The sequence below is a fragment of the Paenibacillus aceti genome (assembly GCF_003614185.1).
In the GTDB taxonomy this organism is placed as follows: Bacteria; Bacillota; Bacilli; order Paenibacillales; family Paenibacillaceae; genus Fontibacillus; species Fontibacillus aceti.
Map to the genome: position 1 here is coordinate 4,610,279 of NZ_KZ987724.1, position 57,671 is coordinate 4,667,949.

The window sequence follows — 57,671 nt, forward strand, 5'->3', positions numbered from 1 at the left end:
TTGGATGAGGTGGAGCCTATGAAAACGATAGAGGATGGGGGAGTAGCAACGGTTTTGAGTAAAATCAAAGCTTATATTCAACAGCAGGGTTTTTATTATCCACCACACCTCATTGAGAACTTTTACCTTTCACTTAAGACAAAACCCTTCGTCATTCTGGCTGGCGTTTCAGGAACGGGGAAAACCAAGCTAATCAAACTATTTGCTGAGGCCATGGGGGCCACTTCACAGAATGGACAGTTTACGCTAATACCTGTTCGTCCGGACTGGAGCGATCCCTCAGATCTGATAGGCTATAGCGATTTGTCGGGCAAGTTTCGTCCGGGACGGTTAGTTGAGGTGCTACTGGAGGCATCTCGAAACCCTGGTAAGCCTTATTTCATATGCCTTGATGAGATGAACCTTGCTAGAGTAGAGCATTATTTCAGTGATGTGTTGAGCATACTTGAAACGCAAGAATGGCAGAATGATCGCATAGTCACCGCGCCAATCATTCACGATAAATCACTCGTGCAGGATGAGGATCGAGAGGTGTACGGAAATTTATCGATTTCAGAAAATGTGTATTTGATCGGTACGGTTAATATGGATGAGACAACACATCCTTTTAGTAAAAAGGTACTCGACCGGGCGAATACGATAGAGTTCAATGACGTCTATCTATCTCAATTTCCTGAGGATAAAACAGTGAATAAGCTAAGTCCAGAGTCTACTCATAATCAGTTCTTGCGGAGTAACTATTTGCAACTTGTGGATGCTTACGGAACCGATTCAAAAGCGCTTATTACCAAGACGACTGGTGAGCTAGTGCGAATCAATAACATCTTAGAAGAAATCCATGCACATGTAGGTTTCCGGATTCGAGACGCCGTATGTTTCTATATGCTGTATAGTCAGCGGTTCGGGTTGTTTTCTGAGGAAGAGGCGTTGGATCGTCAAATACTTCAGAAGATACTTCCAAGAATTCAGGGGAGCAGCGCTTCAATAAGAAGGGCTCTTTTGAAATTGATGAGGGAGTGTGTAGGTTCTTCTTTCGTCATCAATGACTATTTAGAAAATGGAGATTTGTTGTTTGAGGAACGCAAGCTCAATGAAATGATTAATCAGGCGAAGTATCCTCAAAGTACAAAGAAAATCATTTCTATGTTGCGGAGGCTAGAAGAAGATGGATTCACCTCTTACTGGTTATCGTGATGCACCGGTTAAGCTTCTACAAATAGAAACTAATCTATTTAATTTATATATTAAAGGGAAACCATTTCATCCGACCGTCGAAACTTTACAGCTTCATCGTCAGGAGGGGGAGGTTTGGTCCGATGCTCACTTTCATGTTGAGGTTCCCTCTTCAAAGGTGGAATTCAGTTCGGTTCAAGTTTTTTCTCGGCAGACGTTAGGCCTTCAAGCGTGGGATCATGGTGACCAAGCAGAGCCTTTATTTTTTGAAACGCAAACCTATGAGCTAGTTATTGAAAAGAAGCAGGATCTACCGATTGTCTTCTTTCATGAGAATATTCACCTTAGGCAGGCTATACAACCCTTGAATGATAGTTTATTGTCCGGTGTGCTTAACTTCCAAAACGAAGTAGGTTTCTCGGAGCTTGAGCTTCGCCTACAAGGTGAGGATATTTTCAAACTACAACTCGAAGTGTTTCCCTCAAAAATGGATTACAAGCGCGATTACGAAGTGATTCTACGTGAGGTCAATGAACAGATCTATAATCTTTCTTTTGATTTTCTTCGTAGGACATTTCATCTAACGGGGTTAAGGGAGACCAGATATCAGAGTATTACTGAATTCTTTACGATATTACAGCAGGTTTTTCAACAGTTGATCCAAGGCGTGGATCGCATTAGAAAAGCACCTCATTCCAAAATGAGACGAGAATCTCATGTCGTGGAAGCATCGAGAGCAAGAAGGGTGGGGAAGGAGAATATAGCGTTTTTACGCAAAAGGCCAGAGCTTTTTATTCAGGGACACCCGCACCCTACCCATGTGCTTGAAACAAGGCGATATATGGACTTCGATACGGCCGAAAATCGGTTTATTCGCTGGACATTGCTACGCATTTCCTCGAAATTGAAGGAGCTCAGAGCTCATGTAGCAAAGAAGGACAACCCGGATCCCGTGCTGCTTAAGAGAATCGACATAATGGGTTCGCAGTTACAGCGGCTGTTGAAGCAAGATTTTTTAGATGTGGGTGACATGAAGCAGGTTTCCTTGACTCTTGTGTTACAAATGGCCCCAGGTTATCGGGAAGTATATCGGATTTATCTCTTACTGATGAAGGGCCTTTCGATTCAAGGAGATTTGTTCAGGTTATCGATGAAGGACCTGGCACAGCTATATGAATATTGGTGCTTTCTGAAAATCCACCAGTTAATTCAGCGTAAATATGAGCTGGTCAGTCAAGATTTGATTAAGGTAAACCGGAATGGGCTTTTCGTTACGTTGAAACGAGGGCAAAAGGCTAGGATGGTCTATCGGAATCCGAGGAATGGTGAAGTGTTTACTCTTTACTACAATTCTTTGCCCGAGGAAGATAGCGGTTCTACTTTGGCTCAAAGGCCTGATAACGTACTCACCTTAAAGAAGAATGATTCATCGATTGAGTATAAATATATCTTCGATGCAAAATATCGACTGAATCCAGCTTATGAGGGAAGTCCATATTGGAATAGGTACAAGCAGCCAGGCCCAGAGGAAGAGGATATTAACACGATGCATCGTTATCGGGATGCGATTGTTTACCAGGATCATCGTAACGGGGAGTACGAGCGGAGTATGTTTGGGGCGTACGTGCTGTTTCCGTATCCTGATGAGGCAAGATTTAAGGAACACCCTTTCTATAAAAGCATTCAGCTAGTTAACATTGGGGCTATCCCGCTCTTACCGAATGCAACGAGTCTCTTGGAGCAGCTTCTTGATGAAATGATTCAAGACAGCCCGGAGAAGGCCTATGAACGCTCAACTCGGCCTCGTGGAACAAAAGAATACTATTCCAACAAGTTTGAGGGTAAGAACGTCCTTGTTGGCTCATTGAGAGTGCCTTCCCAATTGGATGTGGCTTTGTCACAACGTTTTTATCATATGCCGCTTAAGAATATCGTCGATCATAAGCTACTCACCCAAATCGAATATATTGCGATGTGTCAATCGCGTAAAAATTTTAAGGGGCCAGGAAATACCGGTATCCATTGGTATGGCCGCGTTCAGGATTGGAAAGTTGTTCGAAGGGGTGAGATCACAGAAAGACCTGCCCGGCCGGGTACGGAAGATGAACTATATGTTAAATTTACAATTGAACGTTGGGAACGGCGGGATAAGCCTATTGCCTTGGGTGGACAGAGAATCTATACCTGTCTGTATACGAGCAAATACATGTTCGATCGTGCCAATGAAATTGCAGAACTTAGGCTAGAGAATGAAGAGGATCTGAGAAAATGGCGCGAAGCTCGAAGAGTCGGCAAGGTCAAAGTACAACTGGATCATACTCATGTGGATTTGGCGGGATCTGTGGTGGAGATTCGAGTGGAGGAGTAAGGGACTCTTTGTGACGACCTATACGATTACGAAAAATTCAAAAAGGATGTTTATAGTTAATATCTCAACTTTCGCAGAGCGAAAACTAGCCTTATTACATGGTGTTACTGGGTAGAATGTCGATTCAATATGGAAGTTGTAAAAATAGAAAAACACCGCTTCGTTTGGTAAAGTGAGAGTGTCCTAAGCAATCACTACCACGCAGAAGAGGTGTCCTCTACATGATAGAACAAAACGTACAGCAGAATCAACTTCCAAATGAAATTAAACCAGCCTTTAAAGAACTAAAAGTACTGCAACACCTAAGAACAGCGGGCTTTAAAAAGAAATTCGGTTATACCTGTTCGTTTTTATTCCAGCTTGTCTTTGTCCTTTTGTTCCACCACAAGAACTGGTTTCGTCTACTGGAAAGCGAGAAAGGTGCATCCTTTCCTGGCAAAGATGCGGTCTATCGCTTCCTGAATCACAGCGGCTATGCATGGCGGCGGTTTCTGTCGTTGCTCAGTTCCTCTACAATTGAGAAAATTCAACCGCTAACGGGAGAAGATCGCGTATCCGTATTTGTAGTTGACGACTCCATGTTCGAGCGCAATCGCAGCAAAGCGGTTGAACTGCTTTCCCGATTTAAAGACCATGCAACGGGGTGCTACTATAAGGGATTTCGTATGCTTACTCTAGGTTGGTCAGATGGCCATACGTTCATTCCGGTGGACTTCTCCTTGCTTGCTTCGATGAAGTCTCAAGTGAACGGCATCATGCAAGAGATTGATAAGCGTACGTCCGGCTACAAGCGGCGAGTTGAAGCTTTGCTTCCTGCTCCTGAAGTCATTCCGGCGATGATTGATCGGGCGCTTTCAGCGGGTGTGCAGGCTTCATACGTCCTCATGGATAGTTGGTTCACTCATGCCCCATTGATCCAATCGATACTTGATCGCGGTCTGGATGTGATCGGCATGGTTAAAGATGACAAGAAGCGTTATCTTGTTGGCGGAAGCCGATTAACTTTGCAAGAGCTTTACTTTAGAGCAACCCCTGTCCAAGGAAAAAACAAGGGAATCTTACGTTCCATCCGTACCGAGTTATCCCCAGGGATTCCGGTTATGATGGTATTTGTCCGCCACCGCTCGAAGAAGAAGGAATGGCTTGCGATTCTATGCACCGATCTCTCGATCCCCGAAGAAGAAATTATCCGGATTTACGGAATTCGTTGGGATATTGAAGTGTTTTTCAAGTGCGCCAAATCCTTGCTGCGTCTACAAAAGGAGTTTCAGGGCCGTTCTTATGACCTGCTGATTAGTCATACGACGATTGTCTTTTCACGTTACATTTTGCTGGCATGGCAACACCGACAAAGCACTGACAACCGCACGCTGGGCGGCTTATTTCATTTGCTGTGCGACGAAGTAAGTCAACTAGATTGGGCAGTCGCCTTAACACAACTTATTGAATTGCTTGAGGATATCGCCAAGAAGGCCAGTAAGAAGATCACAATACTCATCCAGACACAACTCCAGCAATGGATCGCTGGTTTGCCTAATTACATCAAGGCCTACCTGCCGAAATTAAGCTGCGAAAGTTGAGTTAATATAATTATTAAGGAGAGGTGATACCTCCTCCTTAATAATTAACTAGATTATTCTAAACTTTTAGTAGCCTATTATTGAATAGTATCACAGAATCGATGAATAATCCCCTGTCGAAAATCTAGCATGGACCTTCTCCAATTCTTGTATTACCTTTAGCGACTCTTCGTAAGCTCCGAGCTCCTTTAGTAAGTTAATGTCCTTAATTTTATAAACTTGAACTGAACAATTCTCATTATATTCAGTGCATATATCTTTGTTTTCCTTCAGTTCCTTAAGTCTTTTTTTGCTTATTCGTTTAGGATATGGAGCCCAATCTTTAGTAATATCTAAATGCTCAAACATTGATAGTTCATCAGAAATAGAAGCAATTGAAGAATCGGGGGCTCCAGAATTCCCATAAAAAAATTGATATTTACAGAGGGAAAGATAATTTATTACTTTGTTTTCTTCATTTTCATAGCCAAGTCGATCAAGGTAATCTTCAATTTTAGGACCAACATAGAATCGATTAAATTGAAAGGGGTCTAATTCTTCATACATTCTGTACAGTCTGCCCTCCCAATCATAATTTTTAAAATAGTAGGTTCCATAGTCAGTATAATAGATACTACTCTCGCTTCCCTTATCGCTATTAATAAAGCGTTTTAATTTGTCAAAGTTATTGCCCCACACTTCATTCCAAGATTGTCGAAGGGATTCTTCGGAACCTTCATCGTTTCTGAACTCTATACTTGTTACAAAGGCATAACAGAACGTGTAAATAGGAATATGAAGAAAACGAACCCATTGTGTGTCTTGAAGGATCAGATTATCAAAGACAACTTCACAAAGGGCAGGATCGTTTTTCAGATAGTGATTATATATGTCACTCGATAAAAGCTCTGATGCACGTATCACGGGTTCTTCTCGATACATGAATAACTGATAGGTTTCAGCACAGAAGCCGACAAGGCTAGTATGTTTCAAATTTCTGTTTTGTTGAAATATATGTTGAATTAAAATCATGCATAGACTACTTTCCTGTTTGGGGAGCTGTTCAAGATCTTGTAATGCTGTAAGAAGCAATGTAATTGACTCTTGAGTTTGTAAATAGTCATGAACATAATGTGAGTGATTGTTTGTTAACGTTTCCTTTAACTCTTTTTTTAGATGAGTAGGAAGATTAGACCTAGTTATGAATTTTAAGATTTGCTCATCATCGAGCTCAAGCTCATTAGGTCCGAAAAGCCAATTTTCTGCATCTTCTTTTACAATCCCTAAAGACTGTTCTTTTTCATTTTTATAAATACTGTTATCTTGTTTAGCCATACTCTTTTTTTCTATTAAGAATGGTTTTCGGCCACACAAAGAGGCTACTTTCTCTCCAAATTGATATGTGTATCGGAGCCCAAAATGATGAAGTATCTTTGGAATGTTATCGACTAGCATATCAAGTTCATACTCCATACATAAACCATCGAGTATTTCTATTTCAGCCAATAAGATATTTTTTATTTCTTTTTTAAGCTTTTCAGAATAAGTTTTATGGTAAATGGAGTACTCTTCTGGAAATACTTCCTGAAACTTTTCCATAGTAATATAATGATATACACTAAATGATTCATTATAAAATTTATATAGAATATCTTTACCATCAAAAACCATTCCTTTTTCGATACAGAGAACAATAAAGCTAGGTAAGTTATGAAGATCTATATACTGCGCTTCAAGATTCCCATGCCCCATAGTTAAACAATAAGTTTTAATTTCATTTTCTAAAAAGTTAAAAATTTTAGGATGCAAATGAGGGTCACAACAACGTAACAATTGAAAGAACCTATGGAGCTCTTCTTGCTTATTCGGTAAATCATCTAATAAATCGGGGCCCCAATTCCAACTGTCATCAGGATCGGTATGATAGCTATAAGGATAATCCTCGTAATGTAATATACATTCCTCCCACTATAAATTAATGTTTTCTTTCATTTGCTCACGTTTTCTTAGAATCTCAAACACGATGTTCTCAAGAGATGGGGATATCATGCTGTTATGACATATTTTTCTCGAGGAACCGGTGACGGGAATAAAGCCTGGAACACATTTTCCAATCTGTGGATGGTACCTATGATCGCACCTTGGATATCCACAATTCCCTCGACGGTTTACCCTCCCATGTCACACTGGGTCTATGCCCTCACATTCCTTCGTTCTACCTCTCAAGGGGTGGATGCCGCTTCTTGCTCCTTTACTGGGTCGTTGCCCTTATGATGAAAAATCTGCGGCTACTCCGTGCTTCTGTTTGTCGCGTTTGAAGTCTAAGCACTGTGAAGCAAGATGAATCGTTAATGTTTGAATTAAGCAACCATCTGTAGCTGAGACTGGCGTACCGGTCCCAATACGTCATTTGCATTGTAGCGTATCTGTTTTGTTCCCAACGTATGCAATACTCGAATGAGTTTTCCACATAAGGCTACAATAGATTGTTTCTTCTTTAGCGGGTTCTGGGCTCGTTTCGTGTAATAGTGATGCAGCGCTTTAAATTCTGTATTTTTTGCCACCATGGGCATCATCGCACGGAACAGTAAAGCTCGAAGTCGAGACCGTCCCCGTTTGGTAATCGTGGACTTCCCTTTCTTCTTCCCAGAACTGTTCTCCCTTAGATTAAAGCCCGCAAGCCGTATAATCTGCTGACTATGATTATATCCTTTGAGATCGCCTACCTCGGCCAGAAATCCAGCCAATGTTACGACTCCAACCCCAGGAACCGTTAGCATTTCTTCCGAACCAGGGATCTGTTCAAGCAGTTCTACCACCTGTCTCATGATGTCGTCTATCTGCCGAGTAAACAAAGTATGCTGCTCCAGCAAGTTCTTCAATTCAATCTTGGCTGCCATTAAACCCTCTGTGAGGCCGATAGAGTCCTGAGCTGCTTGAACCAGTTTCTCTGCTCGCTTCATGCCAACCGCCCGTTTAACCTCTTGTTTCCACCGTTTCAAAACTGTGAAAGCTCCAAGTGTTACAATTTCTTGCGGGGTAGGAAATTCTGCAAGCGTGATGAGAGAGGCTTTTCCTTCCCAGTCAGCAAACACGTTTTGATATTCAGGAAAGAACCGGTCGAGCCAATTTTGAATCCGTCTTTGGACTTGACCCAGGTTTAACATAACCTTTTCTCGATGATTCATGAGGATGCGTAAATCCGCATAAACGCTCTTTGGAAGCCGGGGCTCCGAATAATGGCCGTTACGAACGAGATCTGCAATAACCTTGGCATCCTTGTAGTCGTTTTTCGTTGGTGAATTGTCTTCAAGTTCTTTACTCTTGCTAACATGATGAGGGTTTACGATAACTAGTTTAATGCCCTCATGCTGTAGAAACTCAGCCAGGGTAAACCAGTAGTGTCCGGTTGGTTCGATGCCGAAGATGACGTCAGTCTTGGCATGTTGCCGTTGAAGTTCCTTCATCCACGATACTAGTTTTAACAAACCTGAACGGTCGTTTTTAAATACACAATCTTTTCCCAATTCGATCCCACGAAAATCGATCCCGCGTGCTACATGGGTTTCTTTGGCGATGTCTGCACCGATAACCAGTGTATTTTCGGTAATTTGTTCAATACGTTGATTCTGTTTCTTAGATTGTTTATACTTCATATTGAGCGTCCTCCTTCTAACTTAGGGAATGAATGTCGACCATTCGGAACCCAGCATACAGGAGACGCTCTTTTTATTCAAACCTCAAATTAATTCATTACAGGAATGGCTCCTCAATTAATTCAATGACTTTTTTACTGGAGTCCTTGGAAAAGTGTTCAAATATGAACTGAATTTGATTGTAATAGCCACAGTACTGTAGAAGCTCGGGAATAAATTGATCAGTATGTTCTTCAATATGTGAATATAGAAAATCTTGCACGGAAGGCATACTAAACTTCAATAAAACTTCGTCTTCTTCATCACTATAAAAAGACTTAATCATTGTTTTTTCAAGCTCGGATATACTGTCACTTAGCTTTTTTATCTTCATCCGGTTAGTACGAGTTTCTATATATTTTGCATAGCAGCGCTTCATATCTTCTAAGTACATAGGTGTTGAAGAGATTAGTAAAAGCAGGGCTACAATCTGTGCATCTTGAGAAAGATCCAAAAAAATATCCTCCCAGAATGCACCGGGATTATCAAAATAATCACAAAGACCAAAAAAATAGTCTTCAGGGGTAGTTTCTTTATCCAGTGCTTTGTTTAGGTAAAGGGCAAGCACACGGGGGTTATAGTTTTCATGATTGATTATTTGACTACAGTTTTGGAATAGATAAGTAACATATTCATATTTTAAATTGGATGCATACAGGTGCTCAAATAATATATTAGCTTTTTCAACATTGCTGTATCCTTCAACTGTACAAATTAGAGCATATTGATCTAGCGTATCCTTCAACATAGGTTGTTTTTGTAGTCCTTGACGAAGAATATATTCTCTTGTTGTTAAAATGAGGCGTTTGTTTCCTCTAGAGTCTACTATATTCTGAATGAGTTTATTGAGACGGTTTTCATCATTTCTATGAGTACTTTCATTATGAAAAATACTCCCCCAGAAATCATCTAGTATAATAACTTGTTTTTTATCGTCCTCTAACATACTATAAACATCTCTAATAGAATTCCCCCATACCAAACCATCTAGATTGTCTGGCTGTAGGTATGCCAGTGCCAAAAGGTAGGCTATTGTTGTTTTTCCAACGCCTGGCTCTCCTGAAATTACAATCACATGGTTTTGACACCATCTTTGTAACGCTTCACGGTAGATTTGAGTAGGGGCAAATGTATTAGATGCTTTTAATGCCTCTTTAAGCTCCTCATCAGATTCCATGTATAGTGAGCTGTGTATGGATCTTCTAAGGAATTTTTCAAGTACATTCATACTTAGCTGCCAAAGTTTTGGATGAACTGATTCTATCCATTTGTATTTAGGTTCTTCTAGTAGTCTGTTAATGTCTGTTTTGCTTAAAATATCATTAGTGCTAGTAATAAACCCATCAAATAAATTTATAATCTGTTCCTTCTCGTTAGGTTGAAATTCCATTGAAACGCCCAAAATATATCGATCGGGTTTTAATTTACGCACCTTAGGTAGCTCAATGTTTTTTAAGCTCTTAAAAAGTTGTGTGAAATCTTGTTTATACCGTTTTGCTTGGATAACAGTTCTCTTGCCATGGCATATATAAGAGCCGTCAATTCCAGAATCGCGCCCTTCTTTGTACATTTCTACAAATAAGCCTTCCCTTACTTGAACGATATCACAAACAAGCTTTTCAAATTCGAGTGGTTCCAGCAGTTCATGAAAGTCATAATTGGGCATATCTAACTCCTCCTAGGAAAATAATCAGTTCAACTTTATTAAATTCCAACTATAGAGAGGGTGAAGTTGCTACGTATTTAGGGTAGCAACTCTTTTTTATTTCGTATTAGGCCTTCTAATACTTACCCTTCGAACACTTTTTTTATTGTTATTAGTAGTCAATAGCGAAGCGAGAAAAACCACTAAGAAGTATACACCTGAAATAGCTATTAACAGATTTTGAAATTCACCCCAAATTGAAGAGGCCCTTCCCGTGTCATTTGCAATAAATAAATTAAGTGCAATAAGTAGTAATTGAACTGCAGAGCTATCTATGTATGAGTTAGGAATAAGTTCATTAATTAATATAATTTCAGCATATAAAGTAACTAATAAATTTATTAACCACATCAGTGCAACTTTGTAGTTTCCATTTATACTTTTTGGTATAAAGCCAGGGACGTTAATTGTATAGAACATATATTTGAATATTGTAATGTGATTTATATACATACAGATTAATAAAATAAATGAGTAGGGAGTGGTAATATGAATAATTCCTGTAAGTTGATATCCAATAGGAAGTAATGGAAGCATGAGACTTAAAAGAGGAATATCTCTGGATTTTGTCTGGGTAAAAGAAAAATAATAATCTATTAACTTTTCCCAAAAATTATAATAAATAATAGCTGAGTACATAATAAAAGTTGTGAAAAATACGGAGGTAATAATTGAAAGCCACCAAATAAGGTGATTTTGTACTAATAGAAATGTACCTATAAGAGGCAACATTAAGAATACGATAAAAGCAATCTTTGCTATTCCAGACCTGTTGCTCCAGAAATATCTCACAGAGATAATAAGATTTCTCTTTAAAGATATTTTTATAGAAGTTTTACTTATTTTTTTAGGTGTGTAATTATAAAAAGTAATAAAAATGGAGAGTATGCAAGCTATAATTATAATAACGAAAGTTAGTATTTGTTTCATAATGCCTCCTTGATTATTTTTGAATAAAGATGATAATTAAGCCTCTTAATATTGCAATCCGAGCGAAGGATCCAATAATGTCAGTGTTTCTTGATGTTTATGACAAAGAATATTAAATAACTTATTCATTCCCCTCCACCAACTCAATAATCTCCCGGATATCACTAATATCCAGAGCCTCCGCGATTCTTTCAATATGACTGAAGTTGATGCTCTCACGCTTACCGTTGGCGAGTTCACTTAGTGCAGCATGCCGGACATCGGAAAGTCTGGATAACTCCCTCAAGGATATTTTATATTTCTTGGTTAGCTCCCCGATTTTCACGACAACTTTCTTTCCCATTTCAATCACCTCTAATCAATTTATTCCCAGCTTGACTATACGCATAAGCGTAACGTACAATGTTTGTATGGGTGGTACGCATATACGTAACATATTTATTTGAGATTATTAGCAAGGGAAGTAGTAGTTCTTGATCTATACTTTGCTACATTTAGAAAGGAGGCCTACCCCATGCCACCCTTACTCGAATCCCTATACCACGGCCATCTGAACCCCGAGGAGCAGGTGGTCCCTAAAGATCCGGAATATCGCCAGTGCAGAAGAGAGATTTCTGAAGTTATGGAAGCGTGGAATAAGAAGTTGTCCGCTGAGGAGTTTGCCGAGTTGGAGGACCTTATGAATTTGCAGTATAAAATTCAGGGGCTGGAGATGTCAGCGGCTTTTAGGTACGGCTTTAGGCTAGGAGCGGCCATGCTTATTGAGGTACACTTCGGGGACGGGGTGGAGCAGAGGGACAAATCGTAGAATAGATTGATCCAATGATTAAAATGCCCGGGTGCTTTGACACCTTTCGGGCATTTTTTCTGTTTTTCCACAAGGTAATCTTTATCCTTACATGTCGGTTTGCCATAGAAATAGGAAGGATTTCCCTAATTATTTGTCGAAAATTATCCCCAAAGACTAGAACTTCAGATGCATAGTACGTTGGCATGATGATGAACTACACTTCGCTAAAAGTGAGTGTTCAAAAAGTCTGGTTTTCAGCACCGAGAAGGTTGGATGAAGCTAGGGACTGAGGAGCGGAGAGTACGTAGTTTGTACGTGAGCACCGGAGGGCCCGGCTGAATTCAAGATTCGATGCCGAATAGCTTACCTGATTCACTTCGTGATCAAAAGCGGACTTTTTGAACAACCTCTAAAAGTAAACGGAGGAAGCCATAGGTTATGAAGAGTGTCATTATTGAGGAAATTATTAGTGGTCTGGGCAAGTCGGCTGCAGACCTTGTGAAGGATAAAATAATGCAGTCAAAATTTGTCCGCGATCTGAAGGAAAAGTGGGTTACAGATAACTATCACAATAAAACTGTAAATATATTTAAGGCCGCGGTGATCGATGCGAAAGATGCTGTGAAGCTGCCCGATGATTTGTTTTGTGATTTGCTTGAGGATTCTGTCAATCGCGATGAAGTATTCCGTTGGATTCTTGAAGGCATAAGGCCTGGACAGATGGATAAGAGCAGGCTTAATACGACAGCGTATATGGAGTCCTTTCCAAGGTATCAAGACCATATATACCCTTTCTTCGAATTAATACTTGACCGTTTAGAACATTATAAAAAAACGCATTGGAGCCCGGAGTTTCTGGAAATACTGCATCAAATAGAGGAGATGAAGACGGCAAATCATGAGGGGTTCAAGTCGTTATCCGATAAGCAGGATAGGATGGAGTCCAAACAAGATAAGATAGCAGCTAAACAGGATCAAATGTATGAACTGCTTCATGACAAACTGGAAGACCAAAAAAAGAGGTATACTCCGGAATGGTTTGAAGGTAAAGCTAGAGAAAACATAAAGAATATGGGGGAGCGTTACTCTGAAGAGTTAAATGTGGAAGTACAGACATCGTTAATGATCGATGCGATCGAGCTGAATGATAAATTCAGGAGCCATATGATAGAGAGGTGCGACAGCATATTAGCAGGCGGCTTCTTCCGAAATATAGACCAAGTAGACCAAGTGATCACTACAAGTCTGGAGAAAATAAAAGAAATAAAGCGGGACATGGAATCGCTTAATGATCTGAAAGTATGCCTGCCGCGATTGGAACAATGCGTTAAGGACTTGAAAAGTTATCTTGATAAGAATCCGCATAATATCGGCAGCGGGCCATTAAGATACGAGGTCAACGACTTCTACTCCAAGTACGTGGACAATGATAACAGTCTTCTTCGAATAGCGTTGAATCCTTACGTAGTGATATCTGGAGAGGCAGGCGCCGGTAAGTCTCACTTCATGGCAGATCAGGTACGGAAGAGAATAAACGCCAATAAGATGAGCATTTTTCTGTTAGGTCAGTTATTTCATTCAGAGGATACCATTCTGTCACAAATCAGAAAGCAATTAGTCATTGCAAGTGATGAAGAGATGGAAGCTGTATTTGAAGTGTTTAATGATTACGGGGTGGCTAAGGGGGAGCGCGTCGTCATTTTCATTGATGCTCTCAACGAGGGAAAAGGTAAACATTATTGGCTGAATTCGCTGGGCGGCTTCGTCGAGAGGCTAAGAAAGCTTAACAACATAGCCTTAGTGATGAGTGTGCGAGATACCTATGAGGATGACATCATACCTGAGGGATTCTATAAAAGAAATAACGTGAACAAATATAAATTTGAAGGGTTCGATGATCTGGATCAAGCCATTCAGGAGTTCTTTAATTACTATCAAGTGCCGCTGGTTTTAAATGACTATCTAAATTATGAATTCAAAAATCCTCTATTCTTGAAAATGTACTGCATGGCATACGATCAGGTTAATAGATCCGGTACGGAGAGCATTGAAGGTATTTTTAATAACTATTTCAAAAAGATCAATCAAGACTTGAAATTAAGGATCGAGAACTACCCGAAGTTCGGAAATTTGGTCGTTGAAGCTTTGTACTATTTTATTGATACCAAGCTTAAGCACAAGGGCAGCGAATCCTACCTTTTATACGAAGTGGCTTCCAGGGAAGTAAATCAGTCCATGATGCACCATGGACTAGGCATCAATTTCTTTGACGAGTTAATTAATGAGAAGATCATTACAGTGAACCCCATAACCCAAAACGGGGAAGAAAAGAATATTGTCTATATCGCTTATGAATTATTTGAAGAGTACATCACCGCCAAGAAGATTATAGAAGCGAATAAGGTTCACACCTATACTAAAGCACGGGACCTAGAAGATTTCTTCTCGGATCAAAACCGCTATTTTCATTTGCTCTCCGATCGGCGCTCGAATCAAGGAATATTTCAAGCACTAGCCGTACAAATACCAGATGCGGTATCACCAGAGTTTATAGAGGAATTCGAAATGTATCATTGGCCGAAACGCATACTGAAGTACGAGGAGATTGACTTTAAAGAGGCCTACTATAATAGCCTTACTTGGAGAAGACCGAGAGGAATCAATGGAATATCGCATTCGTATATATTAAATGAATCTCTATATAAGAGCTATTCTGAGCCATATCAAATGTATGAATTCTGGGATATAGTACTAAAATATACGATTGTAAAAGATCATTACTATAATGCGAATTTTCTGTACGAACAATTAATTGAACTTAAGCTTGACGAATTTAACGCTTTCTGGACGGTTTATGTCAGTAAACGCTTTGATCAGAATGACAGCTTCAAGACGATCATGAAGTGGGCATGGAAAGAGCATGCGGACCCATCTCAGCTGGATGATGAATCCATACAGTTATTAGGGATGAATATTGCCTGGTTTATGGCAAGTACATGTGATCGCGTAAGAGATGTTTCTATGAAAGCCATGGTGAAGCTCTTTACGAACCGGATCGATATTTTGACAGGTATTATCAAGAAGTTTGAAAGGGTTCAAGATGCCTATATATTAGAAGCGCTATTTTGTGCTGCCTATGGATGTGTGATGAATACTCGCTGCATGGATCAAGTAGAAGGCTTGGCCTTATTTATCTATGAGGAGTTTTTTGACGGGAAGGAAATTATTCCTCATGCCATGATTCGCAACTATTTGACTGGGATCCTGGAATTTGCACTGTCTAAGGGGCTTTGCAGGAATATTCATGCCGATGACATCAAACCGCCGTTTCAGAACCGGTATGTATACCATGAAGTCAAGCAGGATGTAATTGACGATCTTAGAAGAGAACCCTCTGATGCAGAAATTAGTAGGTTGGATCCGTATGATTCTTACCAGAGCCGTGTTCTAGATTTAGAGATGTATTTTACATATCAAACCAACATCATTGATGATCTTCAAGCCTGTTATACTAACGTTCCTAATCAATACGGGGATAGCATCCATTTTCAATCAGTAGAAATCATTGATCAGATCTTGCCAGAATGCAGGGGCAATTTCGTTCGAATGGTGATCAAGGAAATCTTTCAGATGGGCTACAATTTTATTAAATTCGGACAATTTGACTTAAGTGCTGATCATCACCAGATTGACAGCTTAGGACAGAAATATGAATGGATAGCCCTAAATAAGGTTCTCACTATTTATTTGGACAGCAAGCAATATATATGCCAGAGATTCTCCAAAGACTTTCCGGTAAAGTTCGAGGGGGTCTGGCAGTTTACATTCTTCAGGAAAATGGATCCAAGTATCGACTATTTTAGCCCTTTTGACACACGGGATTATCAGCATAAAAGAACAATAATGACAATTGAGGATTTATGGAGTCAGTTTCGTTCGTATGCGGAGAAATCACTATATCAGATCGATTGGATCGCTGTGAATCGGATTGAATATACGGTGAATAATGAACTTCACAGTACAAGACCTTTTCTGATCAATAATAGTGATATAGAATCATTTAAGCGTTATATACAAGATCCTAATAATCTGCAGCAGCAGAAACCGTTTGAGGATTTATATGTAGGAGAAATTTATTGGTCAGAGGCTTATAAGAGCCTGTTAAATGAATTGAATACAGGAAACTGCAATAAATTGTATGATATGAGGATCACTGATACCTATTTATGGGATATCAACGATGGTGCCATGAACAACTATATTGAATTCAGTATTTTATCCCCGATGATGCTAGCGGAATTAAAGCTTTCAATTGGCAGCCATGTCTTTGAGCTGGTCGATGAGAATGGTGAACTAGCAAGCCTGCAGTTATATGAACATAATTACGACAACCTCCTCCTATTGAGGAAGGATAAAGTAACCAGATACCTAATACGTTCAGACAAGGTGATAGGTTGGCCTGTTATAAATGGCGAGGATACTAGAATGATCATTTTTGATGGGTTACAGTTCCGGATCGATTAAGGATTTTGCAAAAATCATACGTGCCCCTGTCCCTCATGAGAGCAGGGGTGCTGCTATGAAGCGCCAGTGAAATCCAACGTTTCTAATGTTGCAGTGATCTCAGCATGATGGAGGTTTATAGAACCCGTGAGAATTTTACATATTGGAGATACCGTATCCGATGTCGTCGGAGCCCAAAGAGCCGGCATCCAGGCCTGCTGGATAAATCGGCAGCAAGCATCCTGGACGCTTGAAGCAGCTCCGGACTATACGGTTCGAAATTTGAAGGAGATTAGAGATTTACTTTAGCATGAGAGAACCCTCCCTAAAATACCACCAACGTCAAATACAGCCCCAACAACGTCACGAACAGAATCGGAATCGTTAGTACGATCCCTGTCTTGAAATAGGTGCCCCACGAAATATGAACGCCCTTTTTGGACAGGACGTGCAGCCAGACCAGGGTTGCCAGAGAGCCGATGGGGGTGATCTTGGGGCCGAGATCGGCGCCAATGACGTTAGCGTAGACCAGGGATTCGCGAAGCACATCGGAGGTGCTTGTCTCTGCAATGCCCAAGACGCCGGTCATGACGGCGGGCAGGTTATTCATAATAGAAGATAGAAATGCTGAGATGTACCCCATAGCCATGGTGGAGACGAACAGCCCCTGATCTGCGGCAGCCTGAATCACTGTGGCTAGCACTTCGGTCAGTCCAGCGTTTCCGAGACCATAGACGACGACATACATACCAATGGAGAAGACGACGATGCTCCAAGGTGCGCCTCGAATGACGGCTTTCGTATCGACCGCCTGGCTCCTTCGAGCCATTCCCCAGAAGAATAGCGCGACAGCGTCAGCAATTAAGGACACCGGGATATGAATGAATTGGCTAACCAGATAGCCGATTAACAGAATCGCAATGACGTACCAGGAGAGGCGGAACATCCGCAGGTCCTTGATGGCCTCGGCCGGTTGCTTCAGCTTGGATGCATCATACTCTCGTGGGATGCTCTTGCGAAAATATATCAGCAGCACGACGATCGTTGCCGTGAGAGAGAACAGGTTAGGAATGATCATTCTGGCGGCATACTGCACAAATCCGATTTGAAAATAATCAGCAGAGACGATGTTCACCAGATTGCTGACAATCAAGGGGAGTGAGGTCGTATCCGCAATGAATCCGCTCGCTATGATGAAGGGGAAGACCATCTTCTCCTCGAACTTAAGATGCCGGACCATCGCCAGTACGATGGGCGTCAGGATTAGGGCGGCGCCATCATTGGCAAAGAAGGCTGAGACGAGCGCCCCTAATATACTTACGTAGACGAACATCCGAATGCCGTTGTTTTTTGCGGCCCTGGCCATATGTAGAGCAGCCCATTCGAACAAGCCGATCTCGTCTAGAATGAGCGAGATCACAATAATTGCGATGAAGGTCAAGGTGGCATTCCAGGTAATCTGGACGACTTCCCATACGTCGCCAAATCCGACAACGCCGGCTATTAGAGCCAGCACTGCACCGCCACAGGCAGACCAGCCGATGTTGAGGCCCTTAGGCTGCCAGATGACCAAAGTGAGCGTAATGATAAAAATGATAATTGCTGCCGTGATGTTGAAGACCATAATGCTATATTTTCCCCCGAACGAACAAAGATGAAATTTCCGCTCTCCATTGTCTCACTTCGTTCTTTTTTTGTATATATGAAGTTTTGGTTATCATTATATAATAGAAAATAAATAGGTAAACTTATTTATTAGAAGCAAATATGGAGGGAATTAGAGATGCAGCTTACCAATAAAACGGCCATCATTACTGGAGCAGGAAAAGGGATCGGAAGATCAATCGCAATCGCTTTGGCGAAGGAAGGCGTAAATCTCGGCTTGATTGCACGGACAGCCTCTGATCTCGAATCATTGCAAAATGCTTTGCAGACGGAGCATTCCGTTAAAGTATTCATTGCGACAGCGGATATTTCCAATCAGCAAGAAGCCGAAGCGGCCGTACTGAAGCTCCAGGAGCAGCTTGGTTCCGTAGATATTCTAATCAACAATGCGGGAATCGCGCAGTTTGGCACATTGATGGACATGGAGCCAAGTACATGGGAACGAATTATTCAAGTGAACTTGATGGGGACTTACTATGTAACGCGTGCTGTACTTCCATTCATGCTGGAACAAAATAGGGGAGATATCATCAACGTGGCTTCCACTGCTGGTGAGCGTGGTTTTGCTACAGGCTCCGCTTATTGTGCGTCCAAGTTCGGCCTTCTCGGCTTAACGGAGTCTCTATTGCAGGAAGTTCGCAAATCGAACATTCGGGTAGTTGCTCTCACCCCTAGTACGGTTGCTACGGATCTAGCGGTTAATGCCGGACTGAAAATCGGGGACGAAGATCGGATGATGCAACCAGAGGATGTTGCAGAACTAGCACTGGCTACCTTGAAATTGCCTTCCCGTGTGTTTATTAAAACGGCAGGTATTTGGACGACTAACCCGCAGTAGGAAGCATGGACATCTAAATATCAGAACCCCGCTCTTATGGTGTGGATCAGGCTGTCGACATTCAACAATCGACAGCCTTTAATTTGAAATATGGTAACCTGAATAGGGATTCTTCCCGTTAGCTTAACAAAATGTTTGATCCATCGTGAATGGAATTAAGTTCTTGTCACCCGACTGAAATTTAGTATGTGATAGCAAAGAAACACGCCATTGAAGGCGTGTTTCTGATTTAGGCCTTGCTGTTCAAGGCAACAACGAAACCGTATAATCACGGTTCACCGAAATTGAATCTCCGGTTCGGGACAGTGTGAGCGTATACTGGTCTAGCTTGGGCGCTGGAATATAGACGTTCAGATGATCCGACTCGAGGTAATCCTCGGCAATGCCGAAGCCATTCACATGGAATGACTTCATGTCCTCCCTTTGTTTTTTCCTGTAAGCATCGTAAGCTTCGGTTTCTTCTTTATCCAATTTCTCCCTAAGCATCTCCTCTTCTACGATACCAAAGGATACGCCTTCCAGCCTCTTCTGTTTGGGACTGTCTTTTTTGATCTTCAAATGCAGATACCCTTCGGGAACGTAGTCCGCTCCTTCAATAACGATTTCCTTATTCTTAAAATGTATCGTACGCGGGAATTCGGCGTTTAAAGACAACTCCAACTTCTCGCTTGGCTTGAATTCGCCTACCTGAAGACTTCCAATATGAAGCGTCAATGAACGGACATTCGGTTCAAAATAAACGGACGATGAGAACGGCAATTGCAGCTTTCCTCCCTCATAATACAATAGACCTGATCCTGAAGGATCGTACCGATACTCACGGCCTTGATCATCCTTCAAATACGGGGCAGTCTCATCGTCTCTCGGAAATTCGTAGTACCATCCCTCAGGTCCTTTCAAAATCAGATTCATCGTCGTCGGTTGAATCGTCAACTTTTCCAAGCTCAGTTCCTTCAGATCAAAATCACCAACAGGCAGCGCCTGCTTCGGTTCTAGCACTTTATTGTGCAGCAGCTTGTCAGGCTGAATCGACACTTTAATAGTCCCCATTTGCTGGATATCTAAATTACGTTGCTCATCGGTAACAGTTCTTTTGGTAACCTCTAGCTCAAGTTCGGTGCCCTGCTCCAAAAACTGCTTAACCACGCCATCAGATAACTGATACTTATACGTTTCCTGCAGCACCGGTTTCCCGCTGCTATCGGCGGTCGTAATGACAGACGAAGAGGTCGTCGATCCTTGGCCAGCTAAGGTTTTGATTGGAGAAATCCAGATCGATACCGGACTGCTCCCATCGGTTATATCGAATGCGTCAGTCTGAATGAAGCTTTTGAACAGCAGCTCCTCTTCCGTCAAATAGATGTCGCTAATCGTAATAATCGTGCCGTCTATCTTCATTGTCACCGGGTCGATTGGTATATAGTCGTGGTTCATCGCCGTTTGGACACCGTCTTGCTCCCGGATATGCTCTAGCCAATCGATAGCGATATCAATGCCAGGCACACCTCTGACGAGCGAAGCAAAAGCAGGCGATATGGTAACACCTGCGAAGAACGTTACCACTAAGATCACCGCCACAGCCGTGCCTTTGAAGACGACAGGAATCTTCCGCCGCTTGGACCGTATAGATACAATCGATTGCGATTCGATCTTCGCGTTGCCATCCAGCGTTAGCTCGCCCCGATCGAATTTGCCGGGCAGCTCCTCCGCGAATTGAAACAACGATTCGGGTACCGAAATCGTTTCCAACGCTTTCTCTAAACCTGCTTTCAAATCCGTATCACGTTCTCTACTCATATCGTCAGCTCCTTTGCTTGTCCTTGCGCCTGTTGAAGCGTAGCGCTGAGTTTTCGTCTGGCATGATATAGCCGGGACTTGACCGTGCCTTCTTTAATGTCCAGAAGAGCGGCGATCTCCTCGATCTTTAGTTCCTGAAAGTAATACAACCCGACAACGATCCGCTGATTCAGCTCCAGTGTAATGATCGACTCGAACAGCCGCTCCGACTGTTCCTTCCGGAGCAAACTTTCAAGTGGTGTAGAGGCCGCATCTTGAATCTCCATGCCATCGATATCTACGGTAATTTTATATCCCTGCTCTTTCCTCGCGATATCAACTGTCCGGTGAGCTAGCAACCGGCTGAACCAACCATAAAGTTTGTTAATTTCTTTACCGCTCACGATCGTCGAATACAATTCAATGAGTGCGTTCTGTACCGCTTCCTCCGCCAACGGCTTGGATTGCAGCATCATATATGCGGTCCGATATGCCTTCGGGATCAGCGGATTTACCAGCGTCCGGAAAGCGTCTTTATTCCCCTGCCTTATCTCATCCATTAGCCGCTGTTCGTTCTCCACTTCCATGATGTGTCCCTCTCCTTTCTCTATATAAGGCGTAAAGAACCGGGTTTCGGTTCAATTATTTCTCGTAAAATTTCAAAAAAATTCATACCGTCTCGGGGGAAACAAATGATCTTACATGAATCTGTCTGTTCGGACGGCATTGATTCACGAACATTATCATTCGAAGCATAAAAAAACACGCAAGATCGGCGTGTTAGTGGATATAAGTACGATAACTATTTTACATCCAGAAAGACTAAGAAGCAGTACACGGACTATTACATTAACAAATATCAAAGCAGAAGACACCAGTGCATTGCATTTTACGATTGAGCTTACCGCAGTATTCAATCTTTGATACATATGGAAAATACCAAAAAAGGAGCGATTGCCCCCTTAATATGGGGATCGCTCCTTTTCGTATGCAATCTAACGCCAGTTGCTTACGCTGCCTTCTTCACTCCCAGCTTCCGCTCCTTAGCAGAGCGACGGAAGTAGAACAGCTCGTAGATCACCGGGACGATGATCAACGTAAGCGCCGTGGCGGCGGTGAGGCCACCGACGACTACGATGGCCAGGCTCTGGGAGACGATGCTGCCTTGCTCGGAGTGGCCGAACAGGAGCGGCAGCATGGCGCAGATGGTTGCGATGGCGGTCATCAGGATCGGCCGCATCCGTGTGCCTGACGCTTCGAGCAGCGCCTCGCGGATGGTCAGATGCGTCTCGTTCTGCTTGACGCGGTCGATTAGCACGATGGCGTTCGTGACGACGATGCCGATGAGCATCAGTGCGCCGAATAGGGCAGTGAAGTCTGGTGTTATGCCAGAGATCAGTAGGCCAGCGACGGCGCCTATGGCTGCGAGCGGCAGGGAGAACATGATCGCCAGTGGAGCACGCAGCGTCTTGAAGGTGATGACCATGATCAGGTAGACAAGGCCAATCGAAATGATCGCAGTCATGCCCAGATCCTTGAAATCACCAGCCTGGTCGACAGAAGCACCGCCAGCATAGAGATTCACACCCGAAGGAAGTGTGATACCATCGGTTTCCTTCTTAATAGAAGCTCCAATCTCGGAGACCTTCTTCGGGTCAACCTCGGTTGTGATACGTACATACGGTTTGCCTTCCTTGCGGTACAGGGTAGCTGGCTCGTCGCGGACTTCAAGCTTCGCTAGCTGGGACAACGGCTGTGGTCCTGTGGCGGTCATCAGGGTGATGTTCTCCAGATCCTGTTGGGATTCCGGTTCGCTGAGCGGAGACAGCACGACATTTGCTGGTGAGCCGTTCAGCTCCATCTGTCCGAGTGGAATCGGATTCAGCACGGCGGCCAGTTGCATCGTAAATTCCTGAGCATTGGCCTTGGCCGGATCAACTTTGAATGAGAAGACGGGCTTCGTATCCTCCATATTGCTGGAGACTTTACGGATACCTTCGATGGTCTCTACTTTATCCTGCACCTGGTTCGCTACTGCCGTGATTTCCGACAGATCGTCCCCGGTAATATCGATGTATTCGCTAGTTGATCCTCCCCCCATAAGGCTCTTCGGGTTCGCCGACAGTATCGCTTCAGGATATTGGTCTTGAAATCCTCGAACCTTGTCCACAAAAGCGTTATTATCCGCCTCCTTCTTCATGACAATCGTGAAGTTCACCAGGGTCGTTGAGTTTACGCTGCCCCATCGGGCGGCATCAGCGCTATTCCCAGATTGCATGATGACTGTCTTCGCTCCAGGTAGCTCCATCAGCGTCTGTTCGAGCTTCTTGCCCTCGCTTAGTACTTCAGGCACTGGAGTGTCATTCGGATATTTAAGTTGAACCGCAATGAAACTGGCGTCGGAAGCATCGAGTGCTGCCTTAGGCATGTTGATGTAGGCGGCGATGCTTCCGACCAGAATGATCATGCCGAGCAGCAGGGACACCCACTTGCGGTTCAGGTTCCAATCCAGGAAGCGGCGGAACCACTTCGAGGGTTCATGCTCCTTCATCGCCGTATTCCGCAGCAGACGCGAGGTGAGCAGCGGCACGACGGTCAAGGCTACGATAAGCGAGGTGAGCAGTGAGTAAGTTACCGTCAGGGCAAAAGGCAGCAGGAACGCCTGCAGGCTACCCCGCAGCAGGCCCATCGGCAGGAACACCGCTACGGTCGCTATCGTTGAAGCGGTAATGGCCCCAGCAACCTCTTTCGTGGCACTGATGATCATCTCGATAGAGAAGGATTCTTTTTGCAGTCTGCGGTAGATGTTCTCAATAACCACGATACTGTCATCCACCAGTCGGCCAACCGCCACAGCTACGCCGCCCAAAGTGATGATGTTCAGGGTAACGCCCGAGAGGTCTAGCAGATATAGCGTAACAGCCAGCGACAGCGGGATCGATACGACGGTTACCAGCGTGGCGCGGAAATTACGCAGGAAGATCAGGATGATCACTGTGGCGAACAGCGCCCCGAGCAGGACCTCCCGCATCATGCTGTTGACGGAATCGACAACCATGCCAGAGGTGCTGATTACGACCTCGGCCTTGGATCCTTTGACATTCTTGTTGATATCTGACAACGCATCCTCTACCTTCTTGCCAACCTCTACCGCGTTAGCGTTAGCTTCTTTCATGATAATGACGAACAGCACATCCTCACCGTTGGAGCGACTGACGCTCTCCTGATCGGCTTTGATCTCTATCGTTGCAATATCCTGCAGCTTTACTCCATCTGCAACGGGCAGAGTCTTCAATGTATCGATGCTATCGATCGAAGAGACGACGCCAATGCTTCCGGTCTGTCCGCCGATCGTCTGCTCCCCGATGGAAGCCGCCACGCTGCGACCCTGGAGCAGCCCCGTCATTTGGGCAACGGATATGCCATTTGAACCCATTTTCTGCGGATCGAGCTTGATTTGAACCTGTGGGGTGGTCTTCCCATAGAGTGACACATTCGCGACGCCGTCAATCTTTTGCAGCTTAGGGATAATGACGGTTTCAGCTGTCTCCAGCGTCTCCTCGGTAATCCCATCCTCGAAGGCTAGCGTAATCTGAGAGACCGGAATCATCGATGTATTCAGCTGAAGCACATAGGGCCGCATTACTCCCTGTGGGAACTGCAGGGAATCTACCGCTTTTTGCACTTCCTGTGCAGCATCCTTCATATTCGTCTTGGAATCAAAATGAATGTTCACCTGCGCATATCCATCTCCCGAGGAAGACATCATCTCTGTCTTTCCCTTGACCATAGATACCGCCGATTCAATCGGCTTGGTGACATTCTCCTCCATGGCCTGCGCGTTCTGTCCAGGCCCAAGTGTCGTTACGGTGACTTGCGGATTATCCGCCTCCGGCATGAATTCCATCGGCAGAGAGGTGTAGCTCATCACTCCGACGACAAGCGCCAATACGATCAGCAGCCCCGCGGCCGCCTTATTGCCGAATACCCATTTGGTTAACCAACTCATTGTTTTTTCTCCTTCCACTCCCTCATATTTTGCTGATACGGTTGCCGCTTGTTATGTATTTTCTTCTCAACGGTTATTAGTGTAGTGTTTTTCAGGGTATGACAACACGGGCATGCGGATGGTTATTTTCCTCCGCCTCTAGACGGAGAGGACCCCCGACCTGAGACGGGAATATGGGAAAGGCTACTGCTTCATGAATCCTATTCATGATATCATCGTACATATAGGTAGAATGCAACTGAATGATACATACATAGCGATGAAAATGATGAACCATAAAATGAGGAGGGAACTAGTTTGAAAAATTTGCTCACGATTTTTGTATCTCCGGAGGTTACTTTCCAAAGAGTTAAAAGCAGTAAGCTGGCTTGGTTAACTTGCATGATTGTGCTAATGGTGTTTTCGTGTCTGATCATTTACCTGCAAATGCCGATTTTACAACAGATAACGCTCGACAGCTTTAAGAGTAATCCACAGATTTCTCCGGATACTTATGACACTTTGGCTGCTAGCAGTAAAGTAATTAGTTATATCACGGTTGTTATCACTTCGGCAATCTCGATATTCATTGGTGGTCTTCTGTTCATGCTGCTAAATTTAATCGTTCGCGGTGAAGCCAAGTATATGCAGCTTGTGACAGTTTCCGCTTTTGCAGCTCTGCCTGGCTCGATTGGCGGTTTGTTGACAGGGATTTTACTTAAGGCCACGAACGCTCAGACTCTAAATGATATATCGATCAGTTTAGGGGCGCTCGTTCAGGATAAAGGGAGCATGCTCTTTAAGGCTCTATCTATTATCAATCCTTTTAGCATTTGGACTTTGGTCTTGTATATCATCGGCGCTTCTGTGATGATGAATCGTTCTAAGAAGCAAGTGGCTGTATGGATTACTATTGTCTGGCTTATTTTTTCTTTCGGTTCATTACTGTTGGTTAAGTAATAGATAGAAGATAGGAGTTGAGGTTTTTTGTTGAAGAAGAAGTGGTTCTGGGGCGTTATATTAGGCATTGTCATTATCGTACTTATATTTGTGAATCTGCGAGGCTTGAATCGTACGCAAAGTGTAACGACAGCCGAGGTGACGGAAGGCAAAATCGTTGAGCAGATCTATACGAACGGCAGGTTGGAGCCGATCAAGTCGGTGGAGGTCTTCTCGCCAGTGGGCGGTGTCGTTCAATCGCTTAAGGTCAAGGAGGGAGACACGGTTACCGAAGGGCAGCCGCTGTTGACGCTGAAGATGGATGCCGTGAAGGAGCAGCTCGAGAAGGAGAAGCTCGGTTTGGAGCTCACGGAGGCAGAGCGGATGACAGCCAAGAAGCAGCATTTTGACAAGTTTAAGGAGCAGATGGCCGTGGACCCTGATCAGACAGTGGATGAACTGGATCTGACCTCCTTTGATTTGAAAATTCGCAGCAGCCAGCTGAGTATATCTGCCTTGGAGAAGCAATTGAGCAATAGTACGGTATATGCCTCGGCGGGTGGTATAGTGACCCAGGTGACTGTGAAAGAGGGACAGCTCATGCCTGAGGGCAGCCAGTTCGTTACACTCGCTGATCTGTCCTCTTACAAGGTGAAGGCGAATATAACTGAACTGGATGCGGGTAAGGTATCCATAGGGATGAAGGCAGTGGTGACTGGTGAATCGATCTCAGGTACATATCATGGAGAGATTACTTATCTATCCCCGACTGCGGTGCTTACTGATGCGACTTCCAAGGATGCTTCCGTTGTAATGGAAGTGACCCTTACGGATAAGGATGCGGAGCTGCGCCCTGGTTATAATGTGTCTCTCGAAATAGAGCTCCCGGACAAGCCGCGTACACTCGTCCCGATCGAAGCCGTGAAATATGAGGGGGAGACGGCCTATGTGTTCAAGATCGAGGACGACAAAGCCGTCAAATCGATCGTACAGATCGGCAAAGAGGGGGATGAGCAGGTCGAGATCACCACGGGGGTGTCCAAGGGAGACAGAATCGTCGTGGGAGGCGCGGATCAGCTTCATGATGGCGATAAGGTGAAGGTCGAATGATTACTCTAACGGATATTACCAAGGTATATAAAAATGGTTCGCTCGAAGTTCAGGCACTCAGCCCACTCAATTTACAGGTGGATCGTGGAGAATTCGTGGCGATTATGGGCACCTCAGGCTCTGGAAAATCGACACTTATGAACATTATCGGCTGTCTGGATGTACCGACCTCCGGCAGCTACAATCTAGATGGTGAGGAAGTCCATACCCTGAACGAGGATCAGCTGTCCAGAGTGCGGAACCAGAAGATCGGCTTCGTATTTCAGAGCTTCAATCTGCTGGGGCGGCAGACTGTGCTGCAGAATGTCATGCTTCCAATGATGTACGCAGGGATTCCCCGCGAGACAGGAAAAGAAAGAGCGCTGGAGCTGTTGGAGAGGGTCGGCTTGAAGGATCGCGTGAAGCATCGCCCTACCGAGCTCTCCGGCGGTCAGAAGCAGCGCGTCGCGATTGCCCGTGCGTTAACGATGAAGGCACCGATTCTATTAGCTGACGAACCGACCGGGAATCTGGATACGAAATCCTCCTATGAGATTATGGATTTATTCAAGCAGATTCATGCAGAAGGGACGACGATTGTGCTGGTCACGCATGAGCCTGATATCGCTGAACATGCTGACCGTGTGCTACTCTTCGGGGATGGCAAGCTGCTCAAGGATACACGCAAAGGGAGTGTGAGTCCATGAGTATTTGGGAGAGTATCCTCGTTGCCCTGGACAACCTGAGGATCAATAAGCTGCGCTCTTTTCTGACGATGATTGGCATCGTGTTCGGCGTGGCCGCCGTTGTTACCGTCGTATCGATCGGCCAGGCGGGACAGAAATCGATCATTTCCGCCGTATCGAACTATAAAGATGGATATTTTGTCGTATATAACAATTATGCGGACGGATCATCCAGGAACGATGTTGAGATCCGGCTTCGGGATTTAAATGAGGTCGCTAAGCTGCCAGGGGTCAGACATGTCTCTACTTCGATTGGCTATCCGACGATGGCGAAGCTGAAGAATGAGAAGCTCAGGTTCTCAATAAACGCGACCAAATCGGACATGACGAAGATGATGAATCTGGATATCGTGGCTGGCCGATTCTTCAGCAGTCAGGAGGAGAGGGGCCGCCAGAAGGTCATCATTGTGGACAGTAAATACGCGACAAAAGCCTTCGGCTCTGAGGCAGGTGCAGTGGGAAGAAAGATAGCTCTGTCGGAAGGAACCTACCGAATTATCGGAGTGTATAAGCCGCAGGAGAACATTCTGAGTGGGATGGAGGGAGTACGTTACTCGGGTTATATCCCTATAACCTCCATGCCGCGGGGTGAAGATGGAGATAATATACGCTTAGGCGTCGTTGAAGTTCTCGCTTCACCACCCGATAATATGGATCAGACTGTGAAGGATGTCAAAGAGTGGTTCGCTAAGAAGAACAATACGGATGTTGGGCAGTATCTATCTCAGACGGGAAGAGAAGCGGAGAACATGGTGTCCAGTACATTTAGTATTCTGCAGACGATCATCGGGTCCATTGCGGGCATTTCCTTGCTGGTCGGCGGTATTGGCGTAATGAACATTATGCTCGTATCGGTAACCGAACGAACGCGAGAGATCGGAATCCGTAAAGCCATCGGCGCTACCCCGGGGACGATCATGGTGCAATTTATGATTGAGGCGGTTATCCTGTCCTTTATCGGCGGGGCGCTCGGGGCATTGCTAGGTCTGTTGATCGCCTTCATATTTGCCATGATAACCGGCTGGCCGTTCGTGGTGAGCGTTTGGGCGATAGCTCTCGCCTTTGGCTTCTCCGCCGCAGTAGGTATCTTCTTCGGTCTATACCCGGCCAATAAAGCGTCCAAGCTGCATCCAATTGAGTCGCTGCGTTATGAATAGAAGTCAAATAGATATAGACTAGATCGCTTTACGGTGGTCTAGTTTTTTTATTTAAAACCGTTCCGGGGGTGCTTTTTGTTATGGCAAAGAGAAGCGATGAAGCGCTAAAATTATAAACATAATCGCGTGAATCACTGAGGACTCCAAATCATGAGAGGTGCTTGCTGAATGAAGAGAACCGGAGTACAGATTATTGAGAGAACGTCGATCGACAAGGAAATGAGCAACCTGTTTCTGTACCCCCTAACCGTCGTACATTCGCCAATGGGATACGGGAAGACGACCGAGGTACGGCGATTCTTGCAAGCCCATGAGGTGAGAACGCTATGGATTACGTTAATCGAATCTGGATCGGAGGAGGTCTATTTCTGGCAGCGTCTGTGTAGTCAGGTCATGAAATACGATGAGCTGTTGGGACGGCAGCTTGAGGATCTCGGCTTTCCCCAGGAAATCCTGGCGTTCGCCAAGATCATAGATATCGCCATGAATCATGAATTCGTGTCGCCTGTCGTGATCGTCATCGATGATTATCATTTGGTAGAGAATAAGGATCTCTATCACCTGATTCGTTTAATCGCCCAAGAATGGATTCCCAATTTGCATATCGTTGTGATTACGAGAGAGCTTGGACATTTCGATCTGTCCTTGTTCTATGAGAAGCGTGTGGCTTATCTTATCGATAAGGCCGTTCTAAGCTTCAATAGGCAGGAGATTCAACAATTTTTCCGTGAGATGGGCTACGAGCTGCGTGAAGATGAGATCGATGCGATTAATGAGTTAAGCGGAGGATGGATATCGATGATCTATCTAATCCTACAGAGCCTGAAGCATGGGGGGACGATCTCACGAAATAGTAGCATCGACGAGCTGATTCAATGGAATCTATATAATGAGTTGGATGAGCCGGTGAAGCGGGTGCTGCTACAGCTGTCCTGCCTGGATCATTTTACGTATGCGATGGTTCTGCATGTATTGGATGAGCCGAATTTGCCGTCTATTTGGAAAGAGCTATTAAGTGAAAATGTGTTTATCACGTTTAATGACTTCACAAGTAATAGCTACCGAATTCAGAACCTTCTGCGAGATTTCCTAGGGGAGCAGGCCCGATTAGCGGGATTGGATCTTCATGATATTCGCGTACGTGCGGGAGAATGGCATATGGTAGGTAAGGATGCGGTAAGCGCCTTCCCGTATTTCTATCAGGCAGGTGAGATTGAACGAATCTTAGAGGCATTGAATCAAGAAAATATGCCCTATCTCTACTTCACCCAATTCCGCCTGATTATCGATCTATTTCATCGGCTGGAGGACGAGCATTGGCGTAAATATCCGCTGGCTTACCTTCAATATCTTCGATTCTATGCGTTAAGCGGTGAGGCGGCTGCCCGCAAGCATTGTGCCGAGCAATTACGCAGGATGGAGAGCTACTTCAAAGAGCGCCATACACATGCAAATGCAGATGCAGATTCGGAGTATGCCAGTCGGATTCTCGGAGAAATCAACATGATCTGGGTCTTTGTTGTTTTTAATGATATCGAGAAGGTAGTGTATCATAATCTCAAGGCTCATGAGTATTTTGAGGGCGGTTGTTCTCAGATTGTAACGAAAAGACGGGAATTTACAATGGGTTCCCCGCATTTACTTTATGCGTATTATCGAGAGCAAGGGAAACTGCGGGAAACCGCGGAGTATATCAAGGATCATTTTCAAGTGTTGTATGCAAATGCAGATGGATGTGGTACAGGAAGTGATGTTGTCGCCATGACCGAGTATGCGTTGGAGACCGGCGACTTCGAGCATGTAGAGCTATATGCCTATCGTGCCTTTTATATTGCCCAATCCGAGCATCAGCTTAATGTGACAATCTGTGCGAAGTTTGCCTTTGCCCGCTATTTGATTTACTCCAGGCGTATTGAGGAATGTCAGAGATTATGTGAGACGCTGGAGAATGAAGTATTACGAGAGAATAATCCGATCCTGAATACTACCTTTGAGCTGTGCAAGGCTTACATTGATGTCTGTCTGCAGCGGGATGACTCCATTCCTCATTGGATTAATGAAGGGAATATGGCCTTGGCTACCTTTCCATATCAAGGATTAGCTTTCCACTATATCGTTTTCGGCAAGATCATGCTGCTGCGCGGGGAATATCTCAAGCTCGATGCCTTATGCGAGGCCTTTGCCAGACATTTCTCTCAGTATCAGAATCAATTAGGCTTTATTCATAATTACATCCATCAGGCGATCGCCAGAGACCATTTACAAGGTCGTAGGGCATCTAAAGAGATTCTATACAAGGCGTTAGTCATCGGTGAGGCCGATCATATTATGATGCCCTTTGTAGAGAATGCCGCTCATCTGCTGCCTTTATTACGGGATATTCTTAAGGATGGCATTATAAACAAAGCTTACTTGAATCGCATGATTACCCATGGGGAAGCGTACTGCCATAATCTAAGCGATGCTCAAATCACGCTATCCAAACGTGAAATTGAAGTTCTGCAGCTGCTGTCTGAGGGCAATAAGTATATTGAAATCAGCCAGAAGCTATATATCTCAGTAGCGACGGTACGTTATCATGTCAAGAATATCTATACCAAGCTCGGGTCGAACAATAGAGTAATGGCCATCGAGAAGGCGAAGCAACTGAACATGATTTGACGCAGGGCCTAGAGCTGACAAGAAGCGAATACCCCAGAGGAAATAGGGCCTGTGGCTGGCTCATCTCATCTGAGGTACCCGTCATTTCTATGAGGAAGGATATTTTAGATCATTTTAATCAGCTTGGCTGTGTTGGAGTACATGACTTTCTCAGACAGAGAGGTCCCTTTACCAAAAGCCTCAAAGGCTACGTTGACAGAGCTGGAGGTCTTGCCAAAAGGTCTGTCTACACCGAACAGCACTCTATCTTCACCGAATAATCTAACCATTTCTCTCATCTCAGCCGCATTTCTGAAGGTCGTATCGACCCATAGATTCTCTTGTCCTGCGTAGGCATTCGCCAAGATTTCCATCTCACCACCCGCAAGTCCGCCGCAGTGTGCAGCGATGAATTTGACATGGGGCATTTTTTTAGCTAGATAAATGAAGTCAAGCACATCACCGTTTTGCGGATTCTGAGTTTGGAATAATTCATCATCCTCCGGATAGTAGGAGTTGACCCCAGTATGAATGATAACTGGTAGATCAGTGAATGACCATGCATTTAATACGTCTTCTACAACTGGATTCCTCAGATTAATATTTTGCAGGATGGGGTGGATTTTCAATCCTTTGGCACCATGCTTATAGTCTTCGATAATTTGCCTCTTCTGTCCTTCAGGATCATGGCAGGACCAATCTACACCGGTGAATGGAATAATTCTCGGTTCGATCAAGGAAGCGGCCCAATAATCAGCGAAGTTGATGTAAGGGGGGACCGGCAGCAGGCATACATAGTCAACCTGTGCTTCTGCCATATCCTCTTGGAATTTCTCCAAGGTATTTGCATAGCTGACCTCTTTAGTCATATCGATGACATTCTGTACTTGCTCAGGCTTGCTTGGGTCAAGGAAGGGGCCTTCAAATCCCAGATCGGAATAGGAGTCAAAAGGGTTGTGCTTGTCAGGGGAAACCTTAACCCCTTTCTTGTAGATTACATTTCTTTCATAAGCGAAGATATCACCTAAGTGGGAATGAACGTCGATAATTTTATGCATGATCGTATCCTCCTCTTATTCTCCAAAATTCATTCTTACCCGATGCATGAAGAAGGCACCGATAATAGCAACGACTGCAAATAGAATTCCGGCAGAGCTCCAGCCATAGCTCTCAACCATCCAGCCGGAAATAGGAGCGCTCAATAGCGTACCCAGATTTAACCCGATATTTAATATGCCAAGCGCTACTCCTGTGTAAATAGGCGATTTTGCGGTTTGTGGTCCGATAGTCCAGGCGATACAAGGAATCAAGGCGTCGAAGATTGGAAAAATAAAAACCATTGCTATAATGAGTGGTATGGAGCCGATATAGAATGAGAGCAGACCGAGAGCACCATATGCAATGAACCCGACGGCCCCTAGCAACTTCCGGTTTTTTACTTTGTTTAATAGGAAGCCGATGATAACCGCATACAGGATTTCAACAAAGTACAGAAGACTGATCCACATCTGGGTCGTATCGATCGACCAGCCGGAGGTCTCGGACCAATAAGGGGAGATCCAGCTGACAAAAGTAAAGGAACAGAATGTGAAGCAAGCTGCCGATATAGCCAGCATCCAGGAGGAACTGGACTTGATGCCTTCTTTGATCTTGACGTCGTCTTCTTCAGAGCCTGCATGATTATGCTCCTTGGAGGGACTCTCCACGAACAATAGGAATAGTACGGCGGCGATGAAGCAGGCGGCTAATCCGACGCCCCACATCCCTCTCCAGCCGAATTGATTCGTAATCGGAGAGCTGATCAAGAACAGTACCGTTTGGGAGACCATCATCCAAGCGCCCCAAATCCCCATGGGGAAGCCACGTTTCTCAACCGGGAACCACATTGAGATTAAGGCCGGCGCCAATACAGCGATAATTCCGACACCGAAGCCTTCAATAATTCTACTGATGATCAGGACTGTAATGTTATCTGTAAGAATCCCGAGTAAGGAGCCGGCGATCGCAAAGATCAGCGAGATGATGCCGGACTTTTTAGGCCCCAGCTTTTTAAGGATAATAGCAGCAGGCAGGGCAATGATCATACCCATAACGCAGAAGATGGTACTTAGTAGCCCCGCTGTATTCATGCTGATGCTGAATGCGTCCATTAAGAGCGTAATCACTGGCGAGACTTTGTTCTGGACAAGCGCTAATGCTATCCCTCCAAAAATAGTAGTTAGAGAGACTACCCATGCTTTTTTATTCATAGTTAGCTATATCCTTTCATGGGATTAGTAAATGGTGGATTATAGAATTGTGAAGTAAACAGTGTGCACCCTATCTACTTTCTAACTAAATTATAGGTAGAACCTGCGACAAAAAATACTAGCCACAAAGATAGTATTTCAGGACTTTGGTAGCGGTTTCACCTATCTATATAGATAGGTCAGGAAGCTAGGTATCTCTCACCAATTGTGCATACTATCTTCTTGCCAATATAATCTAATGAAACCTTTTGCCCAGAACCAATGTATTATAAAGAAAGGTGAATTCTTACGAAGGGAGCGGTGAACGATGGGAATTCTGTCGAGGATGCAGAGTATTACGAGGGCCAATGTGAACTCAAGGTTAGACCGGGTGGATCATCCTGAGAAGGCGATTGACGAGTATATGCGGGGCTTGAACAGGGATTTGGGTCAGGTCAAGGCGGAGACCGCTTCACTACTGGCGGAGGAGCGAAGAGCTCAGAATGCCTGGAACGAGTGCCGGTCTGAAATAAACAAGCTGCAACGATATGCAGAGAAATCGGTAGAGACAGGCAATGAAGAGGATGCTCTAAGATTCCTGGAGCAGAAGGCGAAGCTTAACGAGCGGCTCAGTGATCTTCTCACGGCCAGTGATCTGGTCTCTACGAAGCTTGCTAGCATGAAGCGGCTGCAGGATAAGCTCATAGCGGATCTGGGTGAGCTGGAGAACCGGCGGATCGAGCTGAAGGAGAAGGCTTCATCCTTCCAGGAGACGGAGGAGCAGGTAACCCAGGCACTCTATGAAGCGGAGGCGCTGGCTGAGCTTCGGGCAGAAGGACGGGGGGAAGGCGTAGATACGGGGATGTTACAGTTGGAGCAGGACCAGTTCAGTCAGACTAGCCCGGCAGGGTCTGTGAAGCAGGAGAGTCTTGAGGATGAGCTAGCCGCTATCAAAGCAAAGCTGAATAAGGAGTAAATAGGTGGGTCTTCGTTATTTCTGATGTAATTGAGGTGAGCGGATGAACGTTATAGATTATAAATGTCCGAGTTGTGGTAGTGGCATGGTCTTCGATTCGGATACAGGAACATTAACATGCCGCAGTTGCGGGAGACAGGATAATATTGAGCAGACCTCGGACCCTCTTGGCCAGCGGACAGCTTCGGCGAATGAGGTCCATGAGTATCACTGCACAAGCTGCGGAGCGGTCATTGTGGCGGAAGCGGAGACAGCGGCTACGACGTGCAGCTTCTGCGGATCGGCGGTTGTGCTTGGGGATCGCCTGAGCGGGAAGCTGGCTCCCGGGCTGGTTATTCCTTTCTCGATCAGTAAGGAGAAGGCGACACAGGCCTTCAAGAAATGGTGCAGGAATGGTCTGCTGACCCCGAACAAGTTCATGGAAGCGAATCGGATCAAGGGTGTTACAGGCGTATATGTTCCGTTCTGGTTGTATGAATTACATAATAAAGTCGATGTACAGGGTCATGCCACGAAGGTGCGGACCTATACCCGAGGGGATTACCGCTACACAGAGACAGACCATTACGATATTTATCGGCGGCTGCAGCTGGATTATGTGGGGGTACCCGTCGACGCATCGGAGCGGTTGAATGATCAGCTGATGGATCGGCTGGAGCCTTTCCCCTATAACCAGTTGAAGAGCTTCAAGACCCCTTATTTGGCGGGGTACGTGGCGGAGAAGTACAGTTACACGGATGAGGAGCTGCTGCCGCGGGCCAAGAATAAGATCAGGGATTACATTGAGGAGTCGATCTCCGCATCGGTGAAGGGATATACCTCCACCCATCTGACGAATAAGCAAATTGATACCCGAGTGAAGAACACAGACTATTGCCTGATTCCGGTCTGGTTATTCCAATATAACTTCAATAGGAAAATTTACACCTTTGCGATGAATGGTCCGACATGCAAGGTGGTCGGGAAGCCCCCGCTTAGCAAGGTGAAGATATCAGCATGGTTTGCCGGTGTTTTCGGCGTCACACTCCTGGCCCTGGAATTAATCTCCTGGTCGATGGGAGGCGGCTTCCTGTGAGAAGACAAGGTGCATTACTAGGTCTTGGAGTGATCCTATTCTTCCTGCTAGGTCATCTGCTTCTTCCAATTTCCTTCGCTTCAGCAGACGCGGGAGAGAAGAAGCTGATCTTTGATAAGGCGAAGCTGCTTACGGAGGAAGAATATGCTGAGCTGAATACGATGGCCAATGAATACGCAGCCAAGCGAGACACGGACTTCATCATCTTAACTACGAATAATGATCTGAATTTAGATGTCGTCTTGATCACGGAGAAGTTCTACGATACTCAGGCACCAGGATACGATAAGCCTCATGGCAATACGGCGATTTTGACATTGGATATGAAGAATCGTGAGGTGTATCTGGCCGGGTTCTACAAGGCGGAGAAGTATCTGGACGATGAGCGGCTGGATCGGATTCGCAGCAAAATTACAGCAGAGTTCTCGGAGGGGAATTACAGGCTCGGATTTGAGAAATTCATTAAAACCTCCTATAAATATATGGGCTTCGAGCCCGGGGTGGACCCGGACAATATCCTGTTTAATGTCGGTTTTCAAGTCATCGCTGCTTTGGTGATGGGGGGCTTGGTCGTCGGTATTATGGCGGCCCGCACTGGCGGGCGAGTCACCGTGAACCGGCATACCTATGAGAATGCCCGAACCTCAGGTGTGGTGGATAGGGAGGACCGATTCATCCGCACTTCAGTCACGAAGCAGAAGATCGAGAAGAGCTCCAGCAGCTCTGGTGGTGGAGGCGGTGGTGGCGGAGGAACCACCAGCGGCGGTCACTCGCATAGCGGTAGCAGAGGAAGCTTCTAGCTTATTCCACCCGGTGACCTTTATCCGGATCATCATAATTTTTAGTATCATAGATACACAGATTGCAAGAGTGCCATGGGTGCGATGTTCAACATACTTCTAGGAGGGAATTATATATGGGATTTTTCAGGAATCAATTGTCCAACGTTGTAGAATGGGAAGAGTTCAGAGATGATATGATCTTCTGGAAGTGGAGCAACCGGGAGATCAAGAAGGGCAGTAAACTGATTATTCGTTCCGGCCAGGACGCTATATTCTTGAACAATGGCAAAATAGAAGGGATCTTCCAAGAGGACGGCGAGTATAACATTGAGTCCGAGATCATTCCTTTTCTATCCACGCTAAAAGGCTTCAAATTCGGCTTCAACAGCGGGATGAGGGTCGAAGTTCTATTCGTCAATACGAAGGAATTCATCGTCAAATGGGGGACGCAGAATCCGATTCTGATCCCGACTCCGCAGCTTCCAGGCGGGATGCCGATTCGGGCGAACGGCACCTTCAACTTCAAGGTCAGTGACTATGTGACGCTGATCGATCGGATTGCCGGGATCAAGGAGAGCTATCTGATTGAGGATGTCAAAATCCGTATCACCTCCGTGCTGGATCAGCTATTAATGAAGTGGATCACCCGGGAGGGCAAGGACATATTCAATCTGCAAGCGAATGCGTTTGATATTTCCAAGGGGATTCGCGAGGATCTGGATATGGAGATTCTGTCCAGCGGTATGACGATCATCGGCTTCCAGATCATGAGCTTCAATTATCCGCAGGAAATTCAGGACATGATCACCAAGACAGCATCCCATGGCATGATCGGCGATCTGCAGAAATACCAGCAGGTCAGCATTACAGACGCCATGGCTTCAGGGAAGCTGCAGGGCAGCGGAACTGCATCGGATATGGCCGGGATGATGATGGGCATGAATCTGGCCAATGAGATGATGAAGAATATGAATCAAGGTCAGAGTTCGCAGTCGGGAGCTGGAGGTGGGCAAGCACAATCTGCCAATTCTTCCTCCGCTCAAGGGGGCACCAAGCCTAACTTCTGCCCGAACTGCGGCGCGAAGAATGAAGGAGCCAATTTCTGCCCGAATTGCGGCCAGAAGCTGGGCTAAGCTGGGCTGATAAGGGCAATCCCTCTCCGGACTCACCGCAGAGCATGCATAGCTGAACAAGCTTGCAGCCCTGCGGTTTTTATATGGATCGTGGCAGCTCAGTAAATGCAGATTATACATCTATGTTTGGAGATATCCGGGAGGTTCCTCTCTTAGTTGCATTTTGTACAGTTAAAATCCCCCTTTCCTCATGAACCCAGGAAAACCGTTATTTTAACTGTACTTATTGCCATTAAAGTGATGTTAGAGCCAACTTGCGAGATTTTAGCTGTATTTTATACAATTAGAAACTTCGGCGAGTGGAGTAACTTGTCGGGACAATCCGATGTGGCAAGCGGCTGAGTAATTCGGAGCTACTTCATGGCGGATCCACAGGCTAGGGTGCTCCAAACGGGGCTAGGGTTAGATAAGGCTTAGGTACTGCATGCAGAGTATAAGTGCGAATATACAACTATTTTGGCCCATTAGGCTCTCTATAGACGAAATAACTGCTGTTCTGCAATTATTCGGACGGATTCCCCCAAGATCAGGGCTGAAGTGGGAGAATAGTTGTATTTACGCAACTATTTTCTGATTCCCAACCCGATTCCCTGGGATAAGTGTATTTCTGCAACTATTAGCTACGCGCGTACAATTTCTCGCTCGCCCTTCATCCTGATGCAAGGCAGAAATGAAGTTAAGTGATGTGTATACTAAATTAATTCTCTGGAGGTCGAATGGGACAGATTCTGAAGAAGATCAGATGGGCGTTCATAGCTATTATAAGTATTTTACTGTTAGTTATTGTCGTTAGCTTCATTAACCACCGGATTCAATTGAAGAGAGAGGCGGAGCTGCTGACGCCGCCAGGCATGATGGTCACTGTGAACCACCACCAGATGCATGTATATGCCGAGGGGAGCGGGCCAAGGACGCTGGTGTTCATGTCGGGGGGTGGAACCTCCTCGCCGATGTTGGACTTCAAGGGCCTGTATTCCAAGCTGTCAGACCGTTATAGAATCGTCGTCGTTGAAAAGGCAGGCTACGGCTATAGTGAGACGGCAGCGGTCGGCCGGGATATCGATACGATTCTGGAGGAGACGAGAAGTGCGCTGAGCTCAGCAGGTGAGCAAGGGCCATATATTCTATTCCCACATTCCATGTCCGGGATCGAGGCCCTATATTGGGCGCAGAAATACCCGGAGGAGGTCACCTCCATTATCGGGCTAGATCCTGCGATCCCGCAGGCTTATGAGGAATATCCTCTCCCATCCCCATTTATGATGGGGCTGACCGGCTTCGGTGCCAGAGTGGGCATAACCCGTTTCTTCCCGGGAATTGTGGATTCCTCGCCAGCGATCCAGGAGAAGCTTCTTTCCGCGCAGGAGGCAAAGGTGTATCGGGCGATCTTCTACCAGAAGACGCAAACCTCCAATATGAAGGAAGAAGTAAGGACGATTGTAGCGAATGCCAAGAAGGTAGCGGAGGGCGGGATTCCTGAAGTGCCGCTGTACTTCTTCATATCAGATGGAGCAGACCTGCCGCTCGCCGATTGGAAGCAGCTACTAATGAACTATTCGGAAGCGGCTGCCCACGGGAAGTATAGGACTCTCGATTGCGGCCATTACATTCACGATTATGAGCCTGAGATCATTGCAGAAGAGAGCATCAAATACATAGAGGGTCTTTAGCGCCGCCACCGGATAGTTCCAAAATTATTTGACAAAATGTAACTGGTTACGTATTATATATGTAACTAGTTACCTTTTTTATAGATTGGAGGGATGTATTTTGATCAATATAGAGAAGCAGGCATTTATCTTTGGCGGTATTCTCACCCTGGCTAATCGGCTGCAGGTGCTGGGTGATAAGCTGGATGATCATATTACGCTGAAGCAATGGCTCTTCATCGCTGTGATTTCGAAGCTGGAGCAGCCAGCCCCAACGATAACCGAAGTGGCCGAGGCGATCGGGAACTCCCGGCAGAGCGTGAAGAAGATGGCGGCCTTACTTGAGCGGCAAGGTTTCGTATCGCTGGTACAGGACGAACAGGATGCGAGAGCCGTAAGAATTCACCTTACTCCGAAATGCACGGCCTATTTCCGAGATAGAAGTGGTAAGGAGCATGAGTTCATGGTCAGCCTATTCGATGGCTTTGACGGGGAACTGACGAACGGATTATACGAAGGAATGCTGAAGCTGGCTGATAATGTGAGTAGAATGGAGAGGGTGCTTGATGAGAAGGAGAGGGGGTAGGAGGCTCATGTGGACGATTATTGCGATCCTTGCCGTTATCATCGTAGGAATTCTTATCTTTTTGAACATCCCTTATTCCACGACTAAAGCGGGATTTGAACGGACCGTCACCGAACAACTCAGAAATTCCGAAGCAACGAGCAATCCCTTCACGCTGGAGGATATTGAGAAATTACCTGAGCCGCTCCAAAAATACTTCACATACAGCGGATATATCGGCACTCCGAAAATGTCCCACATGAAGATAGCGTTCAAGCAAGTGGATTTCATGATGTCGCCGGATAAGCCGGCTATCAAAATCGATTACACGCAGTACAATTTCGTTCGTGAGCCCGTAAGGTTCGCCTATATCGATACATCGATGTATGGCATTCCATTCGAAGGGCTTGACTCTTATATAGATGGGCATGGAGGGATGAAGGGGGTTCTAGGCAAAGTCATCCCATTGTTCAACCAGACGGGGGAAGAGATGGATCAGGCGGCCCTCGTCACCTTCCTCTCAGAATCATTGGTTGTCCCTCATGCTGTCCTGCAAGACTACATCACCTGGGAGTCAGTTGATGCTACTCATGCCAAGGCGACAATTATTTATAAGGGAGTATCTGCTAGTGGGATATTTACTTTTAACGAGGTGGGGGAGCCTTTAAGCTTTACGACGGAGGACAGATCACTCATATCTACGGATGGCATGGTGCAGCAAGTAACCTGGTCAGCCTTCTTTAAAGACTACAAGACGATCGATGGCATTCGGCAGCCGACTCATTTGCAGGCCGTCTGGAACTTAGAGCAGGGCGATCTTGTTTATTTCGACAGCGATGACTTTACGATTGAGTATGGGATGAAATAGACAGTCCGAGCATTCCTGCCATAGCTGCAGCACAAAAAGGGACATTACGTCCCTTTTTGTCGTCAATGATCATCGTCCTCCCTGGAGATCGTCTGATTCCGAACGCTCTCCATCGGGTCCATCTTGCTACATCATCGCTCTATATAGTGCTAAAATATCATCCAAGTTGGTGTCGCGCGGGTTGCCTCCGGTGCAGACATCAGCGAGCGCATCCTTGGCAATGACCTCAAGATCCTTCTCTTTAACGCCAAGCTCGCTAATATTCTGCGGGATGCCTACTCGTTTGCCGAGATCACGTACGGCTTGAACGGCTTGGGTGCGGACTTCGTCAAGCGGGAGGCTCTCTGCATGGGGAATACCCATGACCGCAGCAATATGGCGGTATTTCTCACCTGTATAGTCTTTGTTGTAATCCATGACGATAGGCAGCAGCGAAGCACAGGCCACGCCATGGGGGACGTTATACCAAGCGCTCAAGGGGTGCGCCATGCCATGTACGAGTCCCAGACCGACATTGGAGAAGCCCATACCTGCCATATATTGCCCCAGCGCCATCCGTTCGCGGGCCTTAATATCGCCTTCGACCGAGGCCGGGAGCGCGCTGCTGATGATTTCGATCGCCTTGAGATGGAGGGTGTCTGTAAGCTCCCACGCCCCTTTAGTAATATAACCCTCGATGGCATGCGTCAGCGCGTCCATACCGGTTGCGGCACAGAGAGCTCTAGGCATCCCCATCATCATCTCGCTATCGACAAAGGCACAGACCGGGGTATCATGCGGATCGACGCAGACGAATTTGCGGTTGTTCTGCTCATCGGTAATCACATAGTTGATCGTCACTTCGGCCGCTGTCCCGGATGTTGTCGGAACCGCAAGAATCGGCAGGCTCGGGTTTCTCGTGCCTGGCTCGCCCTCGAGGCTAAGGATATCCGCATGCTCAGGATTGGTAGAGATGATGCCCATCGCTTTGGCTGTATCCATCGGAGAGCCGCCGCCGACGGCCAGAATATAATCCGCCTTCGACTCGGTAAGTACGGTTACGCCTTTCTTGACCACTTCCATGGTCGGATTAGGCATAATCCCGTCGAAGATGTCGTAAGCCAGATTATTCTGATCCAGAATATCCGTCACTTTTCGAACTACACCACAGTCCACCAGTCCTTTGTCGGTTACTACGAGTCCTTTTTGCAAACCGCGCTTCTTGACTTCATCCGCAATTTTAGCAATCGCGCCTTTTCCGAAATATGATGTCTCATTTAGAATCATTCTGTTGATCATAATGACTTCCACCTCTCATTCCTATTTGTTGAAGAAACTCTTGCCCTTGGATTCTCTAACGAAACTCCGTATCGTTATTCCGGTCCCAAACCACCTAAACGCCCTCTTTTTAGCTAAATAGCGATACCCTGTTTCATTAGAGACATTAACTTTGTCCAGATTCAGTAGCTTCTCGATAATCAAATGTTTGTTATTATTTTCACATGACAGGGTATAGGTACTTCTGAAGAGAGCGCCCCTCCCACATAACTGCGGGCTGCCAGCTCCTCATAGTGCACTAACGCTACCAAAGCTACCTAAGCCCTTCGTGCCTACTCTCCCTGCACAACTAACTTTGAAGAAAGGGAGCCGCATGCCTGCGGCCCCTACTAATGGCTGACGCCAGGTCATGCTAAGTAGAACACCTGCTTCAGATCCTTCGCCACAGGGCTATTGTCCGCGTTGGACTTCATAATCGGCGCCATATAGGCCCACCATTTCTTGCAGATTTCTGTCTCGGCGATTTTGTCGTAGGCAGCCTTGTTATCCACTTCCAGATAAGCGAACAGCGTATCGGTCTCCTGATCAAGGAAGATTGAGTAGTTGGAAGCCCCGTGTTCCTTCAAGGCCTGCTTCATTTCTGGCCATAGCTCTTGATGCCGTTTTTGGTATTCGAATTGATTGCCAGGATATAAATACATGATGCATGCGATTCTTTCCATGATGCAGCTCCTCTCGTTATGATTCCTATACAAGTTGAATCAACCGGAGGGTCCAAGTGTAAAAATGCAGTCCGCCCGGCAGTTCAACTCATATAGCTAATGCTCTAGCGTTTAAGAAGTACGCCCTCTTCATAAGCCTTGGCTTCCTTGAACCAGTCGAGGCCCACAGGAACACCATTCATCTCACAGAAATAGTTCCATACATCACTGTAAGGAAAATCCTTCAGCTCTTCGGTCATGACCATGCGTGCCGTGAAATCATTCGCCAGCTCCAGCTTCTTCAACTCAGCCGTCGGTTCCAGCAAGGCCTTCAGCAGAGCCTTCTGTGTGTTGCGCGTGCCGACAACCCAGGCGGCTACACGGTTGATCGTGGCATCGAAGTAGTCTAGTCCGATATTGGTCACGTCGAGCAGGTCATTACGGACTAACTCGCGGCCGATCTCCACCAGCTCATCATCCATCAATACGACATGGTCGCTATCCCAGCGAACCGGACGGCTGACATGCAGCATGATCCCCTTGCTGAACAAGGCCAGTGAAGACAGCTTGTTGGATATAACCTCTGTTGGATGGAAGTGTCCAGCATCAAGACAAATTAGTTTATCGCGCGTAATGCCATAGCCCATGTAAAATTCATGCGATCCGACCGTGTATGCCTCCGCCCCGATACCGAACAGCTTGCTTTCGACCGATTCCTGCGTATAAGCTTCATCCAGCTTCTCAGCGAATATTTCATCGAGTGCTTCCATCAGACGCTTGCGTGGATTGAGTCGGTCAATCGGATTGTCCTTCATTCCGTCCGGAACCCAGAAGTTGTTGATGCTGGTCTGACCCAGCTCCTTACCGAAATATTCAGCGATTTTACGGGTGCGTTTACCATGCTCGACCCAGAAGTCGCGAACATCCTTGTCCGGGGAAGCCAATGTGTAATTATCTTTAAACATCGGATGAGAGAAAAATGTCGGGTTGAAGTCCAGTCCCAGTCCTTGCTTCTTGGCCCATTCCACCCATGGTGCGAAATGCTTCGGCTCGATCTCGTTCAGGTCTACCTTCTCATTAGTATCCATATAGATCGCGTGCAGATTCACCTTATGCTTGCCAGGGATTAGGGAGAAGGCTTTCTCCAGATCGGCGCGCAGCTCTTCAGGAGTTCTGGCGGCACCCGGATAATTGCCAGTCGCCATAATCCCGCCGGTCAGCTCGCCGTCCGGGTTCATGAAGCCTTTTACATCATCCCCCTGCCAGCAATGTACCGAAATCTTAATATCCTTTAACTTATTCAGTGCCTGGTCCGTATCGACCCCGATCGCTGCATAACGTTCCTTCGCTGCTTGATAACGTGCTTCTACTTGACTCATGATCATAACCTCCCAAGTGATTGATTGTTGATGAATTCGTTGTAAGCCTCCAGCATATCGGTTGAGTTTACTTGCTGTGGCTCATATCTTTCGATGGCAAAAGAGTTCCGAATCCGTTCACGTGCTTCCTGCACGTTCGCCAGCTCACCACTAGCGATCATTTGCACACATAGATTACCGATCGCGGTTGCCTCGGAAGGGCCGGCATATACCGTAATCCCTGCCAGATTGGCGGTCAGCTGGTTGAGAATTTCCACATTACTGCCACCGCCAACGATATAGAGCGCCTCGATATCCCGCCCGGTAATCCGCTTCATTTGCTCCAACTCTTTGGCATAACGCAGCGCCAGGCTGCCATACACACTATTGGTCAGCTCGCCAATCGACTCTGGAACCTCCTGGCACGTCTCCCGACAATGATTTTGAATCTCGGTCATCATCTGGTCCGGATGATTGAATCTCGGATCATTGACGTCAATAATCTGTGTAAAGAACGGAAGCTGGCCGGCTTGATCCGCCATTTCCGCGAAGCTGAGCTTGTAATCCGAATTCCTGGCGATCTCCTGTACCATCCACAAGCCCATGATGTTTTTCAGAAAGCGATAGGTGCCGTATGCCCCCCATTCATTGGTGTAGTTCTCTGCAAAGGCCAGAGGCTCACAAACCGGTTCTTGCAGCTCCATCCCGATCAGCGACCAGGTGCCACTGCTCAGGAAGGCCCAGTTCTCACCTTGGGCGGGCGTTCCTACCACTGCAGAGGCCGTATCATGTGTCGCTACGGTGATGACGCGGCAAGCGGGAATATCGTATTTTTCATACCATTTCGACTGTATCTCGCCTAAGTAGGTCCCTGCCTCAGTCAGCTCGGCAAACTGACTCGGATTTATGTGCAAAAAGTCCAATAAGTCCTTATCAAAGCCCCGTTCGTGCAAATTCAGCAGTTGCGTAGTGGAGGCGTTGGTCGCCTCAGCGACCCTCTTCCCGGTCAGTACATAGCCGATATAATCTGGAATGAGCAAGATATGCTCGGCCTGTCTAAGGAGCTCGGGATCTTCCGCATACAGCTGATACAGCGTGTTCAGCTCCAGGAATTGAATCCCGGTCTTTTGGTAAATATCATGCTTTGAAATTTTAGCAGTCAGCTCGGCAATTTTGCCCTCCGTCCGGCTGTCCCGATAGCTGATCGGGTCACCTAGTTTCTCGCCATCCGGCCCTATAAGTACGTAATCCACCGCCCAGGTATCAATCCCGAGCGAGCATTCCGTGATGCCCTCTTGCTTTAATTTTTCGAGTCCGGTGAAGATTTCGCCGATCAGGGCATTGATATCCCATCGATCATGCCCGTCACGGAAGGTGAAGCTGTTCTTGAAGCGATGTACCTCGCGAAGCTTCAGCTTCCCCTCCTCCAGCTTGCCGAGCATAAGCCGTCCGCTGGATGCGCCGATATCGACCGCCACGTAATTTGTCATTCTAATCACTTCCCCTTGATGTTAAGCCCATGTTTTGGCCCGTTGGTGGCCAGCGTTAAGTGTCAAGCGTCACGCATCAAGATTGCCATAACGTTCCTTCGTAATATCATCCAAAGTCCGGCCGCGGGTACTCGGTGTCCAGGTCACACCGATCAACAGCGAAATGATAAGCAGGACGATCATGATCGTTCCCGCTACCGTGAATACGAGGTTGGCGAGAATAATCGGGAAGACGATCGACCAAATGCCGGCGCTGCCGCGAACAAGGAAGAACATAATTCCCTGGACGCCGCCGCGGTATTTTGTAGGGAAGAGCTCTGTTGACCATAGGGCGTAGAACGCTTGCGCGCCGATCCCTGCCGAGATCCCCCAGAGAATCACGAAGCTCCACAGACCTGCCCAGGACATGCCGACATAAGTGAGCACTACCCAAGACGCTGCGGCCATTGCTGCGCCGACGAAGAACAACCAGCGATGACTGACGCGGTCGCCGAATCGGGCAAAGCCGAAGTAGGTGGCCACTGACGTCAGAATCCAGAGCACAGCTTGAAGCAGGTTCGCCTCTGTATTGGTTAGCCCGCCCACCGTCTCATAGACGAAGGGCATGAAGAATCCCATCGCTCCGGCAACCAGATTCCAGAACATATATACGCCGACCAGGAATAAGATAGATTTAACATTGACTATATTAGAGAATACACTTTTAAAAGGATGCTCCGGCTTAGTCCCGCTCTGGTTAAGCTTGGCCTGCTCTGCTTCCCAGTCCTTCGATTCATCCAGCCGCCGCTGTAAGGACCAGGCGACAACCGCTACAATAAGTAAAGACAGGAATAGTAAGCGATTACCTAAAAGACCTAACGGAGATACGATAATCCCTAAGGTGAAGATAATAGCAGGCCCCAAAGACCAGGCAAATTGGGAAATGCCGATATTCCTGGCCCGGGTCTTCGGATCGGCCATTTCGGAAATATATGTCCATGAAGCCGGAACCCCGGCACCTACCGATAAACCGGTGATCAGGAACCCGATTAACAGCATCGGGAAGTTCATAGAGAACATAATGAGGACAACCCCGAGGATATAGACGAGCAAGTTATAAGTGTAGATGAATTTGCGTCCATACTTATCTGACAGATGCCCACCGATGAGCGCCCCGAAAGCTGAGCCGAATGCATTGGCGCTTACCGCCCCAAGCAAACCTACCGCAAAACTGCTAAGATCGAATTTCGCAGCCCATAGAGTCAAGCCGCTTGCCCCTGCAACGATACAACCCGAGTCCAAGTAGTTCGTGAGTGATACCGCAATGGTGCCTTTTTTACTCTGATTCATACTACCCACGAATAACCCTCCTTCACATTTTATTAAGCGCTTAATCACAATATATGACTTAATGGTTGCGTTTACAATGACGCAAAATTATAATAATAGTATCAAATATACAGGTTGTGATCAGATGGATGAGGGGATTAGAAAGCGGCTCTATCATGTAAACAGCATCGAAAAAAGGCAAAAAGAAACCGGCCAATTCATCATGGATTATCCGCAGAAATCGTTCTCAAACAAGAATGGAAATATGAACTTGCTGAACGAGTATTTTTTTAAGAACAAGGATATTTATATTAGCAGACATAATCGTTATGCCGATTACCCTCGTCATTCGCATCAATTTCTGGAGCTGAACTATATGCTGCACGGGCAGTGTCGGCAGATCATTGAAGGCAAAGAGGAGTTGTTGCAGGAGGGGGAGCTGTTGCTGCTGGATGATAGATCCAGTCACTCCATTAAAGCGCTGGGCGATGATGATATTCTCATCAATATTTTGTTCCGGGATCAGAATATCAATCTGGAATGGCTGGCAGGGATTAAGAAGAGAAATAGTCTGGTGTATGATTTTCTGCTGAGCTCGGCGGTGGAAGGCAATCCGATGAGGAAATATATTATTTTCAAGAGCGCCAATATCCCGCATATCCAACAGATCCTCGATCAGATCATTACGGAATATTATCGGGATGAGGAATTCTCGACCAAGATGATCGCCCTGTATCTGCCGATCCTCTTCACTGAGCTTGTGCGTAAATGCGATACTTATCTATCCGATGAAGCCAAGCGCATCTATTCTGAGACGAATAATGTTGCCCTTCAAACGCTGCAATTAATCGAGCGGGAATACCGCGATATTACATTAAGCTCGGCGGCGGAGAAATTAGGATATAACAAGAACTACTTGAGCAATGTGATTAAGCAGAAAACCGGCTCCACCTTCACAGAACTGGTGAATAAGCAGAAGATCCTAGCTGCCAACCTGCTGATTGAATCCACCCATTTGCCGATCCAGGACATCATCGAACAGGTCGGCTTTCAGAATAAAACTCATTTTTATGACTTATATAAAAAAGAATATCAGATGCTGCCGCTGCAAAAGCGTGCTAGTGTGTAGAAGCGGCTAGTTTGATACCGCAGAGCGCTTTCCTGGGACAGGAGATGCGTTCTTTTTTTATACTCTATAAAGACCAAAGTAAACGATCATCATTTAAGCTTGACGTTCATTATTTAATATTTTAAATTTTGATGGCATGAAATTAAATAATGGCGATTTACTTAACCAGCGGACGCCTCCTATGATTAGGGCATGTTGCAAGCTTAGCTTTGGAGCCTTATTCATCACAACAGGAGGGGGACCAATTTGAAGATAGTGCAGCAGCAGCGCGCTCCGGCAGGGGCGGAACTGACAACGACATTGACACCAAGGAAAAATTACAAATGGCTGATGGTAAAACGCAACAAGGCACTATACTTATTTATACTTCCGGCATTTTTATACTTTTTCATATTTGCTTACATTCCGATGTACGGCGTGCAGATTGCATTCAAGGACTTTATCGCTACGAAGGGGTTCGGAGGCAGTCCCTGGGCTGATCCGATACTGAAGCATTTTATCACTTTCTTCAGCTCCGTGCGGTTTGGCGAGATTCTGTGGAACACGGTCCGGATTTCCCTATATTATCTGCTCGTCAGCTTTCCAGCTCCGATTATATTGGCTCTGATGATTAACGAGGTCCGCAGCACCCGGTTCAAGCGGCTGGTTCAGAATATTACCTATATTCCATATTTCATTTCTACCGTTGTTCTGGTAGGCATGATCGACCTGTTCTTCTCCAACTCGGGGTTGATGAACCAACTCATCGGATTGTTCGGGCTGGAGCCGGTATTATTTTTGCAAAAAGAATCGTTATTCGATCATATGTATGTATGGTCTGGCGTGTGGCAGGCAACCGGGTACGGATCAGTTATCTATTTCGCAGCGCTGGCCGGGGTGTCCCCTGAACTGCACGAAGCAGCTACGATCGATGGGGCGACCCGTCTTCAACGGGTAATTCACATCAATATTCCGGCGATTATGCCGACGATCATTATTATGCTCATCATCAGTGTCGGCGGGATCATGAATGTCAGCTTCGAGAAAGTGCTGCTGATGCAGAAGGACATCAATATCGCCAGTTCGGAGGTCATATCCACCTATGTGTACAAGCTCGGGCTGCAGAAGGCACAGTACAGTCTGTCGTCTGCGGTAGGTCTGTTCAACAATCTCATTAATCTGGCGCTGCTCATAATGGTCAACAGGATTGCCCGTAAAGTCGGCGAGACGTCATTGTGGTAAGGGGGAGATCACATGCAGGTGAGAGAGACGAAATCTGACCAGCTGTTCAATCTGATGAATAGGATCATTCTGCTGGTTATCCTGCTGCTTACGCTATATCCATTATGGTTTATTGTAAGCGCTTCGATTAGTAACCCGGATCTGGTCAATTCCGGCAAAATGCTGCTGTGGCCCAAGGACATCTCCTTCATCGGCTATAAGAGCATTTTCAAGGATAACAGCATCTTGCGAGGATATTTCAACACGATTCTGTACACGACCGGCGGTACGGCGATCAATGTGGTCGTTACTGTGCTGGCGGGATATGCGCTGTCGCGCAAGGATTTCATAGGGAATAAATTCTTCACTATCATGTTCCTGATCACGATGTTCTTCTCCGGCGGGCTGATCCCTACGTTCATGACCGTGAAGAGCGTCGGGCTGTACAATTCACCCTGGGTGATGGTCATTCTGGGGGCCACCTCCATGACGAATATAATTATTACGAGGACATTCTTCCAGACGACGATTCCGTTGGAGGTTCAGGAAGCGGCGCAGATGGATGGCTGCTCTAACCTGCGTCTCTTCCTGCAGGTCGTGCTTCCGTTATCTACGGCGATAGTCGCGGTGATGGCCTTGTTCAGCGCGGTCGCTCATTGGAACGGCTACTTCACCGCCTTGATCTATATCCGGGATGAGCAGTGGCAGCCGCTACAGATTGTGCTGCGCGAGACCCTGCTCAAGAGCCAGTTCAACGCCAATCTATTGCAGCAAGGTGGAGATACGGCGGGACTGTTGAAGGAAGAGCTGCGCACGGCGGAGCAGATCAAGTATGCGCTTATTGTTGTTGCTTCTTTACCGGTGATGGCGATGTATCCCTTCGTGCAGAAGTATTTTGTCAAGGGGGTCACGCTTGGATCGGTGAAAGGCTGATAGATCAACATATCAAGAGGAGGAGCAAGGGATGAACAAAGGGGTAAAAGTAAGAAGTATGGCATGGCTGATGGCCGCGATTCTGGTACTGTCCTCACTCATGGGCTGCGCGACGGGAACGAATTCGACCGAGGGCAATTCCTCAGCCTCGAACAGCAAGGAGGAGACAGGGGCGGGTCCGGATTATCTGAACCCGGTCGGCGAGTATCCGATCACGAAAGAGAGAATTACGCTGACGGTCATGGGCATGAAGGACCCGGGCGGCACCGATTGGAGCGAGCTGGAGCTATTCAAGCGGTTGGCGGAGAAGACGAATATCGATTTGAAGTTTGAGCTGGCGGAAGAGGATACCTTCAAAGAGAAGAAAAATATCGCGTTAGTCGGTGGCGAATATCCCGATTTGATCTTAAGAGGCGCGGAGAAGATCGATGAAGAAACCTATGGTCCGCAAGGCATCTTCCTTGATCTGACCGATCTGATCGACCAGTATGCCCCGAATATTAAGGCGCTGCTTGATAAGGAGCCAGCGATTAAAGCTTCTGTCACCTCAATGGATGGCAAAATCTACGGCCTGCCTTACTATTTCAAGACAGCAACCACGCAAGGGCATCTGGGCTTTTTCGATTCTCAATGGATGAAGAATGTCGGGATCGAGACCCCTCCGACAACGACAGATGAGCTGTATGCGATGCTGAAGGCATTCAAGGAACAGGATGCTAACGGCAATGGTGATCCGAATGATGAGATTCCGTTCTCGGTTGTTGGATTGACGGCTTTTCAGAACCTGCTGCTCCCTGCATTTACCGGGATGACCGGCGGGATCGGCTTTGACATCAATGACGCTGGCGAGGTGGTCTACGTTCCGGCGATGCCGGAGTATAAAGAGGCTCTGGCTTATACCCATAAGTTGTATAAGGAGGGCTTGATCGACCGGGAATTCTCGACCCAGACGGCTCAGCAGTGGCAAGCGAAGATAAAGGGTGGATTAGTGGGCGTATATAACGCTTCCCCAACCTTGCTCGACCCTGAGACGACCAAGACTGAGCAGCTAAGCTTGGTTCCCCTTACTTCACCGACGAATGATAAGCGAGTCGTGAAGACGCCGGATAGCCTATACACCAGCCGCGCTGTCATCACCGATAAATGCAAATATCCGGAGGCCGCGATCCGGCTGCTCGATATGTTCTATGCGACGGAGGAGAAGGCGATAGATGGCTTCTCGGGCAATACAGTCTTCCTCGGCTATGAAGGCGAGCACTGGAAGTATACAGATGAGAGTAAGACTTATTATGAATGGATCGAGCCTACCACCGGATTTAGCGATATTAACAAGACGGTTTCCGTGAATATGGGGCTGCCTGGACTGCTGGATTTTGACGCTATCCCTGTCAATTATCCTTTGATGGAGAATAAGGTCAGGCAGGTGAGGGAGAATCAGGTGCCTTACTATCGAGATGCTTATCCCGTCAACGCTCGCTTCACGGCCAAGGAATCGGAGAGAGGAAATGTGATCGAGAACGATCTTCTCACTTACGTTAACTTGATGACGACGAAGTTCATCATCGGCGAGGAGAATCTGGATAACTTCAACAGCTATATTGAGACACTGGATAAAATGGGGCTGCCAGAGCTGCTCGAGATCAAGACAGCGGCACTACAGAGATGGAACGAAGCGATAAAATAAACCAGGTATCTAACAAGCGAACGGAGGGCTACAGGTGATCTATCATATCGATTCGATCGAGGCGTTAATGACCTTGCCGGTGGAGAGACTGCAGAATGGCGATACCGCCATTCTATCCCGCTTCCCCGGACAGACCGGGCTGGCCGGGGGTTCTGACGACGGCAGGCCAGGTGGTTCAAGCGGGGCGGGCGGGGTCGTCATCCGGCTGCAGTGGCAGCCGGAATGCACGCTCAGCCCTAACGGCGGCACGGTGATCGCGCCTGAGTCGGCGGGGAGCGTTGGCGGAGCTAAGCTTGAGGGAGCCGAGATTGGCGAGGTCGAGTTTGAGGGAGCCGGAGATTGCGGGGGCGAGCTTGAGGGAGTCGAAGTTGGTGAGGCCGAGTTTGAGGGAGCCAGAGATGGCGAGGGTGAGCTCGAGGGAACTGAAGGCGGCGTTGGTGGGGCTGTGGCTGGGTTGGCGGGGCCAGCTGATCGGCCCTCTGGTCAGGCGAGTGCAACCCTGCCTCCGGGCAGATGGCGGCTGCTTCATGGCGGCGTAGGTGACTTCCGTTATTTTGGTATCTTTGGTCCCGAGCGGCCCGCGGATCATGCGCTTGAGGTGATGGTCAATGATCCGGAGATCAAGCGGATTGAGGCCTATACCGATCTGCGCTTTACGAAGCGCCATAAGTTCCAGCGCAGCGGGCTGGAGTTGGACTTCCATCATTGCACGATAACTACGGATGGGATCGAGCCAGCCAAGCATAATGATCCCTTTGGTGCAGTGATGCATTTTTGCGGCAGAGTGACCGAGGTGAGGCAGCGGTTAGTATTAACCGAGCCGCTGCGGGAATTAGAGGATATCTTCGAGGTGGCCGACAGCAGTGCCTTTCAGGTATACGACTGGTGGGTCGTATCGGTAAATCCTTTGGCGGGCAAGGAAGAGAAGGAAATCGACAAGCTGCTGATGGTGACGGAGATTATCGATGCAACCCATGTACGGTTCAACTATAAGATAGGCTGGGAGCTGGCCACAGGACGCGTAGTCACTTATCAGAGAGTTGAGCCCGTTCGCCACGTCCATGTACGTAATATGGTGTTCTGGGGGAATGACGGCGGTGAGGAACGGGGAGTCCAACCATTAGCGCTCGAATATGCGGTGGAGTGCGATGTCTCCGGGCTCAAGGCCTATCACACCTATTGGCCGGTTATTATGCGCAGACATAATACACATTATGTGACGGAGCGCTGCACGCTTGTTAACCCCGTCGAAGTCGTCGTGGGCGGCACAGGTTACTTGACGCAGCAGATCCATTGCCTATACGGCAAGGTGCGGGACTGTACGACCAGCAATGCGCGTCATCTTAACGACTTCACAGGAAGCGCCTACAGCATGGTCGAGAATTGCCATGGCGATGGCGATTATCACGGTGCCTTCGTAACGCACGGCCAGTTCGAGCATGATCTGACCTATGTCGGCAACTCCGGTCTGATCTCCTTCGCCAACAGCGGGCCGACCTGGGGCGAGAGCGCCCGAAGAATTGCCGTAAAGCGGCACTCCGGCTGCTGGATGATCGCCCGCGCCAAGGTCTCCGACCTGACGCTGGAGGATGTGCATATCACGAAGACACAGAGCTATCCCCAATGCGGCACGATGCTAATAAACGCCGATGGAGTGCAGATCCGCGGCTGCACCGCCGACAAGCTGATCTTCACCCAGCGCAGTGCGCGTTCGCGCCGCCCCAATATCGTCCAGGACTGCCACTTCACAGACGGCATCGACATCACCCGCCAAGGCGCCCAGACAGTAACCGCCAAAATTAAAGTGCGAGACGAATTGTAGGCGCAACAACAGTAAATATTCGACAAAGTGTTCAACACTCGCGCTAAAGTACACACAACTTACAAAATTAATAAATACTTCACCAACTTATGCAGCACTCACCTACATTCGCTGTAAATAAGTGTTTTTATGCAGCTTCATTATGAACAATAGATGGGAAATAACTGCGTTTCTACACTTATTTTGCGTGATTGGCCTCATTATGGCGATAAAATAGAAATATAGTTGAATATACGCGGCTATTCGTAGATTCCAACTTAATTTCTGGAGAATAGATGTATATCTGCAGTTATTACCGTCGCTATCTGAAAGTGCCATTACTTATCTGAAAATCCCATTAACTGTGTACTATGAACAACCGTATGCCAGCCAGTCGATAGCCAGTCCATTTCATCACATCCTTACAGCTCTAATTGCACATAGTACAGCTAAATTTGCGGAAATCCTTCCAACCTAACTTTAGTTGCACAACGTACACTTAAAATAACCGGTTCCCATCATTCTACCCGGAATGGTTATTTTAAGTGTACAAAATACATTTATATACGGCGCCGCCCAGTAATCCGGAGAATTAAGTGTACTTTTTGCAATTAGAGGTTGCGACTAATGGTGGTGCGGACTGGTGCGGACTACCAATGATGCTGCTACTTCAGAGTTCCGACTTTCCTACCCAACCTAGCTAACCCTGAAAATCCTTCCTCCCATCCTTATACTCCAGTCGATAATCCCCCGGCGTTAGCCCCTCGTACTTCTTGAACAGACGGGTAATCCCGACCTCGCTGGCATAGCCCAATTGCAGGGCGATCTCCCGTACGGACAGATCGGTCGTGACGAGCAGTTCCTTGGCTCGGCCCAGCATATGCTTGGCGATGTAATCCTTCACATTCTCATGCTTATACTTCTTGAACACATTAGAGATATACTGAGGCGTGACCTCGAATTCCTGTGATAGGCGGTTCAGATCGAGCCAGTGTTCTCCCGCGTTCTCATCGATATATTCGGCAATCCGCTGGACCAGCTTCTCCGTCTTGCTGATGACCCGATGGTCTGACAGTTCAGCGATCTTGTCGGTCATGTCCAGGAAGCGCCGCTTGGCCCCATCGAGTGAAGAATTGCCGATCAACTGTTCAATGATCCGCTCATCGGTCACAGGCTCATCCCCTCTAGCAACTAGAGAGAAATTCATAACTTTCAGCAGAGTGGAGGCGATCTCGTAGAGTAGCAGCCTGGCGGCCCCGACCCCGATCCGCTTCGACATATTAATCTCGAAGACCGTATTCAGGAACTCCTTCGCTTCCACATACTGCCCCCTCTTCAACAGTTCCATCAGCTGATGCTCCGTCTCCATCGAATAATAATAGTCGAAATGCAGATGACCCAGATCGCCGAAGCAGACCGTTTCATACATATCCCGCAGCTTGCTGTATTCCAGCGCCTTCTTGGCTTCGTCATAACAATTCTGCAGGTTGACCAGCCGTGAATGAGGAGTGCTGATGCCCAGATTCAGATTCAACCGATAATGCTTGGCAGCAAACTGGATCAGCGCATCTGCCTGCCGCTTGGCCAGAGCGACCGCCTCACTAGCTTCCAGACCCTCGCGCAGATTAAGCAGGTAGATCGATTGACTGCGGCCCGCATCAAGGAAGTAACAAATGAAGTATTCACTCATCAGCTCGCAGCCGACATTTTCCGCCACCACGCGCGTAAGCGACAGACTCTTTTCCGATAAATTCGCATGATCCATGAAGAACGAACTGTCCATATCGATCTCCAGCGCACCGATTAGGAACGTATCACTGGTGAAATCGATGCCGATCGAGGCGAGCTGCTGCGCGGCTTCATCATAATTGGTCATCATGCCCCGGATCAGGTTTAGCAGATAATCGCGCCGCACGATCGGAATTTGCTTCTCGATTACTTCAATCAGCTCTTTGCCATTTTTAATTTGGTCGAGCAGCGTATTCTTGATGTTCTCGTATTCATTCCGGCCCTCCCCTGGCGCTTGAGCATGCGATTGGATCAGATCATTGATCTCCTTCAGCGGCTTGTAGCTGCGTCTGGCCAGGAAGCGGACGATGAGCAGCCCCCCGATCAGATAGATGAGGAAGATCGCGATAAAATTCATTAAATACTTCGTATTCTCCTTGAAGTACAAGCTCTTCGGGGTGGAAGAGACATACTTCCAGCCATTCTTCTCCGATACGACCCGATTGATAATTTCCTCAGGCGTGCTGCTACCGTTGACCATCTCATCGATCTTCTGGATATCGATCTCCGGCGCATTGTCCGAGCTGATGATCAGACGATTGCTTTTGTCCAGGATATAGACATCCGAATTCGTGACCTGATGTATCTGATTAACTAGCGAGAACATATTCTGGGCATCGATCAGGAAGATCACTTGCCCTAACGGCTCAGAGCTGGTCGTCATCGGGAACGACTGGATATAAGGCAGCACCTCAATTGTATTACTCTCATATTGATTCATCGTCTGGATTGGCATATATTCCTGGAAGTGGTTGCCGTGCAAATATTCCTTGGCGAAGTCGTCATACTCCAGATCCTTGAACTCATACATCAGATGGAAGAACCTCTGGGCATCCATTTGAATATTCGGTGTGATGATCTCATCCACCCTATTGATATAGACGAAATAGTCGAATAACAGCTCACGCGGCTTTCTTTTGCTAGCCATATCCTTCATCAGCTCGCTGTAGCTGTTCGTAGCACCTTTGGCGGCGAGCTCCAGCTTATTATTGAACACAATTTCATGGCTCAGCTCGCTAATATAGAGTAGATCGTCCTCAATTCCCGTCTTAAGCTGATTTAGCAGAGTGACGGTGGACAGTTCGGTCTGCTTCGTAATCCGCTGGTTAATCTCGGCATAGTAGACGAACGCACTGGAGAGCGTAAGAACCAGAATAGAGATGTAAGACAAGACGAAGATGATATAGACACTATTCTTCTTTTTGAGTCTTGACTTGAAGGACTGGAACAATGGCTCACTTCCTAATGTTAAAATAATGAAAACTGAACGATATAAATTTAGCCTACCACGCTTTAAAAGCGTTTTCAAAGCATTTGAATCATGCATTTTGGCCACTTCTGCTGGGGCGCCAATGCTAGGACGTAAAGATATTTCTGACTGAGTGACACAAATAGGAGGGGCCCATCGTTACTCCCCATGAAGAGGAGAAAGGAAGTGAGAGCGTGGACGCATTTTTGAAGATATATGATGGCTATTTCGATGATCTGTATCGGTATGTGCTGTTTCGGGTCGGCAATCGCTGGGATGCGGACGATCTGGTCAGCGACATTTTTCGCAAGGCGCTGGAATATAGCTGCAAGAATGGGGGGACGATCCCGGAATATGATAAGGCTTGGTTATTCGCCATTGCGCATAACCGGATTATCGACCATTATCGCCGCAAGAAGGAAGCCGCCTATGGTATCGATCCTGAGCGGAGCGGCTACGATCATATTAGAGAGATGTTCCAGGAGGCGTCGGTGCAGAACGAATGCCTGGAGGAAGCGCTGCTCCAGCTGAAGCAAGAGGAGCGGGAGATGGTGCAGCTGAAGTATATGGTCGGCTTCGCCTATCAGGAGATGAGCCGGATGCTGGACAAGACGGAGGGCTGGTTGCGTACGCGTATGCATCGGATTCGGAAAAGACTTGCGGTCGACATCGATCGCTGCCTGGAGGAGGGATAAATCATGTCTGAACAGAATCCGAAGTGGGCCGATGATTTGAAGAAGGTTCATGAACAGCTGCGAGTTGACGAGCATTTCAAGGCGGAGCTAAGGCGTACCCTCATCGAGGAAGGACAGGAGCATTCGAGTACGAAGACCGAGCCATCTCAGCAAGGCAAACAACGGCGGTGGCATAAATACAAATCATGGACTTGGGGTGCGGCGGCGGTGGTTATCGCTACAATAGTGCTGCTCTGGAACC

At 46.6% G+C, this 57,671-nt stretch carries 43 protein-coding genes (2 of these 43 running past the window's edge); 26 read left to right on the forward strand and 17 right to left on the reverse strand.

Annotated elements, in window-relative coordinates; translation table 11 throughout:
• From BFJ94_RS20770 to BFJ94_RS20780, 3 genes are all read left to right on the forward strand, one after another.
• Positions 1–1,194, forward strand: the 3' portion of a protein-coding gene (locus BFJ94_RS20770; protein ID WP_120464345.1) for an McrB family protein. 951 nt of this gene lie to the left of the window's left edge; 1,194 of the gene's 2,145 nt are visible here — the last part of the coding sequence; its start codon lies beyond the left edge, outside the window; it ends in the stop codon at positions 1,192–1,194.
• Positions 1,166–3,541 (forward strand): DUF2357 domain-containing protein, encoded by a 2,376-nt coding sequence (locus BFJ94_RS20775; RefSeq protein ID WP_120464346.1) that lies wholly within the window; start codon positions 1,166–1,168, stop codon positions 3,539–3,541. Before BFJ94_RS20770 ends, BFJ94_RS20775 begins: the two co-directional genes overlap by 29 nt.
• Before the next feature lie 221 nt (positions 3,542–3,762).
• Entirely contained in the window at positions 3,763–5,121 is a 1,359-nt protein-coding gene (locus tag BFJ94_RS20780; RefSeq protein ID WP_120460909.1) for an IS4 family transposase, read from the forward strand.
• 90 nt (positions 5,122–5,211) lie between these two features.
• Here the strand turns inward: BFJ94_RS20780 and BFJ94_RS20785 are convergent, their stop codons facing one another.
• From BFJ94_RS20785 to BFJ94_RS20805, 5 genes are all read right to left on the reverse strand, one after another.
• On the reverse strand, positions 5,212–6,909 hold the full coding sequence (locus tag BFJ94_RS20785; RefSeq protein ID WP_188831539.1) for a hypothetical protein: 1,698 nt from the start codon (positions 6,907–6,909) through the stop codon (positions 5,212–5,214).
• Between the two features lie 551 nt (positions 6,910–7,460).
• The gene (locus BFJ94_RS20790; RefSeq protein WP_120460554.1) at positions 7,461–8,756 is read right to left on the reverse strand and encodes an IS110 family RNA-guided transposase; all 1,296 of its coding nucleotides are present in this window, start codon (positions 8,754–8,756) and stop codon (positions 7,461–7,463) included.
• Between the two features lie 97 nt (positions 8,757–8,853).
• Positions 8,854–10,461 (reverse strand): nSTAND3 domain-containing NTPase, encoded by a 1,608-nt coding sequence (locus BFJ94_RS20795; RefSeq protein ID WP_229717141.1) that lies wholly within the window; start codon positions 10,459–10,461, stop codon positions 8,854–8,856.
• Positions 10,462–10,557: 96 nt separating this feature from the next.
• The gene (locus BFJ94_RS20800; protein ID WP_120464347.1) at positions 10,558–11,430 is read right to left on the reverse strand and encodes a hypothetical protein; all 873 of its coding nucleotides are present in this window, start codon (positions 11,428–11,430) and stop codon (positions 10,558–10,560) included.
• Between the two features lie 121 nt (positions 11,431–11,551).
• Positions 11,552–11,773 (reverse strand): helix-turn-helix domain-containing protein, encoded by a 222-nt coding sequence (locus tag BFJ94_RS20805; protein ID WP_120464348.1) that lies wholly within the window; start codon positions 11,771–11,773, stop codon positions 11,552–11,554.
• Positions 11,774–11,944: 171 nt separating this feature from the next.
• Between BFJ94_RS20805 and BFJ94_RS20810 the strand changes: the two genes are divergently transcribed.
• The 3 genes from BFJ94_RS20810 to BFJ94_RS20820 all read left to right on the forward strand — a co-directional run bounded on the left by BFJ94_RS20810 (position 11,945) and on the right by BFJ94_RS20820 (position 17,032).
• Positions 11,945–12,238 carry a DUF6809 family protein gene (locus tag BFJ94_RS20810; RefSeq protein ID WP_120464349.1) on the forward strand — a complete coding sequence of 98 codons (294 nt, stop codon included), beginning with the start codon at positions 11,945–11,947 and terminating at the stop codon, positions 12,236–12,238.
• Positions 12,239–12,658: 420 nt separating this feature from the next.
• Complete coding sequence (locus BFJ94_RS20815) at positions 12,659–16,744, forward strand: NACHT domain-containing protein (RefSeq protein WP_120464350.1); 4,086 nt, start codon at positions 12,659–12,661, stop codon at positions 16,742–16,744.
• A gap of 126 nt (positions 16,745–16,870) precedes the next feature.
• Positions 16,871–17,032: an HAD family hydrolase gene (locus BFJ94_RS20820; protein ID WP_162944357.1), complete on the forward strand. Its 162-nt coding sequence runs from the start codon at positions 16,871–16,873 to the stop codon at positions 17,030–17,032.
• Between the two features lie 16 nt (positions 17,033–17,048).
• Here the strand turns inward: BFJ94_RS20820 and BFJ94_RS20825 are convergent, their stop codons facing one another.
• A complete protein-coding gene (locus tag BFJ94_RS20825) occupies positions 17,049–18,347 on the reverse strand; it encodes an arsenic transporter (protein WP_120464352.1) in 1,299 nt (432 codons plus the stop codon).
• 159 nt (positions 18,348–18,506) lie between these two features.
• Between BFJ94_RS20825 and BFJ94_RS20830 the strand changes: the two genes are divergently transcribed.
• Entirely contained in the window at positions 18,507–19,226 is a 720-nt protein-coding gene (locus tag BFJ94_RS20830; protein ID WP_120464353.1) for a 3-ketoacyl-ACP reductase, read from the forward strand.
• A 243-nt stretch (positions 19,227–19,469) separates the two neighbouring features.
• Here BFJ94_RS20830 and BFJ94_RS20835 read toward each other — a convergent pair whose 3' ends face one another.
• From BFJ94_RS20835 to BFJ94_RS20845, 3 genes are all read right to left on the reverse strand, one after another.
• Complete coding sequence (locus BFJ94_RS20835; RefSeq protein ID WP_120464354.1) at positions 19,470–21,023, reverse strand: DUF4179 domain-containing protein; 1,554 nt, start codon at positions 21,021–21,023, stop codon at positions 19,470–19,472.
• A complete protein-coding gene (locus tag BFJ94_RS20840) occupies positions 21,020–21,589 on the reverse strand; it encodes an RNA polymerase sigma factor (RefSeq protein WP_120464355.1) in 570 nt (189 codons plus the stop codon). The genes BFJ94_RS20835 and BFJ94_RS20840 overlap by 4 nt, the downstream gene beginning before the upstream one ends.
• A 422-nt stretch (positions 21,590–22,011) precedes the next feature.
• Positions 22,012–25,011, reverse strand: a complete 3,000-nt coding sequence (locus BFJ94_RS20845; RefSeq protein ID WP_120464356.1) for an efflux RND transporter permease subunit — start codon at positions 25,009–25,011, stop codon at positions 22,012–22,014.
• Between the two features lie 297 nt (positions 25,012–25,308).
• On the opposite strand from BFJ94_RS20845, the gene BFJ94_RS20850 reads away from it, so the two are divergent.
• The 5 genes from BFJ94_RS20850 to BFJ94_RS20870 all read left to right on the forward strand — a co-directional run bounded on the left by BFJ94_RS20850 (position 25,309) and on the right by BFJ94_RS20870 (position 31,582).
• On the forward strand, positions 25,309–25,950 hold the full coding sequence (locus BFJ94_RS20850) for a YIP1 family protein (protein WP_120464357.1): 642 nt from the start codon (positions 25,309–25,311) through the stop codon (positions 25,948–25,950).
• A gap of 27 nt (positions 25,951–25,977) precedes the next feature.
• Entirely contained in the window at positions 25,978–27,039 is a 1,062-nt protein-coding gene (locus tag BFJ94_RS20855; protein ID WP_120464358.1) for an efflux RND transporter periplasmic adaptor subunit, read from the forward strand.
• Positions 27,036–27,725: an ABC transporter ATP-binding protein gene (locus BFJ94_RS20860; RefSeq protein WP_120464359.1), complete on the forward strand. Its 690-nt coding sequence runs from the start codon at positions 27,036–27,038 to the stop codon at positions 27,723–27,725. Before BFJ94_RS20855 ends, BFJ94_RS20860 begins: the two co-directional genes overlap by 4 nt.
• Positions 27,722–28,921 (forward strand): ABC transporter permease, encoded by a 1,200-nt coding sequence (locus BFJ94_RS20865; protein ID WP_120464360.1) that lies wholly within the window; start codon positions 27,722–27,724, stop codon positions 28,919–28,921. The genes BFJ94_RS20860 and BFJ94_RS20865 overlap by 4 nt, the downstream gene beginning before the upstream one ends.
• A gap of 168 nt (positions 28,922–29,089) precedes the next feature.
• A complete protein-coding gene (locus BFJ94_RS20870) occupies positions 29,090–31,582 on the forward strand; it encodes a helix-turn-helix transcriptional regulator (protein WP_120464361.1) in 2,493 nt (830 codons plus the stop codon).
• Positions 31,583–31,686: 104 nt separating this feature from the next.
• Here the strand turns inward: BFJ94_RS20870 and BFJ94_RS20875 are convergent, their stop codons facing one another.
• The gene (locus BFJ94_RS20875; protein WP_120464362.1) at positions 31,687–32,619 is read right to left on the reverse strand and encodes an amidohydrolase family protein; all 933 of its coding nucleotides are present in this window, start codon (positions 32,617–32,619) and stop codon (positions 31,687–31,689) included.
• 15 nt (positions 32,620–32,634) lie between these two features.
• A complete protein-coding gene (locus BFJ94_RS20880; RefSeq protein ID WP_120464363.1) occupies positions 32,635–33,810 on the reverse strand; it encodes an MFS transporter in 1,176 nt (391 codons plus the stop codon).
• A 307-nt stretch (positions 33,811–34,117) separates the two neighbouring features.
• On the opposite strand from BFJ94_RS20880, the gene BFJ94_RS20885 reads away from it, so the two are divergent.
• The 7 genes from BFJ94_RS20885 (at position 34,118) to BFJ94_RS20915 (ending at position 40,837) form a co-directional block, all read left to right on the forward strand.
• Complete coding sequence (locus BFJ94_RS20885) at positions 34,118–34,765, forward strand: PspA/IM30 family protein (RefSeq protein ID WP_120464364.1); 648 nt, start codon at positions 34,118–34,120, stop codon at positions 34,763–34,765.
• A 43-nt stretch (positions 34,766–34,808) separates the two neighbouring features.
• Positions 34,809–35,840, forward strand: a complete 1,032-nt coding sequence (locus tag BFJ94_RS20890; RefSeq protein ID WP_120464365.1) for a TFIIB-type zinc ribbon-containing protein — start codon at positions 34,809–34,811, stop codon at positions 35,838–35,840.
• On the forward strand, positions 35,837–36,640 hold the full coding sequence (locus BFJ94_RS20895) for a TPM domain-containing protein (protein ID WP_120464366.1): 804 nt from the start codon (positions 35,837–35,839) through the stop codon (positions 36,638–36,640). Before BFJ94_RS20890 ends, BFJ94_RS20895 begins: the two co-directional genes overlap by 4 nt.
• 116 nt (positions 36,641–36,756) lie before the next feature.
• Positions 36,757–37,755, forward strand: coding sequence for an SPFH domain-containing protein (locus BFJ94_RS20900; RefSeq protein ID WP_120464367.1), 999 nt, complete (start codon positions 36,757–36,759; stop codon positions 37,753–37,755).
• A 716-nt stretch (positions 37,756–38,471) separates the two neighbouring features.
• Positions 38,472–39,425, forward strand: coding sequence for an alpha/beta hydrolase (locus BFJ94_RS20905; protein ID WP_120464368.1), 954 nt, complete (start codon positions 38,472–38,474; stop codon positions 39,423–39,425).
• Between the two features lie 100 nt (positions 39,426–39,525).
• A complete protein-coding gene (locus BFJ94_RS20910) occupies positions 39,526–39,990 on the forward strand; it encodes a MarR family winged helix-turn-helix transcriptional regulator (RefSeq protein ID WP_188831491.1) in 465 nt (154 codons plus the stop codon).
• A 7-nt stretch (positions 39,991–39,997) separates the two neighbouring features.
• Positions 39,998–40,837: a DUF6544 family protein gene (locus BFJ94_RS20915; protein WP_120464369.1), complete on the forward strand. Its 840-nt coding sequence runs from the start codon at positions 39,998–40,000 to the stop codon at positions 40,835–40,837.
• A gap of 126 nt (positions 40,838–40,963) precedes the next feature.
• Here BFJ94_RS20915 and fucO read toward each other — a convergent pair whose 3' ends face one another.
• The 5 genes from fucO to BFJ94_RS20940 all read right to left on the reverse strand — a co-directional run bounded on the left by fucO (position 40,964) and on the right by BFJ94_RS20940 (position 46,972).
• Entirely contained in the window at positions 40,964–42,115 is a 1,152-nt protein-coding gene (gene fucO, locus BFJ94_RS20920) for a lactaldehyde reductase (RefSeq protein WP_120464370.1), read from the reverse strand.
• A 386-nt stretch (positions 42,116–42,501) separates the two neighbouring features.
• The gene (rhaM, locus tag BFJ94_RS20925) at positions 42,502–42,816 is read right to left on the reverse strand and encodes an L-rhamnose mutarotase (protein WP_120464371.1); all 315 of its coding nucleotides are present in this window, start codon (positions 42,814–42,816) and stop codon (positions 42,502–42,504) included.
• 104 nt (positions 42,817–42,920) lie between these two features.
• A complete protein-coding gene (gene rhaA, locus BFJ94_RS20930; RefSeq protein WP_229717140.1) occupies positions 42,921–44,180 on the reverse strand; it encodes an L-rhamnose isomerase in 1,260 nt (419 codons plus the stop codon).
• On the reverse strand, positions 44,177–45,643 hold the full coding sequence (rhaB, locus tag BFJ94_RS20935) for a rhamnulokinase (RefSeq protein WP_120464373.1): 1,467 nt from the start codon (positions 45,641–45,643) through the stop codon (positions 44,177–44,179). The genes rhaA and rhaB overlap by 4 nt, the downstream gene beginning before the upstream one ends.
• A 69-nt stretch (positions 45,644–45,712) precedes the next feature.
• Positions 45,713–46,972 carry an MFS transporter gene (locus BFJ94_RS20940; protein WP_120465342.1) on the reverse strand — a complete coding sequence of 420 codons (1,260 nt, stop codon included), beginning with the start codon at positions 46,970–46,972 and terminating at the stop codon, positions 45,713–45,715.
• Positions 46,973–47,096: 124 nt separating this feature from the next.
• On the opposite strand from BFJ94_RS20940, the gene BFJ94_RS20945 reads away from it, so the two are divergent.
• From BFJ94_RS20945 to BFJ94_RS20965, 5 genes are all read left to right on the forward strand, one after another.
• On the forward strand, positions 47,097–48,080 hold the full coding sequence (locus BFJ94_RS20945) for an AraC family transcriptional regulator (RefSeq protein ID WP_120465343.1): 984 nt from the start codon (positions 47,097–47,099) through the stop codon (positions 48,078–48,080).
• Between the two features lie 246 nt (positions 48,081–48,326).
• On the forward strand, positions 48,327–49,301 hold the full coding sequence (locus BFJ94_RS20950; RefSeq protein ID WP_438803707.1) for an ABC transporter permease: 975 nt from the start codon (positions 48,327–48,329) through the stop codon (positions 49,299–49,301).
• A gap of 12 nt (positions 49,302–49,313) precedes the next feature.
• Complete coding sequence (locus BFJ94_RS20955; RefSeq protein ID WP_120464374.1) at positions 49,314–50,213, forward strand: carbohydrate ABC transporter permease; 900 nt, start codon at positions 49,314–49,316, stop codon at positions 50,211–50,213.
• 31 nt (positions 50,214–50,244) lie between these two features.
• Positions 50,245–51,897: an extracellular solute-binding protein gene (locus BFJ94_RS20960; RefSeq protein WP_120464375.1), complete on the forward strand. Its 1,653-nt coding sequence runs from the start codon at positions 50,245–50,247 to the stop codon at positions 51,895–51,897.
• Positions 51,898–51,931: 34 nt separating this feature from the next.
• Entirely contained in the window at positions 51,932–53,719 is a 1,788-nt protein-coding gene (locus tag BFJ94_RS20965; protein ID WP_120464376.1) for a hypothetical protein, read from the forward strand.
• A 679-nt stretch (positions 53,720–54,398) separates the two neighbouring features.
• On the opposite strand, the gene BFJ94_RS20970 is transcribed toward BFJ94_RS20965, so the two are convergent.
• Positions 54,399–56,717, reverse strand: coding sequence for a helix-turn-helix transcriptional regulator (locus BFJ94_RS20970; protein WP_162944358.1), 2,319 nt, complete (start codon positions 56,715–56,717; stop codon positions 54,399–54,401).
• 212 nt (positions 56,718–56,929) lie between these two features.
• Here BFJ94_RS20970 and BFJ94_RS20975 point away from each other — a divergent pair, with 212 nt between their 5' ends.
• Both BFJ94_RS20975 and BFJ94_RS20980 read left to right on the forward strand, forming a co-directional pair.
• A complete protein-coding gene (locus tag BFJ94_RS20975; RefSeq protein ID WP_162944359.1) occupies positions 56,930–57,430 on the forward strand; it encodes an RNA polymerase sigma factor in 501 nt (166 codons plus the stop codon).
• 3 nt (positions 57,431–57,433) lie between these two features.
• On the forward strand, positions 57,434–57,671 hold the start of the coding sequence (locus tag BFJ94_RS20980) for a TolB family protein (RefSeq protein WP_120464379.1). Its footprint extends 1,670 nt past the window's final position; only the first 238 of its 1,908 coding nucleotides appear in the window; the start codon lies at positions 57,434–57,436; its stop codon lies off the right edge, out of view.

Coding starts and splice junctions, on each gene's coding strand:
- BFJ94_RS20940 (WP_120465342.1), bottom strand. CDS start 46,972: ATGAATCAGAGTAAAAAAGGCACCATTGCGGTATCACTCACGAACTAC.
- BFJ94_RS20840 (WP_120464355.1), bottom strand. CDS start 21,589: ATGGAAGTGGAGAACGAACAGCGGCTAATGGATGAGATAAGGCAGGGG.
- BFJ94_RS20885 (WP_120464364.1), top strand. CDS start 34,118: ATGGGAATTCTGTCGAGGATGCAGAGTATTACGAGGGCCAATGTGAAC.
- fucO (WP_120464370.1), bottom strand. CDS start 42,115: ATGATCAACAGAATGATTCTAAATGAGACATCATATTTCGGAAAAGGC.
- BFJ94_RS20835 (WP_120464354.1), bottom strand. CDS start 21,023: ATGAGTAGAGAACGTGATACGGATTTGAAAGCAGGTTTAGAGAAAGCG.
- rhaB (WP_120464373.1), bottom strand. CDS start 45,643: ATGACAAATTACGTGGCGGTCGATATCGGCGCATCCAGCGGACGGCTT.
- BFJ94_RS20870 (WP_120464361.1), top strand. CDS start 29,090: ATGAAGAGAACCGGAGTACAGATTATTGAGAGAACGTCGATCGACAAG.
- rhaA (WP_229717140.1), bottom strand. CDS start 44,180: ATGATCATGAGTCAAGTAGAAGCACGTTATCAAGCAGCGAAGGAACGT.
- BFJ94_RS20880 (WP_120464363.1), bottom strand. CDS start 33,810: ATGAATAAAAAAGCATGGGTAGTCTCTCTAACTACTATTTTTGGAGGG.
- BFJ94_RS20780 (WP_120460909.1), top strand. CDS start 3,763: ATGATAGAACAAAACGTACAGCAGAATCAACTTCCAAATGAAATTAAA.
- BFJ94_RS20795 (WP_229717141.1), bottom strand. CDS start 10,461: ATGCCCAATTATGACTTTCATGAACTGCTGGAACCACTCGAATTTGAA.
- BFJ94_RS20915 (WP_120464369.1), top strand. CDS start 39,998: ATGTGGACGATTATTGCGATCCTTGCCGTTATCATCGTAGGAATTCTT.
- BFJ94_RS20900 (WP_120464367.1), top strand. CDS start 36,757: ATGGGATTTTTCAGGAATCAATTGTCCAACGTTGTAGAATGGGAAGAG.
- BFJ94_RS20800 (WP_120464347.1), bottom strand. CDS start 11,430: ATGAAACAAATACTAACTTTCGTTATTATAATTATAGCTTGCATACTC.
- BFJ94_RS20815 (WP_120464350.1), top strand. CDS start 12,659: ATGAAGAGTGTCATTATTGAGGAAATTATTAGTGGTCTGGGCAAGTCG.
- BFJ94_RS20775 (WP_120464346.1), top strand. CDS start 1,166: ATGGATTCACCTCTTACTGGTTATCGTGATGCACCGGTTAAGCTTCTA.
- rhaM (WP_120464371.1), bottom strand. CDS start 42,816: ATGGAAAGAATCGCATGCATCATGTATTTATATCCTGGCAATCAATTC.
- BFJ94_RS20945 (WP_120465343.1), top strand. CDS start 47,097: ATGGATGAGGGGATTAGAAAGCGGCTCTATCATGTAAACAGCATCGAA.
- BFJ94_RS20805 (WP_120464348.1), bottom strand. CDS start 11,773: ATGGGAAAGAAAGTTGTCGTGAAAATCGGGGAGCTAACCAAGAAATAT.
- BFJ94_RS20860 (WP_120464359.1), top strand. CDS start 27,036: ATGATTACTCTAACGGATATTACCAAGGTATATAAAAATGGTTCGCTC.
- BFJ94_RS20790 (WP_120460554.1), bottom strand. CDS start 8,756: ATGAAGTATAAACAATCTAAGAAACAGAATCAACGTATTGAACAAATT.
- BFJ94_RS20890 (WP_120464365.1), top strand. CDS start 34,809: ATGAACGTTATAGATTATAAATGTCCGAGTTGTGGTAGTGGCATGGTC.
- BFJ94_RS20905 (WP_120464368.1), top strand. CDS start 38,472: ATGGGACAGATTCTGAAGAAGATCAGATGGGCGTTCATAGCTATTATA.
- BFJ94_RS20845 (WP_120464356.1), bottom strand. CDS start 25,011: ATGAGTTGGTTAACCAAATGGGTATTCGGCAATAAGGCGGCCGCGGGG.
- BFJ94_RS20810 (WP_120464349.1), top strand. CDS start 11,945: ATGCCACCCTTACTCGAATCCCTATACCACGGCCATCTGAACCCCGAG.
- BFJ94_RS20830 (WP_120464353.1), top strand. CDS start 18,507: ATGCAGCTTACCAATAAAACGGCCATCATTACTGGAGCAGGAAAAGGG.
- BFJ94_RS20825 (WP_120464352.1), bottom strand. CDS start 18,347: ATGGTCTTCAACATCACGGCAGCAATTATCATTTTTATCATTACGCTC.
- BFJ94_RS20875 (WP_120464362.1), bottom strand. CDS start 32,619: ATGCATAAAATTATCGACGTTCATTCCCACTTAGGTGATATCTTCGCT.
- BFJ94_RS20955 (WP_120464374.1), top strand. CDS start 49,314: ATGCAGGTGAGAGAGACGAAATCTGACCAGCTGTTCAATCTGATGAAT.
- BFJ94_RS20960 (WP_120464375.1), top strand. CDS start 50,245: ATGAACAAAGGGGTAAAAGTAAGAAGTATGGCATGGCTGATGGCCGCG.
- BFJ94_RS20865 (WP_120464360.1), top strand. CDS start 27,722: ATGAGTATTTGGGAGAGTATCCTCGTTGCCCTGGACAACCTGAGGATC.